The organism is Cutibacterium namnetense, assembly GCF_001642025.1.
GTDB classification, from domain to species: Bacteria; Actinomycetota; Actinomycetes; order Propionibacteriales; family Propionibacteriaceae; genus Cutibacterium; species Cutibacterium namnetense.
Genome location: NZ_LWHO01000010.1, coordinates 1 through 48,565 on the forward strand (window position 1 = coordinate 1; position 48,565 = coordinate 48,565).

Here is a 48,565-nt window from a genome sequence, read left to right on the forward strand (position 1 = left end):
AGATAATTGCCCCACCATAGCCAACCAAGACCAAACCGACACCGACCACGACGGTATCGGAGACGCCTGCGACCCCCACACCACCACGAAGGCGCCCCGATGACCACCTGCGAAAACACACTCGAACAGCAATACCGCCACGCGCCCCTCAACGTCCTGGCCACCGGAACCATCGTCGGAGCCGTCTGGGCACTAGCGATATTGAGAATACCAAGTATTCGCAATATTAGCAGGTGCAGACATTAAGCTCGGCTCACCTAGATTATTCATGTCATTTATTTTTCCTGCAGTTGGGTGGCTCGCTGGGCCGTGGGAAAAGGCCGCAGTTTCCCGAGACAATGTGGCAAAACAAAAACGCAGAGTTAAGGCCATCACTGCCGTCATGTCGAGCCTTGCTGGCGTGCTCATGGGCTCCATGGAATATTTTCTTACGAGCCTCAGGTTTGCTAGCAGCAAGGAAAAGCTCATACACAACCTTATTTTGATTGTGGTGTTCTCGCTAACAGGTTGGATTCTTGGCACTATAGGCACCATCATCAAAGATGATGATCATCATCTTCTTATCAAGATGAGTATCGCCACAGCGGTCGCACTGTTCGCATCTGTTGCGGTGTGGTTTTTTGTATTCAGTTTCATAAGAGCGGCATTTTTCTTCGAGTTTTGATGGACGTAAGTTACGTAGGCACAGCTCTTAGCAACGACAGCAATCTTGGAGAATTCCCCTAACCGCGGGTGGCTACAGTGTTCCCAGTTACCACGCGGTGTAACCTCCGCTGCTGTCACAGAACCAGACCCCCACTGACGCGAGGCAGCAATAAATATTCACACTAATACAGACGAAGAGCAATACCGCCGCGCACCCCTAACCACCGACACCATCACCCAAGCCCTCCAGGTGGTTATGTTTTTGCCGCCTTTCTTATTTCCGATAGGCAACTACTCACGTAACCCCTGTTCGATCGGCTGTCGTGATCGTCCCGAATACCTTGGTAGGCGCGCCACCCTCTCTCCCCATACTCTTGACTCCATGAATGATGCCGTGCGCAGTGGTTCCTCTTCAGTCCTCGCCGTCGACGCCGGACAGTCCAGCACCCGCGTGCGGTGCGAGCCAGGGCCATGGGGGCCAGGCTGGATCGTCACCTCGTCGGGAGTGCGCACCGCGCTCCCGCTAGCCCAGCAGTTTGCGACCGTCATGCACGACGTCGCGACGGCTCACCCGGAGATCACCCGGTCCGAATGCACAGTAGCTATCGGATCATCGGGGGCCCGTGACGACGAGGACCCCACCCCCGTCCTGCACGCTCTCAAACCCTTCGGCGTCAGCCGAGTACTGCTCGCCCACGACTCCATCACCTCGTACCTTGGCGCGCTCGGCGACCAGCCGGGCGTCGTTACAGCATCGGGCACCGGGGTCATCACTTTGGCTGTCGGCCGCCGCCGCGTAGCCCGAGTCGACGGCTGGGGGTACATCATCGGCGATGCCGGATCAGCCTTCTGGCTGGGTCGTCACGGTCTAGATGCCGTCATGCGTGCCCATGATGGTCGTGGCGAGCCGACGGTCCTCACTCACACCATCGGCAACGACTTCGACGACATCGAGGCTGCCTACCTGGAACTCCATGCCGACCCGCTCATGGTCTCACGGATCGCGGCCTACTCAGCCACAGTCACCGCCGCAGCCGAAGAAGGGGACCGCGTCTCCCGTGATATCTGCGTGCGCGCAGCCCATGAGCTAGCCCACTCCACCGTTACCGGTCTGCGCCAGACCGAATTCACCGATGCCGACAGCCCCGCCGTCGGTCTGCTAGGCGGGGTTATGAAGTCTCAGCTCATCCATGCCGCGATTACCAGGGAAATCTCAGCGGCGATGCCGGGAGCGCGAATCGTCGAGCCTCTCGGCGAGGGGCTCGACGGCGCCGCTGCTCTGCCAACCGTCAGCCCCGAGTCTCCACTCGGCCAGCGCATCCATCTCGCCCAGTAGTCACAAATTCCTAGACCGCACAATCCTGACGGTGCAAGGAGTGGCCCGCGGGAGCCACCCCCATCACACGTTTCCTAGACGGACACCACTACAGCTGGGCGGACAAGAAAGTCATCAACGAGCGGAAGAAGCCCAGCCCGTCGGTACCGGCACCGGTGAGCTCTTCCACAGAATGCTCCGGGTGCGGCATAAGCCCGACGACATTGCCCGCTTCATTAGTAATGCCGGCAATATCGTGGACTGACCCATTCGGATTCGCGGTGTAACGAAAGACGACCTGGTTATTGGCCTCTAGGGCAGCTAGGGTTGCGGCGTCAGCCACATAGTTACCCTCGCCGTGCTTAACAGCAATGTGGATACGCTGGCTGGGCTGGAAGTCGCAGGTCCACACGGTGTCCACACTCGCAACTTGAAGCTGCTGCACCGAGCAGTGGAAGCGCCGCTTCTCATTACGCATCAGTGTGCCGGGCAGCAGATGGGATTCGCACAGCACCTGAAACCCATTGCAGATACCGAGTACTGGCAGGCCCCCCTCGGCGGCCCTGCGAATAGACGACATCACTGGTGAGGCAGCAGCCAAGGCCCCTGCCCGCAGATAATCGCCGTACGAAAAACCTCCCGGCAAGATGACGGCGTCAACTCCAGCTAGATCGGTCGAGGCGTACCACAGCGACACGGGCTCAGCCCCGGCCAGGTGAACAGCCCTCGCTGCGTCTTGGTCGTCAAGAGTGCCGGGGAAGGTGACGACTCCAATACGCGCCATGTCAATCCTCCACGTGCACGTCGAAGGACTCAATGACGGTGTTGGCCAACAGCTCGGAGGCCACCTGACGGATCTCGTCGAGACGATCCTCTAAGCCGTCCCCGGTGATCTCGAAGCGCTTGCCCTGGCGCACCGTCAAGCCCTCATGACCAAGCCGAGCAAGGACCGACGTGATGGCCTTGCCCTGCGGATCCAGAATCTCGGGTTTCGGCATGACCTCCACCACTACACGTGACATAGTCCCAATCCTATCGGCACTACGGGAATCCGGCTCACCAGGAACGTCGATAGCCGCCGGCGCAGCCGCCACACACTCCTCGGAGGGGCCATCATCAGCTCGCAAGGTCTGCTTCTCACAGTCAGCCTCGTTCTGGGGCCTCTCATCACTGGCCTCGTCGGAGACCTGCCCGCCAGTCAGACGCGCCCAAGCCTCCTCATAGCGGCGGCTGGTGGCCTCGACGACTTCTTCTGGGAGAGCAGGCGGCTTCTGGTCACTGGCGCGATCCCAACCGGACTCTTTCGTAAGCCAATCACGCACATACTGCTTATCGAAGGAATCGGCCCCCTGGCCGGGCCGCCACGTCTGAGCGTCCCAGAATCGCGAAGAGTCGGGGGTAAGGACCTCGTCAGCCAGCACGATGGTGCCGTCTGCCCGACGCCCGAACTCAAACTTGGTATCGGCCAGGAGGATGCCTCGCTTTCGAGCGATTTCCTCTGCACGCTGGTAGATCCGCAGCGAAAGGTCCTGCAACTGGACTGCAACCTCGGGGCCGACGAGCTCTACCAGGCGCAGATAGTCGATGTTCTCGTCATGCTCCCCCTGCGGAGCCTTGATAGCCGGGGTGAAAATGGGCTTTTCGAGCCTGGAACCGTCCTGCAACCCCTCGGGGAGGGGGATTCCGCACACGGAACCGTTGCGCTGATACTCGGCCCACCCTGAACCGGTGAGGTAGCCGCGCACGACGCATTCAACCGGGAACATGTCGAGTTCCTCAACGACCATGGCGCGCCCCGCAACCTCAGCGGGGACATCCAGACCCACGAGGTGGTTATCGACGATGTCGGACAATTGGTCGAACCACCACAAGGACATATTCGTCAGGATGGCTCCTTTGCCGGGAACACCGGGGGTCAGGACGTGGTCGTAGGCGCTAATCCGGTCAGTGGCAACCATAAGGAGGCAGCCTGGCCGATCGGGAAGGCGGTAGAGGCGACGAACCTTACCCTCAGCCAACAACGGAAGATCGAGGTGCGGAGTGACCATGAAGGCATCATGCCACGGTTGCAGGCTCCGGCGACACAGGGTGTCCCGAGTTCATGCTTTTTATAGCCATTGACTATGAGCACTTCTTTAGTGATAGTGTTGAGCTATTGCACCGTCGACTAGAGAGGACTCACATGAGTCTCATCAACACCAAGATCCTTCCGTTCAAGGCCAACGCTTTCCGCAACGGCGACTTCATCGAGGTCTCCGATTCCGACATCACCGGCAAGTGGGCCGTGTTCTTCTTCTACCCCGGTGACTTCACCTTCGTCTGCCCCACGGAGCTGGGCGACCTCGCCGACCACTACCAGGAGCTGCAAGCCATGGGAGTCGAGGTGTTCTCGGTGTCCACCGATTCGCACTTCGTGCACAAGGCTTGGCATGCCGACTCCGACACCGTCGGCAAGGTGAACTACACCATGATTGGCGACCCGAACCTTCAGCTGACCCGCAACTTCGACGTCGAGCGTGAAGGGGCCGGACAGGCTGATCGCGCCACCTTCCTCGTCGACCCCGACGGCGTCATCCAGTTCTACGAGCTAACCGCCGAGGGTATTGGACGTAATGCCACCGAGCTGGTCCGCAAAGTTAAGGCCGCCCAATACATCCACGCCCACCCGGGCGAGGTGTGCCCCGCCAAGTGGGAAGAAGGCGACGAGACCCTCGCCCCCTCGATCGACCTCGTCGGCAAGATCTGAGTTCCGACCCGAGCATCTGCTGCAGGGGCGCTCGTCCCTGCAGCGGATCCCCGGACCGGTATTTCCACTCCCCCACCCTTTCAGGAGAACCATGCTTGATAACGCCCTGACCACCCAGCTCAAGACCTACCTCGAGATGGTGCGCGAGCCGATCATCCTAGTGCCTTCCCCCTACCAGGGGGACAACGCCACCAAGTCGTCAAAGTCGGCTCAAATGGACGAGCTCCTATCCGAGATCGCCGCCTTGTCTGACAACGTCAGCGTCGGTGAACCCGTCAACAATCAGCGCACCCCGTCCTTTGCCATCACCCGTCCCGGAAGCCCCATCGACATCCGCTTTGCAGGCCTGCCGATGGGCCACGAGTTCACCTCCCTGGTGCTGGCCCTGCTACAGGTGGGCGGGCACCCCGTCAAGGAGGAGCAGTCCCTCATCGACGCCGTGCGCGCGGTCAAGGGGGAGCACCACTTCGTCACCTACATGTCGCTAACGTGCCAGAATTGCCCGACGGTAGTGCAGGCCCTCAACGCGATGGCCGTCCTCAACCCGAATATTCACCACACCGCCGTTGACGGTGGCACCCACACCGACGAAGTAGAGGCCAAAGGAATCGCCTCGGTACCGGCCATCTACTTAGACGGCGAGGACTGGGGCTCCGGGCGTATGGACATGGCCGAAATCCTCGAGCGTCTCGACGCCGATGCCGCCCAGGAGGCCAAGGAAGACCTCTCACAGCGCGACCCCTACGACGTGCTCGTCGTCGGGGCAGGTCCCGCCGGTGCTGCGGCTGCCGTGTACGCGGCCCGTAAAGGCATTCGCACCGCCATGGTCGGGTCCCGAATCGGCGGACAGGTGCTCGATACCGAGGCCATCGACAACCTCATCTCCGTGCCACACACCACCGGTCCACGTCTGGCCGATGCCCTACGCAGCCACGTCAACGACTACGACATTGACGTCATCGAGCGTCAGACCGCCAGCGCCCTAGAAACCACCGACGCCATGACCACCGTGCATCTAACCGATGGCGACCTGCGAGCGCGCTCAGTTATCTTGGCCACCGGTGCCCGCTGGCGCAACTTTGGCGTGCCTGGCGAGGAGGAATACCGCACCAAGGGTGTGACCTACTGCCCGCACTGCGACGGCCCGCTCTTCAAAGGCAAAAAAGTGGCCGTCGTCGGGGGTGGAAACTCCGGTATTGAGGCCGCTATCGACCTTGCCGGCGTCGTTGACCACGTCACCGTCGTGGAGTTCCTCGACGTCCTCAAAGCTGACGACGTACTGCTGCGCACCCTGAACTCGCTGCCGAACGTCGACGTCATCACCTCCGCCCGCACCACCCAGATCCTCGGCGACGGATCCAAGGTGACCGGCCTGGAGTACGAGGAACGCACCAGTGGTGAGGTGAAGAGCATCGAGCTAGCAGGCGTCTTCGTCCAAATCGGTCTGCTACCCAACACCGAATGGCTCGAAGGTGCCCTGGAGCGCACCAAGCGGGGAGAAATCGTCATTGACGAGCGCGGCACCACCTCCATTCCCGGTGTCTTCGCCGCCGGTGACTGCACCACTCAGCCGTACAAGCAGATCATCATCTCGATGGGAGCCGGTGCCACCGCCGCTCTGGGAGCTTTCGACCACCTCATCCGTCAAAATCCCACGCAGAACTGAGGTCACGTGAACCTTCGCGATCTGAGGTATTTCGTCGCCCTGGCCGAAGAACACCACTTCGGCCGGGCTGCGGCGTCATGCGGTGTCAGCCAACCGACCCTCTCAACCCAAATCCACCGGCTCGAGAATGAGCTTGGCGTGGTGCTGGCTGTGAGGGTGGGACGACGCATCGAGATCACCCCAGTGGGCGAACGCATCGCCCAAGCTGCCCGTGACATGTTGGTGCTATCCAACGACATCCGGACCATGGCGCGAGAAGAGTCCGACCGGATGGCCCTTGAGCTGAAGGTCGGGGCGTTCCCCACCCTAGGTCCGTTTGTGTTACCTCGGGTTATCGCCCGGTTTGACCAGCACGAGCCTAGCGTGAATATCCATGTCGTCGAGAAGCGCACGGCAGAGCTGCTGGAGGCTGTTCACGACGGACAGTTAGACGTCGCCGCAGTGGCAGCCCCCGTTAATGACGACTCTTTGGTGACCGTTCCCGTCTTTCGGGAGGAATTCTTGCTCGCAACGGGGGCTGACGACGAGTTGGCCCGTGGGGAAGGACCGATCGATCCGCACGACGTTCCCACCGAAGGGCTCATCCTCATGTCGGAGGGGCACTGTCTAAGAGACCAGGTGATTGAGGTCTGCAGCTCGTCTCGTCCACTACCTCCCGACACCCTAACAGCAGGATCCCTCGAGACCCTCCGCGAACTCGTATCGGTGGGAGCCGGCCGAACCCTCATGCCGCGCAGCGCGATCTCGACACCACTTCATGCGGACCCGCGCATTGTGGTGCGGGAGTTCACCCGCCCCAGGCCCCACCGCGACATCGTGGTGTGCAGCAGGCCGGCCACAATGAACCGTCCTGCGGTGCACGCCCTAATCACCATCCTGCGACAGCTACCCAGTGACGTCGTTGAGCCGCTCGGCGTCGCCGGGGCATCGTCGTGCTCCCACGGGATGTGACACGACCCAGCCCGGCGGCGGATGCCCTGGCCTAAACCGGCCTCACAACACCAGACCAGGCAGATAATTGGCCGCGTCCGGGTACTCCCGAACGATATCCTCCACCTTGGCGCACAGCGCTTCCACCTGATCCTGGGCACCACCGGTCAGATCCAGTGGCGAAGACACTAAGCCACGCAGCTGCTCCTTGGTGAGCGGAATCCGCGGATCGGCGGCCAGACGGGCAAAGAGGTCGTTGTCGGAGCGACCGGTTTCGCGCATCTCAAGGGCCACAGCCACCGCGTGTTCCTTAATGGCCTCATGGGCGTCCTCCCGGCCGGCCCCAGCACGCACGCAAGCCATCAGGATCTTAGTGGTCGTCAAGAAGGGCAGGTAGCGCTCCAGCTCAGCCTCAATGACGGCAGGGAAGGCCCCAAAATCGCTGAGGATCATCAGGAAGGTCTCGAAGGCGCCGTCGATGGCATAGAAGGAATCTGGCAGTGCCACACGACGCACCACCGAACAGGAGACGTCACCCTCGTTCCACTGCACCCCCGCCAAGCCGGTGGCCATGGTCAGATAGCCCCGCAGCACGACAAGGAAACCGTTGACTCGCTCGCAGGAACGAGCATTCATCTTGTGCGGCATCGCCGACGAACCCACCTGGCCGGGCTTGAATCCCTCCGTGACGAGTTCGTTACCGGCCATGAGACGGATCGACGTCGCCAAGTTAGACGGACCCGACAGCACCTGCACCAGAGTCGAGATGACCTCAAAGTCCAAGGACCTCGGATAGATCTGACCGGTCGAGGTGAGCACCTGGTTGAAGCCCAGGTGATCGGCAACGCGGTGCTCGAGATCATCAAGCTTGGAGTCGTGACCGCCGAGCAGGTCAAGCATGTCCTGGGCGGTTCCCATCGGACCCTTGATGCCACGGGCCGGATAGCGCTCAATGAGCTCGTTGAGATGGTCCCACGCCACCAGCATCTCATCAATAGCGGTGGCGAACCGCTTGCCCAGGGTCGTCACCTGGGCGGCAACATTGTGAGAGCGCCCAGCAATGGCTTGATCAGAGAATTGCGCGGCCAGCCGCGACAGCTGGTTGAGTGTGGCAACCATCTTGTCGCGCACCAGCCGTAACGACTCCAGCACCTGCATCTGCTCAATGTTTTCGGTGAGGTCGCGGCTCGTCATGCCCTTGTGGATATGCTCGTGGCCAGCCAGGGCGTTGAACTCCTCAATCCTGGCCTTGACGTCATGACGAGTCACCGCCTCCCGCTCGGCAATCGAGTCCAGGTCGACATCGTCGAGGACCGCCTGGTAGTCGGCCAAGACCTGTTCGGGATCGTCGTCACCGAAGCTCACGCCGAGATCGGCTTGAGCTTCCATGACGGCCAGCCAGAGCCTGCGCTCGGCACGGATTTTGTTTTCCGGCGTCCAGATGGAACGCATGGCTGCGGAAGCATAACGGGTAGCAAGGATATTGGGTACGCTCATGAAAACTTCCCGTCGGTCAGGTTGGTGGAATTTTTGGGCTGCGGCGCGAGTTCGTCAGCCATCTCGTCAGCAGCCTCTAGCTCGGCTGCATGGCGGGCAATGTCGCTGCGGTGAAACCCACCGCTAACCTCCAACTGGTCGATCCTGCGGTAGGCGTCGGCACGGGCTCCAGCCAAGGTTTCACCGTGGCCGAGCACCACGAGAACACGTCCACCACTGGTGACTAAGCCGTCCCCTTCAACACGGGTCCCGGCGTGCAAAACGTCCTCGTCGTCAACTGGGGCATCAACCCGACGCCCCTTCACCGGGGAGGTAGGATACCCCTCGCTAGCCATAACAACGCCGACAGCTGCGCCACGGCGGAAACGCAGACCGTCAACACCGGATAGGTCTCCGCGGGCCGCAGCGGCCATGATCTGGGCCATAGGGGACTCCACCATGCTCAGCAGGGGCTCAGTCTCGGGATCGCCGAATCGCACGTTGAACTCAACGACTTTGGGACCAGCAGAAGTGAGCGCCAACCCCACGTAAAGCAGGCCGACGAATGGGGTACCACGATCCGCCATCAGCCTCAGGGTCGGCGAGATGATAGTGGCCGACACCGTCTCGACGAGATCGTCTGGGGCCCACGGCAACGGGGTGTAGGCGCCCATACCGCCGGTGTTCGGGCCAACTCCCCCGTCCCCGACCCGCTTGAAGTCCTGAGCCGGTTGCATCGGAAGGGCACGAGTGCCGTCACACACGGCGAAAAGGCTCACCTCCGGGCCGTCAAGGTATTCCTCAATAACCACCAGGTGACCGGACTTGAAACACCGCTCGGCATGGGCGAGAGCCTCGGCACGATCTTTCGTGACGATGACCCCCTTGCCCCCGGCCAGACCATCATCCTTGACCACGTATGGCGCCCCGAACTCGTCAAGGGCGGCCGCAACGGACTCAGCATCGTCACAGGAACGAGAACCTGCCGTCGGCACGCCAGCAGCAGCCATCACATCCTTAGCGAAGGCCTTCGACCCCTCCAGCCGGGCGGCCTCGGCACTCGGGCCGAAACAGTCGATCCCAGCCTCGCGCAAAACGTCGGCCACCCCGGCAACCAGTGGCGCCTCCGGACCAACGACAACGAGGTCCGCCCCCAAGTCACGCGCCAGAGAGACAACGGCATCACAATCGCACGGATCAATATCATGATTGGTGGCGAACGATGCCGTCCCCGGGTTGCCGGGGGCGACGTGGACGGCGACAACCTCTGGGTCGCGATGGCAGGCTAAGGCGAGGGCGTGCTCGCGGCCACCGGACCCGAGGACGAGAACAGTCATACTGGACACGGAACTAGCCTAGAGCCTGCAACGTCTGTCCCCCACCAGCCGGGAGGAGTCAGTCGATGAGGTCGTTGATCACAATCGACTCGTCGCGTCCGGCCCCCACGCCAATCCCGGAAATCCGAGTACCCACCAGCTCCTCTAGACGCCGTACGTAGGCCTGACAGTTACGTGGCAAGTCACCGAAGGAACGGGCCGTCGAAATGTTTTCGCGCCAACCATCCAGGAACTCATAGACAGGCTTAGCGTGGTGCAGATCGGACTGGGTGACAGGCATGACGTCGGTACGCTCACCATCAATGTCGTAACCCACGCAGACCGGGATTCTCTGCCAGCCTGACAGCACATCGAGCTTGGTGAGGAAGAGATCCGTCACCGAGTTGATCATGACCGCCTGCTGCACCACCAGTGCGTCGAACCAGCCACAGCGACGCGGCCGCTTCGTCGTGACACCGTACTCACCGCCCTCACTGCGTAGCCGCTCACCGTCATCGTCAAGTAGCTCAGTCGGGAACGGGCCTTCGCCGACGCGAGTGGTGTAGGCCTTGGCGATGCCAATAATGCGGTCGATCCGAGTCGGCCCGACGCCCGAACCGGTACAGGCACCCGCAGCGATCGGATTAGACGAGGTGACATACGGGTAAGTGCCGAAGTCAACATCGAGGTGGTGAGCCTGAGCGCCCTCGAAAAGCACGACCTTGCCCTCATCAAGACCCTTGTTGAGGATTCGAGCCACGTCAACAACGTAGGGACGGATGCGCTCAGCATGGGCGAGCAGACCGTCGGCAACCTCATCTGGATCAATGGCACGACGGTTGTAAATCTTCACCAGGATCTGGTTCTTCTGGTCCAGGGAAGCCTCCACCTTCTGACGCAGAATCGACTCGTCAAAGAGATCCTGAACGCGAATGCCCATCCGATTGATCTTGTCGGAGTAGGCCGGCCCGATGCCGCGCCCCGTGGTACCGATGCGGCGACTGCCGAGGAAACGCTCGGTGACTTTGTCGAGAGTCTGGTGGTATGGGGTGATGAGGTGCGTGTTAGCACTGATGAGCGGGTGCGGGATGTCGATACCGCGGCCTCGCAGCGCGTCGATCTCATCGGCCAGCACGTCAAGGTTGAGCACGACTCCATTGCCGAGCACGGCCGTGGAGTTCGGGTTAAGAACCCCAGACGGAAGCAGGTGCATGAAGAACTTCTCGTCACCGACGACGACAGTGTGTCCAGCGTTATTGCCTCCCGAATACCGCACGCAGTAATCAACGCGTTCGGACATTTGATCGGTGGCCTTGCCCTTGCCCTCGTCACCCCATTGGGTACCCATGACGACGATTCCAGGCATGTGTTCCTCCATTTCCTCGCACCACTTGTGCGGGTTGCCTTTGGTTGCATCGGTCACGTGCCGCTGTGCAACCAGGCACACTCTACGTGTCCACAACGACACTAGAAGCGCCAGCCCGGGCCAATCCGTTCCGCCCGCGCCAGCCCAAGCCTCTTCAACCACCCTCAGGCGACGGTTGCGCCATCGTCGGCTGCATCGCCGCCGTCGTCAGCCGGCAAGACCGAGATCTCCATGAGGTTCAGGCTGGCCCCCTCCAACGGAAGACGAGCCGCGAGCGGGCCGAAGTGTGGGTCGCTGCGGTGACCGTCAAAATTGATGCGCTTGTAGCCAGCGTCTTCAGCCCAAGTGATCACCGACGACATCGCTGAAGCAACAGCCTCGTCTCCAGCGGGGGTATCAACCTGCACAGTTTCTGCCACAACAGTCGGGTTTTCATCCACAAAGACGAACGCCACCGCCGCAGGTTGGCCATCGACGAGCCCCACTCGAGTGGCCTCGGCGTCGAGATCTTCCAACTCCTGACGCAGCGCCTCGTGGGCCGCCTCGCCGGCGTCGACCGGGGACCACGATGCGTGCATCCACACATACATCTGCTCCCACAACGTCTCGAGCACACCAGGGGCCAGGGCTGCACCCGAAATGGCGCCGCCCGGGCCAAGGCTGACCTCCCCCAACGCCTCGATCGCTCGTCCAAAATGACGCCGAGGTAGCTCGAAAGGTGGGCACGATGCGTAAACCTCTCCTCCCAAGGAAAGGATGAAGTTCTCGGCGTCAGAGCCAGCAATCGCCTTCGTCGCCAATGGTCGATCAACCCTCTGCTGGATCTGGCGTACCAGCCGCGTACCGATCCGGCGACCCCGGGAATCAGGATGGACCTCAACGTCGACGAATCGACGGGTGCGGTGGACTACCGCCAACCACGAAACCGCATATCCGACGATTCGGCTCTCGTATAGAGCAACCCTGGCAACGACGTCCGGACGGTCAATGCGATCAATTAAGGAACCAGGTTCTCCGAAGGTGATCACCTTGACGTCCTCTGGCCGCATGTCGCGGAAAACAACGTGCTCACTCATGTCGCCCTCCTGGGTCTGGCGACGCCTTTGACGTCGCTGTGCCTCCATTCTTCCGCCTTTTGCCACCGTGCGTCACCCAAGCTGATTTTCTGGTGCCATCATCATGGCGTCCATGCCATGATTAACGGCATGTCAGGTACGAACGACGCCGTCCACTTAGCCGACAATCTCAATCCGGCGGCTAAGCGGATGTTCGAGTGGATTCTGTCCTCAGACCTTGCCCCCGGCGACCCCATCCCGATTGAACAGGACCTCGCTGCCCAGTTCGGGATGGCCCGTGGCACACTCCGTGAGGCGGTGCGAGAGTTGCGCGCCCTAGGAATCCTTGAGGTGCGTCGCGGGCTGGGCACCTACCTGTCGACGGCTTCCGCGTCAACGATCCGCCCCAGTCTCGTCTACCGAAGCGTCAAACAGGTCACCACCGACGAAACCGGAGCCCGGGACTTCACCGGTCTGCGGGAGATGGTGGAAGTGCGGGCACTCCTGGAGTGCTCGCTGGCCGCCGAAGTCACCAGCCGCATCAGCACCGAGACCGGACGGACCCTGCACGCCCTGGCGGCCCGGATGGACGATCCCCAGGATTCAGCCACCGCAGACCGCCAGTTCCACCGACTGCTATATGCGGACATGGGCAATCAACTCGCCCGCGAGCTGATCGACGTCTTTTGGGACTCCCTAAATCTTGCTGGGCTGATGCTTCCACCAACCAATACGATGCCGGCCACTCGTCAGGCCCACGACCTCATCGCTGACTGCGTCACCGGCCATGATCCACAGGCCAGCCGCGAAGCCATGTGGGATCACTTCTCCGCCATTCGGGAGAGGCTGGCAGGCGCGCAACCTTGAAACGGTCAGCCCAACCTGGCTCGTGGTAGTACACGCTGAGGTGAAGTACCGAAAAATGCCCCACCCCCGGCCTAGGCAAGGCGCCCATCATTTCAGCGCGTCACGGAACCATCCAGTGATCGAGGTCGGATGGGTGATCGCGGTTCCTACCACGACGGCATGGGCCCCCAAATCCATCGCATGGCGAGCTTGGTCCGGGGTGTGAATACGCCCCTCAGCGATGACGGGACGACCACCGTCAAGCTTTTTAACAAGGGCCTCAATAACCTCATAGTCGGGGCCATCGGTCTTGGGACGCTCCCCGGTGTAGCCGCACAGCGTCGTCCCGATGAGATCAGCTCCCGCCTCAGCAGCGAACAATCCGTCGTCAACCGAGCCACAATCAGCCATCACGACGACGTCATACTCCGCCTTGAGACCCTTGATTGTCTCGGCCAGTGTGAGCCCGTCAGCGCGGTCTCGTCTGGTGCCATCGAGGGCAACGACGTCAGCCCCAGCAGCTGCCACACAGCGCGCATGACGCAGCGTCGGGGTGATGTAAATGCCCTCATCACCCGCCTTCCAAATACCGACCACCGGTATGCTCACGCGCCCCTTAACAGCGGAGACATCGGAGAGTCCCTGGGCGCGCACTGCCACCGCTCCCCCGGCTTCGACCGCAGCCGCCATCTGGGCCATCGTCTCAGGGTGGCGCAGTGGCTCTCCAGGATAAGCCTGACACGAAACCACGAGTCCTCCTGCCATGGAGGCGATGATCCTGTCTGTGAATCCGCTCATAGGTGCGTCCCTCTCACATCGATGCTTGTCATTCACGCGAGCTGACCAACACGACGAAGCACCTCAGCTACTCTCTCAACGTTGTCCCCGGTGAGGGTTGGCAGCGGCATGCTCATAGTGTTGGTCTCAATGGTGCCAAGAAGCTGCATTGCCGTCTTGAAAGCGCCCACACCAGCGGCCGGGCCAACGACACCCTGGGGCGCGAACACGATCTCCATTAACGCAGCAGCCTTGTCCTGCTCGGTACGGACCGTCTCCCAATCCCCCTCGCGGTAGGCCTTGTACATGGCCACGTAGTTGGTCGCGTCAACGTTAGCCAGCCCAGGAACAACCCCGTCGGCACCCGACATGAAGGCCCCGTCGACGACAACCTCGTGACCGGTGAACAGAGACAGCGGAGAACCGGCAGCGCGGTTAGCCATGGCAAGGCGGCGGAAGGAGACGTCGTCGGCCGAGGAATCCTTGCAGCCCGCAATGATCCCCTCGCGCCCCAACGTGATCATGAGCTCGACGGGCACCTTGACATGCACGCACACCGGAATGTCGTAGACGAAAAGCGGGAGGTCGGTGGCCTCGTGCAAGGCGCGAAAGTGATTGTCGATCTCGGTCGGGCCGGTGATGGCGTAGAACGGCGCAGTGGCGACGACCGCATCCACCTCAATCTCCTCGGCCTGGCGGATGTGACGGATGACACGCAAGGTCTCTGTGTCAATGACACCAGCCAGCAAGGGAACCCGACCGGCAATGATCCGCTTGGCCTCAGCCAGCACACGGCCACGCATCTCGTCGTCGAAGAAGGCCACCTCGGAAGTAGAACCGAGGATGAACAAACCGTCCACCCCCTGACCGATAAGACGGTTGATGAGCTTCTCGTAGGAGGCTACGTCTAGATCACCGTCGAGGGTCAGCGGGGTGACGACCGGGGGAATGACGCCGTGGAACTTCGTGGTCATGGTGTTGTCCTTCATGTTGTCCGTAGATGTCGTGTCGTTGAGGGGTGTCATGCCGTCGTCATGACGTCATGGATGGAAGTGACCATGGCCAACCGCCGCTCGACGGTCGCATGGGCGGGAGCCTGGATCTTGATGCCCTGATAGACCTGAGCGCCTCGAGCCGCATCCAAGAAGGAGCCGACAAGATCCGTAGTCAGGAGACTAGTGGGTTCGTCGTCTCGCAGCGGAAGATGAGCATCCCCCCAAGCCGGCCCGTACTGGGTGGCGTCCGGACCAGCACCCGAGAGCATCACCCCGCCGAGCAAACCGGCATCGGCCAGCCGAGCGACCTGACGCGCAGGCAACTCAGGGTCATGGGACTCCACGACGCTGCGACCCCAATTGATCGTTAACAGCGCCCGCGTGCCAACCACCGCGGTGATCTCCTCGTCCAGACTGAGGAACTCCTTCTCTCCCGGTCCGACGCCACCAGCCGCGTCGCAATGCTCAACGACGATGGCAAGCCCAGCGTCCTCGAAGACACCGGAGAGCTCGGCCAGCGAGGAGGCGAACGCCTTCGCGTCGGCCTTGCGACTAGGGGCGGAATGGACCTCGACCCATCTGACGACAGGGTGCCCGACCATCTCGTGCAGAGCTCGCACATCGTCGACTAGACCGGTGACCCACGTCACGGCTCGCTGACGACCTTCCTCGTCAGGAGACGCGAGGCCGAACACAGAGTCGGTGGCACATCGTTGCATCGTCCCAGGGATGGCCGTTACGACGCAGTGAGCGAACCGGTTACGCAGCTGATCGGCGAGCCACTGGGGATCGGCGTCGAGGCCTTCCCGATAGGGGATCTCGATACCGTCGACCCAACCGGTCTCGGCCAGCCGTCGGTAAAAATCCTCCCGCTCAGCAGTGGTCCGCGGCATCGCGGCGTACGCGCCGACGATGGTCGGAGCAGTCATGACACGTCCTCCTTCTCGCCCGCAGAGGCGGCGATAGTGTCAGGGGTCCGGGAAGCCGCAAACTCTTCATCGACGTGATCCATCCGGTCGGCGGGACGCACGTGGCCGGGACGCAACAGCTTCTGCATCCGGTACGGGAAATTGATGGCAATAAGAATGATGATCACCGCGGTGAATGCGAAAGACAGGATGAACAGAGTCCATCCGAGGCCCCAGCTGGAGGGCAGCGCACCGCCGACACCGGTAGCTGGATCACCTGCCAGGGCAATGCCGAGAACCGGGGCGATGGCCCCACCGAGAGCTCCGACGTTATAAGAAAAGCCCAAACCAGCAGCGCGCTTCTCGACCGGAAAATAGTTCGAAATGAACTTCGGCAGCAGACCAGAGATGCCCTGCCCGAACATCTGCTGAACAAAGATGAAAACTCCGAGGAGCACGACCCATACCGTCGAGGAGTGCACCATGTCTCGGCTGACGAGAAACACCGGCAGGACGAGGAACTCCGAGATGAGCAGGGAGACCCAATAGGCCTTGCGGGTGCCGAATCTGTCACCGATAAATCCGGCCATGATGCAGCCCGCTGCGGCGCCAAAAGAGGTGGCGGTCACGAGGTTCGATGCAGTATCGCTACCCAATCCCAGGGTTTGCCGATAGTAGGTTGGTAGCAGAGCCTGGAGCGGCCATGAGTAGAGAAAAGCAACAAAGACCGTGATCATGACGGCCACACCTGTCGGCCAACGCGATCCCTCGAACTGGACCATGAAGCTCACCATGACGGCCGCGACGACGATCCACAGCAGCGCCAACACGAGACCCGGGACGCCGCTCTTAAACAGGTAAATGACGATTAGGCATCCGAAAGTCGTAAGGGCCAGAACAATGTTAATGATACTTCGCTTCGGGTTACGTGCGAAGAGCATGGTGAACATGTCGGTCTTCTCGACGGCCTCGCCGGCAGCGGCCCGAGCGGCCTTCTCCTCGCGCATTTTTACAAAGTCAGCGGCCTCAGGAAGGGTACGACGCAGCCACAAAGCCAAGGCGATCGGGATAATGCCAAGCGCAAAGAGTATTCGCCAGGTATGAGGCTCAGCGGAGGTGCCATGGGTAAGGTACTCGATGAGGGCATACACCTGAGCCGTCACACCGGCGCCGAGAGAGAATCCAGAAATAAGGAACCCGGAGGCCTTATTCCGCAGACGCACTGGCCAGGACTCAATGACGTAGGTGGCTGAAGAGCCGTACTCACCGGCCATACCCATGCCGATGCAGACACGGGCGAGGAAAATGACCCAGAAGGTCGGGGCAATGGCACAGACAACCGATCCACCCGCATAGAGCAGAATCGAGATAACCATGGCCTCTTTGCGGCCGATCCGGTCGCCGATAGCTCCCAGCAGCAACCCACCGAACCATCGCGCAATAAAGGCAGCGGACACCAGGGTCGCAGTCGCCGCTGGTCCGACGTGAAAGGTCCTGCCGATCTCGGTGAGGACCAGCGTGATCATGACGAAGTCGAATCCATCCAGCAGATAACCGATCCATGCCGCCCAGAAGGATTTCCACTGCGTGCCGGTCAACTCGTCACGCCATGATTTCCTGGCTGCTATGGCCTCGACGCCGCTCATACGCCCATCTCCATCGATTGGTCGGGTTAACCCGTCGCGTTACATTGGACCTTGGATGTCCTATCTCAAGAATGAACTAACAGAATCACGTTGTCAACCTGTCGACGTCTACGCGACGATGACCGCATCACTCCTGATGATCGGGATCTTCATCCACCTCGACGTCCACAGCACTATCAGACGGCACATCATCGCCACGCAATGCCTGCCAGGCCTCGTCACTCAACTCTCGCAAGAGGGTGTCGGCATCGTCGGACTCATCGCCAAACCCAAGCCGCTCCGCCGCCATAGCCAGTGCATGAAGGCAACGAAACAGACCCTGGTTAGGCAGATAGCCCCAATCCACTGACCCTTCGCCGTCCCACCCAGCGTCCCGAAGCTGCTCGAGGCCAAGGTCACGACCCGTGCAGGCATAGGCGTACGCGGCGACATCGGCAGCGTCAGTACTGTTCAACAACGCCCCCTCGGCAAGAAGGGCCCAGCACAGAGTGGAGGATGGGTGCTCTTTGACGACCGCCATGAACTCCCCGCGTCCCCGCTTAGCAAGCTTGCGAATGGCCGGGTCGGGCGGCAACCGCACGCCGTGGTCCTGCCCTTCGGTCTCAGTGGTCAGATCGGTTTTTTGCTCCTGAGCCATGCGCCCAAGCCTAGGGCGAAACGTACCGCGGTGCTTGCTCGGGCCGCCAACAAAGTCATATGACATAAACTTATTTATGCCAAAGAAAGGATTACCATCATGTGCCGACCCGTCAGATGCGACGTTTGTGGCAAGACGACTTGGACCGGATGCGGCGAGCACATCGACCAGGTCAAGGCGCAGGTGCCACCTTCACAGTGGTGCGATGGAACCCACACAACTGCCGAGAAGCCGTGAGCCCAACCACCGCATCGACGCCGCGAATTATGATGCCAGCCCGGCCATTCGTACCACAGCCCTGCCCTGACCTACACTTCACGGTGGTGTGTTTCTGCCCGCCAACCACCCGCGGCCCCGTCGCGGTACCACCATCCTCGATCTGAACCGGAGTTCTGCATGCCCGTACGCAAGGATCTGCGCAACATCGCCATCGTGGCCCACGTTGACCACGGAAAGACTACCTTGGTCGACGCTATGTTGTGGCAGTCGGGAGCCTTCCGCGAGGGTGCCGAAGTCGAGAAACGCGTCATGGACTCGATGGATCTGGAGCGCGAGAAAGGCATCACGATCCTCGCCAAAAACACCGCTGTCAAACACGTCATGAGTGACGGCGAGGAAATCACCCTCAACATTATCGACACCCCTGGTCACGCCGACTTCGGCGGCGAGGTGGAACGCGGCCTGGAGATGGTCGATGGCGTCATCCTGCTCGTCGACGCCTCCGAGGGGCCCCTGCCGCAGACCCGCTTTGTGCTACGAAAAGCACTAGCCAAGAAGCTTCCTCTCATCCTGGTGCTCAACAAGGTCGATCGCTCTGATGCCCGCATCGACGAAGTCGTCGAGGAAACCTACGACCTCTTCATGGACCTTTCCGACGATGACGATGCCTCGCTGCTTGACGTACCGGTGGTCTACGCCTCAGCAAAGGCTGGACGCGCATCTGTCAACAAACCTGAAGATGGCGGGTTGCCCGACTCCCCCGACCTGCAACCGCTATTCGACTGCATCCTTGAGAACATCCCGGCTCCCACCTACGAGGAGGGCGGGGTGCTGCGCGCCCACGTCACCAACCTCGACGCCTCCCCCTACCTCGGCCGTCTAGCCCTGTGCCGCGTCGTCTCCGGTGAGCTCACCAAAGGACAGACGGTGGCCTGGTGCAAGCGCGACGGCTCGGTTCAGAACGTCAAGCTCTCCGAGCTGCTCATGACCGAGGCTCTGGAACGCGTCCCCGCCGAGAAAGCTGGCCCAGGTGACATCGTCGCCATCGCCGGCATCCCCGACATCACCATCGGCGAAACTCTCTCAGATCCTGAAAACCCGGTCCCTCTGCCTCTCATCCACGTCGACGAACCGTCCATGTCAATGACGATCGGCATCAATACCTCGCCACTGTCAGGTCGCTCCGGTGACAAGCTCACCGCTCGTCTTCTCAAGGCTCGTCTCGACCAAGAACTCATCGGAAACGTATCGATCAAGGTGGCCGACACCGACCGCCCCGACATGTGGGAGGTGCAAGGCCGCGGCGAACTGCAGCTGGCCGTCCTCGTCGAGCAGATGCGGCGCGAGGGATTCGAGCTCACCGTTGGCAAGCCGCAGGTCGTCACCAAGACCATAAACGGCAAGCTGCACGAGCCTTTCGAACGCGTCACCATCGATGCACCAGAGGAGTTCATGGGCGCCGTCACCCAGATGATGGGCCTGCGCAAAGGCCAGATGATGCACATGGTCAATCACGGCTCCGGCTGGGTACGCATGGAGTTCGTCGTCCCAGCCCGTGGTCTCATCGGTTTCCGCACCGAGTTCCTCACCCAGACCCGCGGCCAGGGCATCATGAACCAGATCTTCGAGAACTTCCAGCCCTGGGTGGGCGAGTTGCGCACCCGCCAAAGTGGCTCAATGGTCGCCGACCGCCAGGGTGTCGTCACCTCCTATGCCTTGTTCAACTTGCAGGAGCGCGGCACGATGTTCGTCTCGCCGGGCGAGGACACCTACGAGGGCATGGTCGTTGGCGAGAACTCCCGCCCCGACGACATGGACGTCAACCCCACCAAGGAGAAGCACCTCACCAACGTGCGCTCCTCCACCGGCGACGAGCTGGAGCGCCTGATCCCGGCCACCAAACTCTCGATGGAGCAGCAGCTTGAGTTCTGCCGCGAAGACGAGTGTCTGGAAGTTACCCCAGACGTTGTGCGTATCCGCAAGACCGAACTCAACGCCCACGAGCGGGCCAAGGCCCGCACCCGCGCGAAAAACAGCTGATAGGCACCCCACGACGGCGATGTAGTTCCCACAAAGGTGCTGCAGCGCCGTCGTCATCTCCCGGCAAAGACCCTGTCACCACAGACCCAAGGGGAACAAAAACCACACCAACGTTGTGGCGAAAAAGGCGTAGCATCTTCTCGTCCGCGCCCCGAAAGGTTTTGATCCATGCGATCCTCCTGCGCTGCTGGTCTGGCAACCGCTCTGGCGATGTCGTTGTCAGCTGGGGTCGCCGGCGTTGCGAATGCACAACCGACTGCCTCGCCCGAATCAACCCATCCCCCGACCACCCTGCTGGTCTCGAACACCGGTGCCCGCCTCAACCGTCGCTGCATGACGGGAACTGTTATTTGCGCCTCCAAGAACCAACACAAGCTCTGGATGGTGCAAAACGGCCGCATCCTCATCACCCTTGACGCCCGCTTCGGCCGCGCCAGTGAGCCCACTACCGAGGGTGTCAGTACCATCTACTGGAAAGATAAGCACCACGTCTCCAGTGCCTACGGCTCACCGATGCGATACTCGATGTTCTTCCACGGCGGCCAGGCCATCCACTACTCCTCGGACTTCTCCCGTCGAGGCTGGGATGGGGCCTCGCATGGCTGCATCAACATCCGCAACCTATCTGGTCTGAAGTGGCTGTGGGATCGCACTCCGACTGGCCGTAAGGTCATCGTGTTCAAGTGATGTGACGCTGCATGTCCCGTCCCTCCTCAAAGAGGCGAGTCATCTCGTCTCCTAAGCCACTCGGGGTGATGGCCTCGTCTGCAACCGACGACGTCACAGAGGGCTCGTAGCCCCCTAGACATGGCACCGGCGCCCCACCACCAAGGTGAGGCGCCGGTGTGTGTTTTGGTTCGAGGATCAGCCCAGAGCCACCAGGCCCTGGCCACCCTGGACGGCGTCACCGACGGCCACCAGGATGCCCTTGACGGTTCCGTCCGCCGGGGCATTGATCTCAGTCTCCATCTTCATAGCCTCGAGGGTCAGGAGAACCTGACCGGCCTTAACGGCATCTCCCTCGGCCACGAGGATCTTGGCAACAGTTCCAGCCAGCGGAGCAGGAACCTCGCCCTCGCCAGCCTTACCGGCGCCGCCACCGGATGCCTTCATAGGACCGCCGGAGCCGCCGCCAAAGAGGATCGGCGCCATCGGCGCATTGGGGGTCTTATCAACGTCAACGTCAACGTCGTATGCGACGTCATTGACGGTCACCTTGAGTTTCATGTCAGTTTCTCCAGGTCAACGAATCGAATGGTTCTGCTGAGCCCTGCGTCCCTGACGGACCCAGGTCTCACTCGGGGCGAAACGGACGGCCTGAACCTTTCCGTCATTGCCCAGGTAAGCCGAAACGGCGGCGCAGATGGCGGCGAGCACGTCCTCAGGAACGTCCTTGCTCGTCTTCTTGAGCCGGGAAACCTCGGCCTCCAGCGCCGCGAGCCGCTTGTTCAGCGTCTCGATGACGAGTTCATTATTCTCACTCATCTTGTCCTCCCATCAGCCTTGTGTGCTCAGCACGGCATGACGCCATGCTTCTTGGCCGGACGGGACTGACGCTTGGTGGCGTAGGTCTCCAGAGCGGCGGTGATCTTGCGACGGGTGTCGGCGGGATCGATCACGTCATCAACCTGTCCACGGGCAGCAGCCACGTAGGGCGTGTTGAAGGCGTTGCGGTACTCCTCGATCTTCGCGGCACGGGTGGCTGCGGGATCATCAGATTCCTTGATCTGGCGGCGGAAGATGACGTTAGCAGCGCCATCGGCGCCCATCACCGCGATCTCCGCACTCGGCCAGGCGTAAACGGCGTCGGCACCCAGGTCACGGTTACACATGGCCAGGTAGGAGCCGCCGTAGGCCTTGCGCAGCACCACGGTGATCTTCGGGACGGTGGCCTCGGAGTAGGCGTACAGCATCTTTGCGCCGTGGCGGATGATGCCGCCATACTCCTGCTGAACGCCGGGCAGGAAGCCAGGAACGTCAACCAACTGCACCAACGGAATGTTGAACGAGTCGCAGAACGTGATGAATTCGGCGGCCTTGTCCGATGCATTGATGTCGAGGCAACCCGACATGACCTTCGGCTGGTTGGCCACGATGCCGACGGTACGGCCATTGACCCGGGCAAAGGCGGTAACAATGTTGGTCGCCCAACCGGCCTTCACCTCAAGGTAATCGCCCCAGTCGACGATCTTGGAGATAACGTCGCGGACGTCATAACCCTTCTTACCGTCCAACGGAACGATGTCGCGCAGCTCAGGCTGCGGGGAAACGTCGTCATTGGGGTTGGAGATCTGGGCATCCTCAGTGTTGTTTTGTGGCAGGAAGCTCAGCAGCTTCTGCGCGATAAGCACTGCGGCGTCGTCGTCCTCGGCCACGAAGTGGATGTTGCCCGAGGTGGACATGTGCGCATCCGCACCACCCAGGTCGTCAGCAGTCACTTCCTCACCGGTAACGGACTTAATGACTCCGGGGCCCGTAATGAACATGTGGGCCTTCTTCGTCATGATGATGAAGTCGGTCAGGGCCGGGGAATAGGAGGCACCACCGGCGCAAGGACCAGCGATGATGGCGATCTGCGGCACGACGCCCGACAGCTTGACGTTCGCGTAGAACATCTTGCCGTACCCGGACAGCGAGTCGATGCCTTCCTGAATTCGGGCACCGCCCGAGTCATAGAAGAACAGGAACGGGGTGCCGGTCAGCAGGGCCTGCTCCATCGTCTCGACGACCTTGGTCGACTGGGTCTCGCCAGCCGACCCACCCATAACGGTGAAGTCCTGGGAGGCAATGTGCACCGAGCGACCATGGACGGTCGCACGACCGGTAACCACGCCGTCGGCAGGAACCTCTGCCTTGTCCATACCGAACAGGGTGGTGCGGTGCTTACGGAACGCACCCACCTCGTCAAAGGAATAGGCATCGACGAGGTTGTCGATCCGCTCACGGGCAGTTTGCTTGCCCCTGTCACGTTGCTTTTGCAAGCGAGTCTCGCCCCCGCCAAGCTCCACAGCGTGGCGCTCGTCGGCAAGCTGCTCGACCCGGCCGGCCATGGTGTCGGCCAGCTTGATTGATTTCTTCTCAGCCATAGTTGGCGATCATCCTCACGCAGGCTCGACGGTCACCTGGTGGCTGTTGCCACCGACCGTCACGTTGTAGTTGACCGGTCCGGCGATGCCGGCTGCGCCGGTGCCTTCCTTCTCGGCCTTCAGCTGTGCCTCGGTCATCGCGACGCTCTTCGGGCCCTGCGGACGCTCCTTGAGGAACTTCGGGGCAACTCCGGGGAACAAGGCGTTGGTGAGAACATCCTCGTCGGAGCCATCAAAGCCTTCAAGACCCTTAGCCTGCTCGACCAGCTGATCCCACTCGGGGTCAAGCAGATCGGCGGGACGGCAGTCGATCGGCTCCTTGCCGGTCTGCTTCTTGGCCATCTCGACGATTTCAGGGTTAAGCTCACCGATCGGCTTGCCGTAATACCCGAGCATGAGATCGGCAAACTCAGCCGTAAGGTTCTTGTACGAGCCATTCCCCATGAGGACGTTGAACACGGCCTGGGTACCAACGATCTGCGAGGACGGGGTAACCAGCGGCGGGTATCCGGCATCCTTGCGAACGCGCGGAACCTCCTTCATGACCTCATCCATACGGTCGCCGGCGCCCTGGGCCTCGAGCTGGGACTCCATATTGGAAAGCATTCCGCCCGGGATCTGGGACTGGAAGATATTGGTGTTAACCAACGTCTTCGACTCGAATTTCTTGTACTTCGGGCGGACCTTCTTGAAGTGGTCGCGGATCTTAAGAAGGCGATCCATGTCGAGGTCGGTGGTGTACTCAGTACCTTCGAGCATCTCGACCAAAGACTCGGTCGGGTTGTGCCCCGGGCCGAGCGACATCGACGAGATGGCGGTGTCGACGACGTCGACACCAGCCTCGATGGCCTTCTGCAAGGTGACCAGGGTGACGCCCGTGGTGGAGTGGCAGTGCAGGTTAATCTGCACGTCCGGATGGTTCTCCTTGATGCCCTTGATGATGTCGTAGGCAGGCTGCGGCTTGAGCAAGGCAGCCATGTCCTTGAAGGCGATCGAATCGGCACCCATGTCGATGAGACGATCGGCCTGCTTGACGAAGCTCTCCGGGGTGTGAATCGGAGAGGTGGTATAGCAAATGGTGCCCTGGGCATGCTTGCCGGTCTTCTTGACCGCAGCCATTGCGTGCTCAAGGTTGCGAGGATCGTTCAGGGCGTCGAACACACGGAACACGTCCATGCCATTCTCGGCCGACTTCTCGACGAACTTGTCGACGACCTCGTCGTTGTAGTGACGGTAGCCGAGGAGGTTTTGGCCACGCAGCAGCATCTGCAGCCGGGAATTCGGCAGCAGCTTGCGGAAGGTGCGCAGACGCTCCCATGGGTCTTCGTTGAGGAATCGGATGCAGGAATCGAAGGTAGCTCCACCCCAGCACTCAACGGACCAGAAGCCTGCCGCATCAATGTCGGCACAGGCATCAACCATGTCCTCCATGGCCATGCGAGTGGCAAGCAGGCTCTGATGCGCGTCGCGGAGCACGAGCTCGGTAACGCCAATCTTTCGTGGACTCATGAATCTAATCTTTGCACCTTCGCCGAAGCCGTCACCGACTTGGGGGCAAAGTTCCACACCTTAACAGTGTTCAGCCACGAAGGCGTTCATCCGAGGACACCTACGGGGAGGCCTGAACTACTCGATCGGCGTCACGAGCCTGCCGTTGCGGGATCGCCTGCGCGCTCAGCGTCCGGCCGCCACCTCGGCTCCGAGACGGCGAATCTCAGCCAGCACTGAGACGTCAAACTCCCCGTTTGAAGCGCCTGCGAGCTGGTGCAGCCCGGCAACGACATCGGTCAGCTCGGCGGCCATCGCCTGGCTAGCGCCGATCTGCTCCTCCACCTGCGGAACGAGATCAGCCACCCCGGCCGACAGCTCCCGTTGGCTGGCCATCTGCTGCCAACTGGTGAGCAGAGCGGTCGGCATCGCCATCAGTTCAGCCAGCTCCTGAGTGCGGGCAGCAGCCTGGTCAGCCAACTCGCGCACCTCATCGAGGCGACGGTTCGCCTCCGACATGGCTTCCTCCACCGCCCGGGAGAGGTCGTCGATAGCTGGCAGGGCATGTTGCCAACCGTCCACCTCAGCCCACAGCTCGGAAACGAAGCTGCGAGTCGACTCAACCTGAATGTAGGCCACTGCCAGCCGGAAACTTGTGAGGTCCGCGCTGGTGGCCATGGCGTCGAGGTCGGCGACCACTCCGTTGACCAACGGTGCTATCTCGGCGTCCATCCGGCTCCACAGCGTGAGAACGGTCACCAAGGGCCGCAGCGACGCCTCAGTGGCTTCGCGGGAATCAGTAATGGCGTCAGCAGTGCGCTGCGACTCGGTCATCGCCCTACCCAGGGTGCGCGCGGTCCGACCGGCCTTGACTGAGAAGTCACTCAGACCGTCGAAGGTCTCCAGCCAGGTCTCGACCAGCTCACGGGCCCGGTTAACCTGGCCCGACAGCTGCCCCAAGGTCGTCTCGTCGATCATGCCACGGCTAGCACGGTGCCGCCGCCGACGTACCGACACCTCCTGGACCAACGCCTTGCGCATGAACGTTCCATAGTCGGGGTATCCGGCCTGCTCGAGGGCCGCCTGGACAGCTTCGAGACCACGGCGGGCCCGTTCAGGAGCACCGCATCCCTGTTCCCCGGCAATCCACTCAGCGTCGCGAGCCGCCTGGTAGACAGTCTCGGCGGCCTGAAGCATCTCCGGCACCTGCGGAGTGACGCGCACCGACAGGTAGCCCTCCCCCAACGGTACGACAGTGGCCAGCACCGTGTAGGTTGCACCGTCAGCAGCGAGGTTGTGGACGTAGGCGCAAAAGGGTTCCCCGGTTTGAATGGTCGCCCACATGGCGAGGAACGCCGCGCCGGGCATCATCGGGTGACGAATGATGTTATGGGGCGCCCCGATGAGGTCATCCCAGGAGTACCGGGAGATGTCCACGAAAACCGAGTTGGCCTTCTCTATGATCCCCTTGGCATCAGTAGTCGAGAAGAAGATCTCTTCCGGCTCGACGATGCGATTCTCTCCGGTCGGTTCAGGTCGAGACATGGCTCTCCTTGGTCAGTGCGTACATGTGTGGTCCAAGGAAGCCCCCGTCATCTCACCAAGCGCATAGTTGCCGCCTCCACCGTCCGACGGCCAGAGGATTTCCCCGTCAGGCGCATAGTGGTCCAAACGGACCCTGCGGTCAACTCCACGACGGTGCGGACCATCAACGCCTCGGTCGCAACGAATCTCTCGTGCACAATGACGGTGCCGGCTGCGAGCACAGGACCAGCCGCAAGCGATGTGGCAGGCGTGGTACCCCTGGCACGTTCCCCGGCTCTTCTTCCGCACCCCCGGGATGCAGAAAAAGAGCATGGATTCAGAGGATAAAACGAAACATTTTGGGGCGGATAATATGGGCGTTTTACTCGACATGAATGGGGCCATCTCAACCCCTGACGCCATTGATAACTACCGAGTTCAGGACCTCGTCGCACCCAATACCAGCCGAGACAGTCATTCCCCGCTCCCACCACTACCATCACATCGATGACGTGAAGAATCCCGGCCAATCCTCACAACAGAACTGGCCGGGATTCTTCACAAAACAACTCAGGCGCTGACCGAAGTGCCCTTCGAACCCAGCTGTTCACAGGCCTCAACAATCCGAGCGGCCATACCAGCCTCAGCCTTCTTGCCCCACGAACGCGGGTCGTACATCTTCTTGTTGCCGACCTCACCGTCAATCTTGAGCATGCCGTCATAGTTCTTGAACATGTGCTCAACAACCGGACGCGAGAATGCGTACTGAGTATCGGTGTCGATATTCATCTTGATAACGCCATAGGACACTGCGTCAGCGATCTCCTGAGCAGTCGATCCCGACCCACCATGGAAGACCAGATCGAACGGCTTGTCCTTGCCGTACTTCTTGCCGCACTCGTCCTGGATCTCCTTGAGGATTTCCGGGCGCAGCTTGACGTAACCCGGCTTGTAAGCGCCATGGACGTTCCCGAAGGTCAGGGCGGTGGTGTAGCGGCCCTTCTCGCCCAGGCCCAGCACCTCGAGGGTGCGCATGCCGTCGGCAACGGTGGTGTACAGCTTCTCGTTGATCTCGCCGGTGACGCCGTCTTCCTCGCCACCGACAGCGCCGACCTCAATCTCGAGGATGAGCTTGGCCTTAGCGGTGCGTGATAGTAGCTCCTCGGCAATCTGCAGGTTCTCCTCGACCTCAATGGCCGAGCCGTCCCACATGTGGGAGTTAAACAGCGGATCCTGGCCCTTGTCGACACGCTCCTGCGAGATGGCAATGAGCGGGTTGACGTATTTATCCAGCTTCTCCTTCTGGCAATGGTCAGTGTGCAAGGCCACGTTAATCGGGTAACTCTTAGCGACGACGTGGGCGTACTCCGCAAGAGCAACCGCACCAGTCACCATGTCCTTCACCGTCTGTCCGGAGGCGTACTCGGCACCACCGGTGGAGATCTGGATGATACCGTCGGAACCGGCCTCGGTGAACCCCTGCAGAGCAGCATTGAGAGTCTGGGAGGAGGTCACGTTGATGGCCGGGTACGCGAAGCCTTTTTCCTTCGCGCGGTCGATCATCTCGCCGTAGACTTCGGGTGTTGCGATGGGCATGTTGTGCCTTTCCTGTATGAACCTCGCGATAACGAAAGCCTATTCTTCCGCATATGCCCCCTCGATGTCAGTCCCAGCCCCCAGCACGCTCATAGGTGCTGCGCAGCGCACATCAGTCGGCGGCGTCGACACCATCCTGTTCCACTCGAATCCGACCACCAGAGGCTGAGGTAACCGCAGCGTCAATGTCAGCCAGCTGGCTATCGAGCCACGAGAGTGGCACCTCCCACTGCCTGCCGTCATCGGCATGGACGACCAGACCAGGGCCAGATCCAATCGACGAGCCCTCCACCTTAACCGCGGACAGTTCATCCCATGTGACCTCGTCCATGAATGTCGCCGCAGGCTCTTGCGATCCCGAACGCAGCGCCCGTCGCAAGCACAGTCCACCCAAACGGACGATGAGCGCTGGCCCCTCCCCGACGTCGAGAAGATCTTTGCGAGCGGCGTGCAGCCGCAGATTCTGGATGACGAAAAGCACGAGGAACAGCACCACCCATGCCCCGAGCATCCACATCACCGTCGATAGCTGGAAGGCGTCTGCCGTCAGGGCCCACAACAAGCCACCAATAACGACGACAACAAAGGCCTGCACCGCCAGGCGAAATCTTGTCGCATGATGATGGGCAACCCGGGAGGCGCTAGGCACTGGATTGAATGCCACGACTAGTCGCGGTGGTTCCTCGGTGGGTGGTGTGCTCATAGCACGAGCCTAAGGGCTGATGGCTCTCTCCGATCAGCTGGCGGGTGGCTTTGGACGCCACTGCGTTGTCCAGGCGTACATGGCAATCGCGGCAGCCGCACCAGCATTCATGGAACGGGTTGACCCATACTGGGTGATAGCCACTAATTGCTCACACCCCTTGACGACCTCGTCGGTCAGTCCAGGACCTTCCGACCCGAAAACCAGGCAGCAATCCTGCGGCAGCTGAGCTGTCTCCAGTGGCACCGCTCCGGGCAAGTTATCCACTCCCACTGGGGTGACGCCGTGTTCGTCGAGCCAGGCTAGGAAGGCGGAAACGTCAGGGTGATGGTAGACGTGCAAGTACCTATCGGTCACCATCGCGCCACGTCTATTCCAGCGCCGCCGCCCCAAGATGTGAACGGCTGCGACGTTAAAGGCGTTAGCGGTACGCACCACCGACCCGATATTGAAGTCGTGCTCCCAATTCTGAATCGCCACGTGCAACCGGGAACGCTGGGCGTCAAGGTCGGCGACGATGGCCTCCATCGTCCAGTACCGGTAGCGGTCAATGACATTGCGACGATCCCCTGAGGCCAACAGCTCAGGATCGAGTCTCGGGTCATCAGGCCACGGTTTGGGCATCGGCCCAACACCTACCACCGTAGCTGCCAACTGGCTAGGAATCTGCAGTGAAGGGGCATCAGCGAGTTCATCAGCGGACGGGACACACACGGGTCGAGGATAGTCTTGGCCCTATGCCGAGTCTCCTCATGACCCTCCCTGCCCTGCTCACCCCCGCCTGGATGGACCCTCAGGCCATCATTCAGGGCACAGGTGTTGCAGCTGTGTGGATCGTCGCGCTGATCGCCTTCGCCGAGTGCGGCCTGGCCGTATTCTTCATGCCCGGAGACTCTCTGCTCTTTGCTCTGGGAATGTTTGCCGCCGTGGGCGTCAACTCAACCGTCCCTTTGGTCCATTACGGTTCTACTGCGACGACCCTCATCATCGTCAACTTGGTCCTCATCGTCTGCGCTATCGCAGGAAATATCTGCGGCTACTGGATCGGCTACTTGGTTGGCCCGAAGCTTTTCCGGGAGCGGGAAGGACTTATGGGTAAAGTGTTCTCCCCCAAGCACGTGGACACCACCCATGAATTTTTCCGCAAGCATGGTTCCGTAGCGCTCATTCTGGCCCGTTTCGTGCCCATCGTGCGTACTTTCGTCACCATGATTGCCGGCGTTGGGCGGATGACGTTCCGGAAATTCATCACCTATACCGCTATCGGCGGCATCCTCTGGGTGCTCATCGCTGTCCAAGCTGGCTATTTCCTCGGCCAGATCCCCGTCGTTCGAAACAATTTCGAGGCGGCTCTGCTCCTCATCATCGTGGTGTCGGTGCTGCCGATGGGCATCGAATGGCTCAAGGCGCGACGTAAGGGTCAGGCTAGCCAGCCGCAATCGGCGCGACGATCTCGCGCCGAATAAAGGAGCCGAGTAAAGGGAAAGCCGAGCTGCCCGTGCCTCGACCATCGACTCACCATTTTCGACGGTTGGTGGCTTGCCATGGCTGAACCTGCCCCGGCTCTAGCCAACCTTCCTCTGGCGGATTTGCGATCACCATGTCACGTTTGGCGACAGCTTTGACCCACGCGTTAACTGGTGCACTCCAGACGACAGCCAACACCAACGCGATGGCCATAATCCCGATGACACCGAGCCCTCCTATCAGCTCTATGCCGCGAGAAAGCCGCCACATCCAACCCAGCGAGAGCGCCGTGAAGAGGTAGCGGTCGATGGCGTGACCTCGACCCATCGTCACCGTCAAAACACAACCCGCCACAGGGATCAGGAGGTAACTCGCCCAGGCTCCCGAATCCATGATTAAAGCGAACGACGTCAGCACTGGGTCAACGACCGATTGGTCCCCACCATGCCCAGCCGTCCACAACCCACACAGGATGAGAACCCAGATAGCCGACAAGCCGATCACGATAACCCGTGCCACAACGATCGGTATGGGCATGTGTGACCGCGACGGCAGATAACCGTACCTGGCTGTTGCCTCAGAGGTCCTATGGGTCATGGTGACATCATGTCACCTAGCGACGACCAGGACGAGAGCCGTCATCCGCAAGATCACTCAAGGCGAGCAGTCAGGAAAAGAAGGTCGCCCCTCCAGGCGGCCCCGGCGATGACTCGGACTCGCCATCGCGGAAGGGTCGAGCATCTGCCAGCAGCTTCGCCAATGCGTCACCAGTGATAAGCCGAAACGGGAAAGGAGCCCCGCTACAGCGTCGAGCCAATTCCTCCTCATGCAGCGGCCCGTTAGAGGCTGCCAGGACGACATTTCCGTAGCGACGCCCCTTGAGGGTTGCCGATTCTGCCGCCAAACAAACGTTGGTAAACACCTCTTCAGCGGACCTCGCGACTCGCTTAGTCCACGTCAAGGGTGCAGAGTCAGCCAGGTTCGCCACCTCGATACCGTCGGAGTGCAGGATACGAGATACCTCTGCGAAGAACTCGACGGTGACAAGGTCGCCAGGAACCCGGGCGCCATCGAAAGCATCGAGAATGACGACGTCGGCGAAATCCTCCCGCATGGCCGCGAGGCCCGACCGACCGTCTACCGGGCGCACCTTGATCCCGGAACGTGCCGGCAGCGGAGCCTTGCGGCGGACCTCTGCCGTCAACTCGGCATCAGGTTCACAAACGATCTGTGGGCTGGTCGGACGAGTCGTTGCGACGTACCGAGCCAGGCACATCCCTGCCCCACCTAGATGAATGACGCGCATCCTCTCCCCCGCTGGACGGTGGACATCGAGATGGTCGGCAATGCGCTGCATGTAGTCGAACTCCAGACGGGTGGGATCCTCAGGATCGATCCACGACTGATCCGCACCACCGGCGCGCACAATCCATGCTCCTGCCACGTCGGGGTCAGGAAGAAGTCGACTCATCGAGAGCCCAGCTTTCCAGCTATCCAGTCGTTCACCCAGTCCGGATTGTCAGCCATCCACCTCGAAATCGCGGTGTCCTGCTGGCCACCACGCTTGGTGGTATCGACGATAAGGTGCTCCAGACTCGACAGGTGGGCGTCATCGATGGCGAGGTTGCGAATGAGTTGAGCGGCCTTGGGGTGGTCCTTTTCGAATCCGGGCCGACCGAAACTGTAAATGAGCTCGGCGTTGGAGATGGCATTCTTAGGATCCGCGAGGTCACGTACCGGGTAGGCGTCGTAGGCCCAGTGGGGCCGCCATAGGGTGACAGCGACGTTATTGCCCGCCGAGGTAGCCTTCTGCAGCTGGGCCAGCATCGCCGGTGTAGACGAGGTCTTGAGGGCGATGTTCGACAACCCGTACATCGGCAGTGTCTGATTGGCTATAGTTTTCGTCATCTCGGCACCCGGCTCGATGCTGTAGATGACATTTCCGTAGGAACCACCAGTTTTCTTGAGATCCGCGATGGAATGTGCCGGCGAGTCTTTATTCACCGCAATAGTGAGTTTCGCATTGTCGTACCAGCATCCGAGGTTCTCAAGCTTCGGGCCATACTTGCGGATGTAGCCAGCCTGGGTCACCGGAAGCCAGGAATCTGTGATGATGTCGATGTCACCGTCGGCAGTCGCCTGATATCCAACCCCAGCGTCAAATCCCTTGATGGTGACGGTGTAGCCGTCTTTCTTGAGGACCTGCTTGATGAGACCGGCCGTCGCCCAGGACTCATCCCACCCGTTGAACGCGCCGATCGTCAGTGTGGTGTCAGTGTCGGGCTTCATTGCGGTGACGTCCTTGGAACGGGCTCCCGGGGTGCAGTGGGTCCACTTCTGGTCAGGTGTAGCACCAGCATGGGCCTCGGAGGTCGCCTCGACACCCGACCTTGAACCTTTGGCCGCCTCCTCACCGCTGTTATAGATCCCTGCTGCCCCGGAACACCCAGCCAGACCCAACCCGGTCAGGCCGGCCAAGAGCACCGTGGCCACCACACCGTGCGACATCATCCATCTCCCATCCATCCAGCGCCCAATGTGGCGCAAGCCTTCCGAATCCCTTCGGGGGGCCGGTCCCGACTGTAGTCCGCAAGCGACCCCCCGGTCTGGGATGCTTGAGTCATGACCTCATGGTGTCCCTGCGGATCAGGACGCAACCTCGACCAGTGCTGCGGACCAATCCTCGACGATCCTCGGCGCGCCGAGACCGCCGAAGCACTCATGCGGTCGCGCTACACCGCACACACCCTGGGGCGGTGGAATCACCTATGGGTCACCTGGCATCCGCGGACTCGCCCCGAGGTCATCAAGGACGTGCCACTGCAATGGACCGGATTGACAATTGTCGACGTCGCACAGCGCCAACCCTCGGACCAATATGGCGTCGTGGAGTACATCGCCCGGCACTCCGAAGGAATTTTGCACGAGCGAGCGCGGTTTGAATACCGAGCTAGACGCTGGTTCTACGTTGATGGGGACCTGCTGGACTGACGACCAGTTGCGCTGACAGCCCATTGACACGACACTGCAACGACAGACGCTGTTCAGCCAGACGTGGCCGTCACGTCGATCGACCGTGTTCTCATAGTCGTCGAGGTTGAGCACCAGTTCGGCCCAGATCATCAAGGATGACAGGTACATGCCATCGGTCAGTCGTCGTCTATTCATCCAAGCCGGAGCCATGGTGACAGTTGCGGGCGCTGCCGCCGGTCAAAGCTGGCCGGCCCTCGCCGCTCCGTACACCAACGGCGGGACGGCCAGCGAACAGCCCGGCGCCCGTGGCGCCATCGCCCTGCTGCCGGATACCCAGTTCTACTCGCGCTATGGCGTCAAGTCAGCAGACCTGTTCGCCAGGCAGTACCCTGGGTTGCCTAACCCCTATGACTGCCAGACCAAGTGGATCGTGGACCACACCGCGCGGTACAACATCGCGATGACCCACCACTTGGGCGATGTCTGTGACCAGTCCGGCGAGGGCCACGAGGACCAGTACGTCGTCGCCAACCGGGCAATGAAGATCCTGGACGACGCCAAAGCTCCATACTCGGTGGTCCCAGGCAACCATGACGTTGCCGACGGTTTCCGCTTCTACCGCAAGTACTTCCCGCGGCGACGTCAAGCCCAATCCCCAAGCTTTCGCGAAATGGGACCCAGCGGTTTGTCGAACTGGCACGAGTTCACCGTCGCCGGTGTGCCGATGATGGCCGTCAACGTACCCTGGGGATCCGACGGCGACGACCTTGACTGGGCTGAGTCCGTGCTCAACGCCCACAAGACCGTACCGACGATCATCACCACCCACCAGATCATCGATATTTCCCCAACCGGCACGGCCCTGTCCACCAGTTTCGGGCAGCGTCTGTGGAATCGACTCATCAACCACCACAACCAGGTGTTCCTCACCGTGAACGGTCACCACCATGGCGCGGCGAACCGTATCGTCACCAACGCTGATGGCCAACCGGTGTTCCAGCAGCTGCTCGACTACCAGATGGCTTATCAAGGTGGTAACGGGCTCATGGCACTCATGGAGTTCGACTTCACCCACAACCAGCTGTGCCAGACGGCGTTCTCACCCTGGGTGCCGCTCAAGGGGGATCATGCGAACTCCTTAGACCGTGCCCTGCTCACCGGACCGGGAGACACGTGGGTGACGAGCTTCGACTTCGCCTCCCGCTTTGCCTCCTTCGGCGCTGATTTCCATCCCACCGGCAAAGTGAGGTCTGCCACTTCGGAACTCCGTGAGGAGCTGCGCGCAGCGTTCACCCCGATTGCTGCTTTGCCTCTCGTTAAGCCCAAGGATGAGCAGGATTACCCCAGGCTCCCCGGAACCGTGGCTCACTGGCGCCCAGTCAAGCGGGACGGCATGCTCGTCGAGCAAGACATCAGCGGTAATGGCAATGACATGGCTCTCGTGACGGCCGGCATCGCTGCCAACGCCGTGACCCTCGTTGCCGACCACATGACGTACTCCTCCGCCACCCATGCCGTCCGCTTCACGCCCAAAGCTACGCACATGTTCTCGTACTTCGCCACGGACAAGAACGCCCCCGTCAACAAGGAGCGGTTCGAGAAGGGCTACACTTTCGAGACCTTCATCAAGATCGACAAAGATTACAGCTCCGCCAATTATTGGGGAGCGTTCGTCTGCCGGGGCGGACGACGCGGCGATCTGCCGAACTTCAAGGTACCGGGCGCCGATGCGGATGACTTGAAGGAACCGCCGATGGCGGGCGCCATCTCAAGCCTCAAGGAGATGCAGTGGGCCTTCACCGACGTGGGCAAGGCCGGGCACGGGTATTCAGTATGGTCCGGTGACGTAGACCTCGACAAGTGGTACCACGTCGCCGTCGTCGATGACCCCGAGCAGGGTTCCGTCGTCATGTACATCAATGGGGTACCCATGCTGCGCAACGAGTACGGCACCCCAGGTGTCGCGCACGGCATCAATGGTTTCGACGATCGCGCGTGGATCATCGGTGGCAGCATGTACAACAACCAGATGGGCACCGGTTTCTTCGGAACCATCGGAGAGATGAGACTGATCGACTACCCGACCGGCCCCAGTCAGTGGCTCACCGCTCGTGCACCCAAGGCATCGAGCCCTGATCCCACCCGTGAATCGTCGACCGCACCCGGGACCGGCCGCTGAGACGCGACCCGCGCGCCGACCGGTGGATGCAGGACGTCGACTAAACGCTCAGTTCTCGCCAGACTCCGCCGGGGAGCCGATGTCATCGGACTTCTCGTGTACCTTGCGCACCGGACGCGGCATGACTACCACCGGGCACTGCGCGTTGCGCAGCAACGCACTAGCGAAGATCGGCTCGGGGTTGACGCTGGAGGAGTCGACAACCAGCAAACAGGCCTGCTGGCTAGTCCGCACCAGAACCTCACTACGGCCGCCGCGGACGGCAGCTAGCTCAACATCTTCCGCCTTTTCCGCATTGGGGCCTAGGGCCCGTCGCACCACCTGACGCAGGTCGCCGAGCTTGGCATGACCCATAATGTCGGAAGCCCCTACGCCGCGAGACGGAGTGGGTTTGATGGTGCTGGCGGTAGTGGCGGGACGGAATGCGGTCAAAGCCACCATAGTGACCCCACGACGGCGGGCCTCTGCTAACCCCCAGCGTAGGGCGGCCGGGGATCCTGACCTCATACTCACCCCAACGACGACAGCACCCTGCCATACCGACTCGGCGCAGGTGTCGTCGGCCCCGGAAAGGTCATTGGTAGCTGGAACGCGGGTCGTCATAGTCGTCTCCTCCCGACTTACCCCGCCTGCTGGGCGGCAGACTTCTTAGCGCGATCACGACTGAGCGGATCAGTGATGGCCTCCAGACCCTTACCCTCGGCGTCAACACCCATGAATAGCGCGACGAGGCCACCAGCAAGCATGATGCCGGCACCGATGACGTAGCCGCCGACCAGGGGACCACGCGCGGAACCATCACCAATGAGGTTGCCGAAGATGAGTGGGGCGATAGCACCAGCGATCTGGGCAATCGAAAAGAAGTAGCTAATGGCTTGACCGCGAACCTCTAGCGGGAACACCTCGGAAACTGTCAGATAGGCCGAGGAAGCTCCAGCACTAGCAAAGAAGAAGGCTACACACCAGAAGATCGTGTGGGTGGTTGGCGTCAGGGCGTCGCGCTGGAACAGCACCGCACTGATAGCCAACACCACAGCGGCAATACCATAGGTGGCGAAAATCATCTTGCGGCGACCAATGGTGTCGAAAAACCGCCCCAACAGAATCGGACCGAGCAGGTTTCCGGCCGCGAATGGGATCATGTACAGGCCAACGTCAGCTTTAGACACGGAGTAGAACTGCGACAATACGATCTCGTAGGTGAAAAAGATGGCATTGTAGAGGAAGGACTGGGTCACCATAAGGGTAACACCCAGCACAGTGCGCTTCCAGTAGCGGCGCAAAAACACCTCAACCAGTTCTGCACCAGACTCTTTAAACTCTGCCCACCACTGGGAGGCGCTGCGGCGGCCCTGGCGCCTCACCTCGGGTTCCAGGGTGATGGCCTGGTCGTCACTGACCGGCTCAAGCTCATGTCCGGAGTCCTGAACATCCTGCTCAATCCCAGCGACGATCTCTTCGGCCTGTTCACCGTAACCGTGCGTCAGCATCCACCGCGGCGACTCCGGAATATGCTTACGGATAAGAATGAGGACGATGCCGAGAACCGGGCCAATAAAGAAGCCGATACGCCAACCCCAAAACTCCGCGACCCTCGTCGGATCAAGGAGGTAAATCGTCGCAACTGAGCCGAGCATGACGCCGGCCCAGTAAGTACCATTGACGGCCAGGTCAACCCGGCCGCGATACCGAGCCGGAATGAGCTCATCAATGGCCGAGTTGATCGCTGAATATTCACCACCAATGCCAGACCCAGCAATGAACCGGCATAAGTAGAGGAACCACGGTGCGAAGGACAAACCTGCGATACCCGAACCAAGCAGGTACACCAGGAGAGTCAGGGTGAAGAGTTTCTTTCGGCCAATACGGTCAGTGAGTTTGCCGAAGAAGAGAGCACCAAGCACCTGGCCCAGCAAGTAGAAAGTGGCGGCCGCGGTGACCTCGGCAGTGGACATGTGCAGCGGCTTTGCAAAGCCGTTTGCTGCGACGATCTGCACCTCAATACCGTCGAGGATCCACGCCGTCCCCAGGCCGACGATGACCATGGTGTGAAATTTTGACCATGGCAGCCGGTCGATGCGGGCTGGTACCAGTGATGTGATCGTTCGCTCCGCGGTTTGAACGTCTGACACAGCGGTCCTCCTCCAGGTGGGGATGGCGTCAGCAGGCTATACCCACAGCTTTCACCAGATCGTGAAAGACATCACATCGGAGGCGTTGGCTGATGTGCGCCAACGCCTCCGCAAACTGTCACAACGCCGTCACACGGCGAGCGTTCGCCTTCAGAGAATCGTCAAGCCGTCACCGGCCTCGTTAATATCAAAGGTCGCCGTATCGCCCTCCTGCACCTGCCCAGACAACACCTTGCGAGCCAGCTGATCATCGATGGTGGTCTGCATTAGTCGACGCAGTGGCCGGGCGCCATAGACCGGATCGAAACCAGCCATGGCCAGCCAATCCTTACCGGCGTCGGTCACGGCAACGGTGATGCGCCGCTCGGCCAGCCGCGAATTGAGCTTGGTCAGGTTCGTCTCAACGATCCGCCCCAAATCAGCCATCGTCAACGGGTCGAACATGACCACATCGTCGAGTCGATTCAGGAACTCGGGCCGGAACGCCTGATGCACCGCCCCCATGACGGCCTCACGCTTGGCCTGGTCGTCAAGGTTCGCATCTGAAAGGAACTGGCTGCCCAGGTTGCTCGTCAATACCAAGATGGTGTTGCGGAAATCCACCGTCCGCCCTTGGCCGTCGGTCAAGCGACCGTCGTCGAGCACCTGCAGCAAAATGTTAAAGAGGTCAGGATGAGCCTTTTCCACCTCGTCAAGCAAGATGACCGAGTAAGGACGACGCCGCACGGCCTCGGTGAGCTGGCCGCCCTCTTCGTAACCGACGTAGCCCGGAGGGGCACCAACCAGACGCGAGACGGAGTATTTCTCCATGTATTCACTCATGTCGATGCGCACCAGGGCGGTCTCGTCGTCAAAGAGGAACTCCGCCAGGGACTTGGCCAGCTCGGTCTTGCCGACACCTGTGGGACCCAGGAAGAGAAACGAGCCGGTCGGACGATTCGGGTCGCTGATTCCCGCCCGGGAACGACGCACCGCGTCCGAAACCGTCTTGACCGCTCGGTCCTGCCCAATGAGGCGCTCGTGCAGGCGCTCCTCCATGTGGAGCAGCTTCTCCTGCTCGCCCTGCATCATCCGCCCAACAGGGATGCCAGTCCACGAGGAAACGACCTCGGCTATGTCAGAGGTGCCAACCTCCTCAGAGACCATTCGCGTCCCTTGCTCCTCAGCCTCATTCGCTGCTTCGGCTTCCTTCTCCAGAGCCGGAATCTGGCCGTAGAGAATCTCAGAAGCCTTGCCGAAATGGCCCTCTCGCTGGTATTTCTCGGCAGTGGTGCGCAGCTGGTCGATGCGGGTCTTAAGCTCACCGACCTCATTGAGGCTGGCTTTCTCAGCCTCCCAGCGCGACTCCAGGCCACGCAGAGTCTCTTCCTTGTCAGCCATCTCGGCGCGCAGCCGCTCTAGACGCTGCTGGCTAGCCGGGTCGTCCTCCTTCTCGACAGCGAAGATCTCCATCTTCATGCGGTCGACTTCCCGACGCAGGGTGTCGATCTCCTCCGGAGAGGAGTCAATCTCCATGCGTAGTCGAGACGCAGCCTCGTCGATAAGATCAATGGCCTTATCAGGAAGCTGACGGGCAGTGATATACCGGTTAGACAAGCTGGCGGCCGCGACGAGGGCACCGTCAGTAATACGCACCTTGTGGTGGGCCTCATAGCGTTCTCGCAAACCACGCAGAATAGCGATGGTGTCCTCCACCGACGGCTCACCCACGAAGACCTGTTGGAAACGACGCTCCAGGGCCGGATCCTTCTCGATGTGTTCGCGGTATTCGTCGAGGGTGGTGGCACCGATCATCCGCAGCTCACCGCGAGCCAGCATCGGCTTGAGCATATTGCCAGCGTCCATCGCCCCCTCCCCGGAAGCTCCGGCACCAACAACAGTATGCAGCTCATCGATGAAGGTGATGATCTGCCCCTCAGCCTCCTTGATCTCATTGAGGACAGCCTTGAGGCGCTCCTCAAATTCGCCGCGATACTTAGCTCCGGCGACCATAGAGGACAGGTCCAAGGAAACGACGCGACGCCCCTTCAAGGAGTCAGGCACGTCTCCGGCGACGACGCGCTGAGCTAACCCCTCGACGACGGCAGTCTTGCCAACACCGGGCTCGCCGATGAGGACTGGGTTGTTCTTGGTGCGTCGTGCCAGCACCTGGACGACGCGACGGATCTCCTGGTCGCGGCCAATAACAGGGTCGAGCTTGCCAGCACGAGCGCGCTCGGTGAGGTCGAGGGAGTACTTGGCAAGGGCCGTTTCGCCACCCTCAGACTCCTCGGAGGTGACGCGACGGTCTCCACGGCCTTCATTGAAAGCCGCCGCCAAAGAGTCGGGCTTGAAGCCGAGCCCCGCCAGGCCCTTCTGGACGTCGGAGGGAACCGCTGTCAACGAAATGAGCAAGTGTTCGGTAGCGACAAAGGAGTCCCCCATGGCCTCAGCCCGGTTCTGCGCGTCAGCGATGACTCGAGCGAATGCTCCAGATAGCTGCGGTTGAGCCACCGAGGCGCCGGTGCTTGACGGTATGGAACGCATCGCCGTGGTGGCGACGGCGTCGACCCGTTGCGGATCAATCCCCAGACCAGCCACCAGCGGCCCGACAGTGTTGTCCGGGATTGTAAAGAGTGCGTGAAGAAGATGCGAGGGCTCCACGGACGGGTTCCCGTGAGCCAACGCGTGCCGAGTGGCGGCGGTGACCGCATCACGGCTCATCGTGGTGAGATTAGTGTCCATTACGTGCCTCACTGAAGTTGAGTTGCTATGACTCAAGTATGACTCCTGATCGGACGCAGTCAAATGAAGTTGAGCCTGAACGACTCAACTATCTCAAGGGCGCTGCTCCTCTTCACTTCAAAACCCCTTGCCGTCCAGCTCATCCCGCATCGTCGCGGTCAGAATTGGCCACAAGAAGACAGTCCCGCGATGAACTCTCGCTCCCACCTGCGCAGGTGTCCACGGAAGCGTCCTTGCCAAAGTAACCGCCACCATCCTGGCAAGATGTTCCCCATGTCCGATCTGCGATCCACTCCCAAGTACACTGCCCTCCTCATCGGGCTCATGACATTTGGACTGTTCTTCGGCGCCGGAAACCTCATCTTCCCGGTAGAACTAGGGCGCCTCGCCGGCCCCAACACCACCGTGACCGGCGCAGGATTTCTCGTCACCGCAGTCGGAATCCCCATCGTGGCCATCATTTCTTCGGCCGTATCGGGATGCTCAAGCGTCCATGAAATGACCTCGCGGGTATCTCCTAAATACGCCACGATCTTCACCTGCCTGCTGTACCTGACCATCGGCCCAGCCTTCGCCATCCCAAGGACGGCCACCGTCTCCTATGAGGTCGGCGTGGCACCCTTCATCCGAGGCCACGGCCCGGCACTCGCCATCTTCACCATCGTGTTCTTCGCCATGGCCCTGGCCGCGGCCCTCAAACCCGGCAACCTCATGGACTGGGTAGGGCGCTACCTGACCCCACTGTTCCTGGCCCTGCTAGCCATCCTCATCGTGGCTACCCTCGTCCATCCCATGCCCACCCTGGCGAATCGTCCGCCACAACCCCCGTATGATCACCAGCCCTTCATGCGCGGCTTCCTCGACGGCTACAACACGATGGACGCGCTGGCGTCGCTAGCCTTCGCCATCGTCATCATCGAGGCGATCAATCAGCGCGGCTCGACAGGCCGCCGCGATGCCGCCCATGTAACGATTCGCGCCGGGTTGGTCGCCACCATCCCCCTAACCCTCGTCTACGTCTGCCTGGCATGGCTCGGCCGCACATCCACCCTCGTCGTCCCCAACGCCGATAATGGCGGTGTCGTCCTGGCTGGGGTCTCACGCCACTACTACGGGACAGCCGGTCAGGTGCTAATAGCCGCCATTGTGCTGGTGGCCTGCCTCAAAACGGCGATCGGGTTGGTCGTGTCCTGCGCCGAGATCTTTCGTCGCATGTTCCCAGCGGGCCCGTCGGTGCGAAGCTGGGTCGTCATCTTCAGCGCGGCGTCAGCCATCATCGCCAACGCCGGCCTGACGACGATCATTGCCTGGTCAACGCCCGTCCTCATGTTCCTATACCCATTGGCGATCACCGCGATCATTTTGGGACTGCTTGACCCCTGGCTGGGCGCCAGCCGCCTCCCCCACCGCGTCATGACCGGATGCGTCGCCCTTGCTGCGCTACCCGACCTTGCGCGCGCCCTGCCAGTCCAGGGACCGGGAACCCGCACTATTACCCATGTAGCCGACATGGTCCTACCCTGGGCCTCCGACGGTCTCGGCTGGGGGCTTCCCGCCGTCATCGGTCTGGCCGTCGGCTGGGGAGCCAGTCTCGTCTTGAGCCGTTCCCGTCGTTGGGGAACGAGTAGCTGAGTGGCTTTACGCTTGCGAAAGCAGGCCCTCGAGCTTGGCCATGGTGTCTTGCCAGTCGGCAACCGCGACGCACGGAATTCCCATCGCCTTGACGGGATAGTCATTGCCATGTTCGTCAAGACGATCGCCGTAGAACAGCACGTCCGCTTTAGATAGGCCCGTCACTTCGAGCAGCTTGGTTATACCGAACGACTTGTCACGACCGATTCGAGTGATATCCACGGACGTGGATCCACCAGCGCGCACCTCCAGATCAGGCAGCTTCCTAGCAACCGCCTCACGCAAGGTGAGCTTCTTGTCGCCGCTAGGATCCCACGCTTTCTTAGCGTCGACGGGGGCCTGCTGTCCCAGCGCGGAAAAGGTGATCTGCGACTCGCGGTCCTCCAGTACTGGACCCCAGGTGCGCTCCTCCCACAGCCCCAGATCGCGAGCGCAGGTCTCGACAGCTTCCGCAGCGCGAGACTTCTCGTCGTCGGTCAAGGCCTCGATGTAAATGCGCTGCCATTGACCATCAACACACCGGTAGTACTGGGTGCCACAGGCTGGCAGTAGGTGGAGCCGATCCAGCCGGGGCGCGCCGAGGGCGTCAAGAGCCTCGACGACTTGGGTCCGGAATTGGCCGAACTGGCCACCAGAGATGACACACACACTCGTGTGATCAAGCAAGCGGGCGACGATGCGAGCCATCTCCTCGGGCAGACGGGACTTCGAGGGGGCCAAAGTGTCGTCCAAATCAAATGCGACAAGTTTGGGAATCACCCTCGAACTATACAAGGTCGACAAGCGTTCACACACGATAACGGGCCCACGAGTTTCCCCGCAGGCCCGGTTACGAGAAAATGTCAGGACACCGAAGCAGCATAAATCGAGTCGATGGAAGCGCGCAGAGTATGATCGAACTCCTGTTGCGACTGTCCGGCGTTCAGCCCCTCTGCCAAAGCCCGCGAGAAACTCGCGATGAGTCCGCGATTGCGGGCTAGCTTCTTGTTAGCCTCCTCACGAGAATACCCGCCAGACAAGGCGACGACGCGAAGAACCTTCGGATCTGCGATGAAGTCGGCATACAGGTCGTCGGAGTTCGGGATCGTCAGCTTCAGCATGATCCTGGCATCGATCGGCAGAGAGTCGATGTGCTCGCGGATGAGGTCGTGCAGCCTCTCCTCAGCCTTTTCCTTGTTCGGGGCGTGAATGTCGACCTCGGGCTCGAGGATTGGCACCAAGCCTGCGGTGCGGACCTGCTCGCCCAATTCGAACTGCTGATCGACAATCTTTTCGATGCCGGCCTTGTCGTCATCGAGAATGACGGAGCGCTCCTTGGTACCAAAGATGTGCTTCTCTTCGACAGCGCGGTGCAACAGCTCATCGAGACCGGGGATCGGCTTCATGAGACGAACGTGGGAGTCCTCGTCAGCCAGGCCCTTATCAATCTTAAGGAAGGGGACGATGCCTTTCTTCTCCCACAGGTAATCTCCGGTGGGGGTTCCTTCAATCTCGCGATCCATCGTCATCTCGAACAAAATCGCCGCGAGAATATGGTCACTGGCAAACGACGGGCTGGTGATGATCCTGGTCCGCATCTCGTGGACGAGATCAAACATCTTGCCCTTATCGTCTCCGTAGACCTCAGGTTCTATCCCATACGCCTTAAGGGCCTTTGGAGTAGAACCGCCCGATTGGTCCACGGCGGCAATAAATCCGGGCGCCGTACCCATGCGTTCAGTCTGCTGGGCGCGCGCATTAGTGGCTGTCATGGCGACATCTCCTTCGACTTCGATGGTATTTTCCAACGTACCCGAAAACGTGGGTCGCGAAAGGTTTAGCGAGGGATCTCGTACCACCCTCGAGCCATCCTCACCAGTCCCGGGGCATGGCAATTCCCGGCCTCGATCCGGTCGATCGTCACCGCGATGAGTGTGGCCGACCCGGTATCAGTCATTGACTGGACGAAACCATGCAACACGAATCCCGGCGTCTCTAGCCGGGGCGCTCCCTCAGCGCTCGGCCGCCACGCGATGCCCGCAAAGTGATCGGCCCCTGGCACAGCGAAGTCATCAGCGAGGCCAGCGCGATCCGCGTCAAGCATGTGGACGATGACGCGCGATCCCTCGGTAAGAGCGGCCAGAGTCGTCGAGTCATGCCCCAACGACACCGATACGACAGCCGGCACGACTGACACCGACGCCAAGGAAGAGACCGTCAAGCCTTCCGGTCCAGCCACCCCCATCGTGGTGAGGATCGCCACTCCGGCAGGATGTCCTCGAAATGCAGTGGCCAAATCGTTGGCCAACTCGTGGGCAGGGGTCGGTGTGGGGTTCGACGTCGTCACCCGCCTGAGTTTGTCACTCATCTCACGATTGTCGCCACAGAATTTCACTCAGGGATCATGCACCCATGACGGTCTCGACGACGAGGGCCACGTTGAGAGCCGAGATTGCCGCCACAACGATCCACGCAATGCCAGCCATGACGCGCCCATTCGCCCACTGACCCATCACACGCCGATCGCCGGTAAACCGAGCCAACGGCACCAAAACGAGCGGTAACCCCATGCTCAACAGCACTTGGCTCCAGACGAGGGCCCGAGTCGGGTTGGCCCCAGAGGCCAGGATGATCAATGCCGGGATGATCGTCACGAGTCGCCGGACCAGCATCGGCACTCTCATATGGAGAAGCCCGGCCATGATCTCAGCTCCGGCATAAGCACCGACAGAGGTTGAGGCCAGACCCGACGCGAATAGCCCCACCGCGAAGATAAGCCCCACTACCGGCCCCATTGAGGCGCTCATGGCTGCATGGGCTTCGGCTATGCCGTCGATACCCTCAACACCTTGCAGGCTCGCCGCAGCCAACAGCAGCATCGCGATATTCACCGATCCGGCAAGCACCAGAGAGACCGCGACATCCCATCGGGTTGCCCGCAACAACGTGGGAATCCGACTTGGCCTGTTATCGGCCCCATGGCGATCGCGCACCAGGGACGAGTGCATGTACACCGCGTGGGGCATGACGGTAGCGCCCAGCATCGACGTGGCGAGCATGACGGTTTCAGTACCTTCGAACCGGGGCACTAAGCCTGACGCGACCCCGCCCCATGACAGTGGTGAAAAGGCGAGACCAGCAGTGAACCCGATCGCGATGACGACGAGCATCCCAATAATGACGATCTCGAAGGTACGCTGGCCATGACGCGACGGAATCGCCAAAATCGCCAGCGACAACGCCCCAGTTACGAGTCCGCCTACCAGCAGTGGCAGCCCGAACAGCAGTTGCAGGGCCACTGCCCCACCGATGACCTCTGCCAGATCAGTGGCGGCAGCAACGAGCTCGGCCTGAAACCAGTAAGCCAGACGGCCACCACGACGCGGCAGCGCCTCCCCAACCAGCTCGGGCAACGAACGCCCGGTCACCAGCCCGAGCTTGGCGGACAAATATTGCACCAGCATCGCCACGACGTTGGCGACAACGAGCACCCATACCAACAAGTAGCCGTAGCCGGCTCCGGCTGCCAGGTTCGCGGCGACGTTTCCCGGGTCGACGTACGCCACGGCAGCGACGAACGCTGGGCCCATAAGGCGTATCACTCGGTTGCTCACATCGCCATCATGTCCCTTCAGACCAGGACCCCCAAAAAACGCCACAGGTGTCACTCATCAGGTGCGGGCCTGAATCGTCGTGAAATCCACCGACGGAAGGATGTCACACACCTCAGGTAGCCGTAGGGTCAGGAAGATGAGCAGCGCTTCGGTCCCCACCCGACGTCCCCCTGGACGCCTGCGTCGTGGTTACCGGTGGCTACACACCCGCCCCATGATCCTCGATTCGGTGCTGGCCTTCCTCGTCCTCATCGTCGCATTCGCGTCATGGGGACACGACACCAGCCATAACACCGCTCACCGGGTGGGGATGGCGCTGTGGGTGCTGATTGTCTGTGCGTGCTGGATTTGGGCCCGCACCAAGCCGGAAGTCACCGCCTCGGTGCTAGTCGCCTCGCACATTCTTCAGCTAGCGGCACACCCCTCCCCCTCACCACAAAACGTCCTAGTCCCCCTCATCCTGTACCAGCTGTCACTGAAAACTGGCCCGCCTCGGCGCGGTTTCTGGCTGGCTATGTGCGTCATCGGCCCGGTTTCCGCCGGGGTGAGCTGGGGCTTCGCCCCGACGACACTCGAACCCATCAGCTATAAGGCTCACCTCGTCCGCTTCTGTGTCACCACCATCGCGTGCATGGCTTGCTGTTTGGCGGCGTGGTTTGCCGGCAGCGCCGTAAGAGACCGACGTCACACCATGGAAGCCTTGCGCCAACGTGCCATCGATCTGGAACGCGAGCGAGACCAGAGCATCAGGCTGGCCACCCAGGAGGAGCGGGCCAAGATCGCCCGCGACATGCACGATATTGTCGCCCACTCCTTGTCGGTCATCGTGGTGCAAGCAGATGGTGGCGCCTACCTGGCTCACCATGAACAGGCCGGGGACATCGAGACCCGACTCACGGCCAGTGGGCAAACCCTCGACACGATCGCTACGACGGCCCGTCACGCCCTCGACGAGACTCGACGTCTCGTCGGTGTGCTGCGTGACAATGACACCGCCCCGGAGCTGGCCCCCACTCAGGGCCTTGACGACATCCCCGGCCTCGTCACGAAGATGACGGGGGCCCTCGCCATCACCCTGACACTCGAAGGCAGCTCGGAGTGTCACAAGCCGTTGTCCCAAGGCGCCGAGCTCGCCTGCTACCGCGTCGTCCAAGAAGCCCTCACTAATGTTCTTAAACACGGCGGCCCGGCCGCGACCGCTCACGTCACCATCAGCCACCACCCCCATGACGTCACCTTGGAAATACTCGACGACGGTTGCGGTGCCGGCGTCACGGGCATCAAGCGCGCCGACGAGGCAGGACATGGCCTGGTGGGGATGCGAGAGCGGGTGTCCGCTTGGGGTGGCACCCTTGAGGCAGGGAGTCGCCCGGATCACGGGTTCCGAGTCCATGCCGTCGTCCCTACCCATTGATCATCAGTTTGAGCTCCGAGGAACCATGCCATGACCGACCCGATCCGACTCCTCCTAGCCGACGACCAGCAGATGGTGCGCGCCGGGTTCCGCCTAGTCCTTGACGCCCAGCCGGATATGTCCGTCGTAGGGGAAGCTAATAACGGGGCTGAGGCCGTACAGCTCGTCGACGAACTTGCTCCTGACGTCATCCTCATGGATATCCGAATGCCCATCCTTGGTGGTTTGGGCGCCACCGAAAAGATCATGACGAGCCACCCCGAAGCCAAGATCCTCGTCCTGACAACCTTTGACCTTGACGAGTACGTCCACGCTGCGCTGCGGGCTGGGGCCAGCGGCTTCATGCTCAAAGACGCTGGGCCCACCGACCTACTAGCCGCCATCCGCGCTGTCCGCGACGGCAACTCCGTCGTCGCCCCGTCAGCCACCCGCCGCCTCATTGAGAGATTCATCCCCCGGCAGGGGGCTCCCACCATGACCGATCCGGAGCTCGTCGAAAACCTCTCAGACCGGGAGCGTGAAGTGCTCACCTGCGTCGGCGAGGGGCTGACAAACTCCGAGATCGCCGAACGGCTCTACCTGGCCGAGACAACCGTCAAGACCCATATTGGCCACATCCTGTCGAAGCTGGGGCTGCGCGACCGAGTCTCCATGGTCATCACGGCTTATGATGCTGGCCTAGTGCGTCCAGGTCGCTGACCTTTCAGGCAGCCAGGGATGTTGCCGTAAACGGGCAGCATCCTCCTGCGGTAGGAGTGCCGAAACCACTCCCGAGACTGATGTGTGACGAGGGACAACTCCCCTAGCGTCGAAACGTTGTTAAACCTCGACACAGGAGTTTCCATGTCTGCCTCAGTGACGGCCGCGGCCACCGCGACCTCCCGCACGACCTCAGCCAGCGCGGTCCGCACCCTCGACCTCACTAAGACATACGGGTCCGCAACGACGCTCGTGAGGGCCCTGCGGTCGGTGACCCTCGACATTCCTGCCAGGCAGTTCACCGCGATCATGGGAGCGTCGGGTTCAGGCAAGTCAACCCTGCTGCACTGCATCACCGGGCTCGACTCCCCCACTTCGGGCCGGGTGTGGATTGGCGATACCGAGATCACCCACCTCGACGACGACGCTCTCACCAAGCTGCGTCGCCAGCACGTCGGGTTCGTCTTTCAATCCTTCAACCTCATGCCGACTCTCAGCGCCGCTGACAACATCACCCTGCCGCTGCGGCTATCGCACACCAAGGTCGACAAAGCATGGTTCGACCACATCACCGAGATGCTCGGTATCACCGAACGTCTAGACCACAAGCCGTCGCAGATGTCTGGTGGACAGCAGCAACGCGTCCCCGTCGCCCGCGCTCTGGTGACCCGCCCCGACGTCATCGTCGCTGACGAACCCACCGGCGCCCTGGATTCGCAGGCCAGCGACGATCTGCTCACCTTCCTGCGCCACTGCGTCGACGACCTTGGTC

At 61.1% G+C, this 48,565-nt stretch carries 45 protein-coding genes and 1 pseudogene; 17 read left to right on the plus strand and 29 right to left on the minus strand.

Going from position 1 to position 48,565, the window contains the following annotated elements; genetic code table 11:
- From A5483_RS11560 to A5483_RS09470, 3 genes and pseudogenes are all read left to right on the plus strand, one after another.
- On the plus strand, window positions 1–103 hold a 103-nt coding region (locus A5483_RS11560), incomplete at its 5' end, for a thrombospondin type 3 repeat-containing protein (RefSeq protein WP_153023083.1).
- Window positions 100–664, plus strand: a pseudogene (locus A5483_RS11570) (hypothetical protein). The gene A5483_RS11560 and the pseudogene A5483_RS11570, both read left to right, overlap by 4 nt.
- Before the next feature lie 363 nt (window positions 665–1,027).
- A complete protein-coding gene (locus tag A5483_RS09470; RefSeq protein WP_042843233.1) occupies window positions 1,028–1,981 on the plus strand; it encodes an N-acetylglucosamine kinase in 954 nt (317 codons plus the stop codon).
- Between the two features lie 88 nt (window positions 1,982–2,069).
- Here the strand turns inward: A5483_RS09470 and purQ are convergent, their stop codons facing one another.
- The gene (gene purQ, locus A5483_RS09475) at window positions 2,070–2,744 is read right to left on the minus strand and encodes a phosphoribosylformylglycinamidine synthase subunit PurQ (RefSeq protein ID WP_002550295.1); all 675 of its coding nucleotides are present in this window, start codon (window positions 2,742–2,744) and stop codon (window positions 2,070–2,072) included.
- A gap of 1 nt (window position 2,745) precedes the next feature.
- The gene (locus tag A5483_RS09480; protein ID WP_063811697.1) at window positions 2,746–4,008 is read right to left on the minus strand and encodes a phosphoribosylaminoimidazolesuccinocarboxamide synthase; all 1,263 of its coding nucleotides are present in this window, start codon (window positions 4,006–4,008) and stop codon (window positions 2,746–2,748) included.
- Window positions 4,009–4,142: 134 nt separating this feature from the next.
- Here A5483_RS09480 and ahpC point away from each other — a divergent pair, with 134 nt between their 5' ends.
- From ahpC to A5483_RS09495, 3 genes are all read left to right on the plus strand, one after another.
- The gene (gene ahpC, locus A5483_RS09485; protein WP_002550276.1) at window positions 4,143–4,706 is read left to right on the plus strand and encodes an alkyl hydroperoxide reductase subunit C; all 564 of its coding nucleotides are present in this window, start codon (window positions 4,143–4,145) and stop codon (window positions 4,704–4,706) included.
- Window positions 4,707–4,797: 91 nt separating this feature from the next.
- Window positions 4,798–6,372 carry an alkyl hydroperoxide reductase subunit F gene (gene ahpF, locus A5483_RS09490; RefSeq protein WP_002550268.1) on the plus strand — a complete coding sequence of 525 codons (1,575 nt, stop codon included), beginning with the start codon at window positions 4,798–4,800 and terminating at the stop codon, window positions 6,370–6,372.
- A gap of 6 nt (window positions 6,373–6,378) precedes the next feature.
- A complete protein-coding gene (locus A5483_RS09495) occupies window positions 6,379–7,323 on the plus strand; it encodes a hydrogen peroxide-inducible genes activator (RefSeq protein ID WP_002550282.1) in 945 nt (314 codons plus the stop codon).
- Window positions 7,324–7,365: 42 nt separating this feature from the next.
- Here A5483_RS09495 and purB read toward each other — a convergent pair whose 3' ends face one another.
- The 4 genes from purB to A5483_RS09515 all read right to left on the minus strand — a co-directional run bounded on the left by purB (window position 7,366) and on the right by A5483_RS09515 (window position 12,584).
- Window positions 7,366–8,799: an adenylosuccinate lyase gene (gene purB, locus A5483_RS09500; protein WP_063811698.1), complete on the minus strand. Its 1,434-nt coding sequence runs from the start codon at window positions 8,797–8,799 to the stop codon at window positions 7,366–7,368.
- Window positions 8,796–10,115, minus strand: a complete 1,320-nt coding sequence (gene purD, locus A5483_RS09505) for a phosphoribosylamine--glycine ligase (protein WP_063811699.1) — start codon at window positions 10,113–10,115, stop codon at window positions 8,796–8,798. Before purD ends, purB begins: the two co-directional genes overlap by 4 nt.
- Before the next feature lie 58 nt (window positions 10,116–10,173).
- The gene (locus A5483_RS09510) at window positions 10,174–11,472 is read right to left on the minus strand and encodes an adenylosuccinate synthase (protein WP_081474505.1); all 1,299 of its coding nucleotides are present in this window, start codon (window positions 11,470–11,472) and stop codon (window positions 10,174–10,176) included.
- Between the two features lie 152 nt (window positions 11,473–11,624).
- Window positions 11,625–12,584: a GNAT family N-acetyltransferase gene (locus A5483_RS09515; RefSeq protein WP_193790474.1), complete on the minus strand. Its 960-nt coding sequence runs from the start codon at window positions 12,582–12,584 to the stop codon at window positions 11,625–11,627.
- Window positions 12,585–12,653: 69 nt separating this feature from the next.
- Between A5483_RS09515 and A5483_RS09520 the strand changes: the two genes are divergently transcribed.
- On the plus strand, window positions 12,654–13,382 hold the full coding sequence (locus A5483_RS09520) for a FadR/GntR family transcriptional regulator (RefSeq protein WP_063811701.1): 729 nt from the start codon (window positions 12,654–12,656) through the stop codon (window positions 13,380–13,382).
- Between the two features lie 87 nt (window positions 13,383–13,469).
- On the opposite strand, the gene A5483_RS09525 is transcribed toward A5483_RS09520, so the two are convergent.
- The 5 genes from A5483_RS09525 to A5483_RS09545 form a co-directional block, all read right to left on the minus strand.
- Entirely contained in the window at window positions 13,470–14,159 is a 690-nt protein-coding gene (locus A5483_RS09525) for an N-acetylmannosamine-6-phosphate 2-epimerase (RefSeq protein WP_002550340.1), read from the minus strand.
- 32 nt (window positions 14,160–14,191) lie between these two features.
- Window positions 14,192–15,163, minus strand: coding sequence for a dihydrodipicolinate synthase family protein (locus tag A5483_RS09530; protein WP_063811702.1), 972 nt, complete (start codon window positions 15,161–15,163; stop codon window positions 14,192–14,194).
- Window positions 15,160–16,062: a DUF4862 family protein gene (locus A5483_RS09535; protein WP_063811703.1), complete on the minus strand. Its 903-nt coding sequence runs from the start codon at window positions 16,060–16,062 to the stop codon at window positions 15,160–15,162. Before A5483_RS09535 ends, A5483_RS09530 begins: the two co-directional genes overlap by 4 nt.
- Window positions 16,059–17,687 carry an MFS transporter gene (locus tag A5483_RS09540; protein ID WP_063811704.1) on the minus strand — a complete coding sequence of 543 codons (1,629 nt, stop codon included), beginning with the start codon at window positions 17,685–17,687 and terminating at the stop codon, window positions 16,059–16,061. The genes A5483_RS09535 and A5483_RS09540 overlap by 4 nt, the downstream gene beginning before the upstream one ends.
- Before the next feature lie 127 nt (window positions 17,688–17,814).
- Window positions 17,815–18,324: a DUF3151 family protein gene (locus tag A5483_RS09545; protein ID WP_002550286.1), complete on the minus strand. Its 510-nt coding sequence runs from the start codon at window positions 18,322–18,324 to the stop codon at window positions 17,815–17,817.
- A gap of 396 nt (window positions 18,325–18,720) precedes the next feature.
- Between A5483_RS09545 and typA the strand changes: the two genes are divergently transcribed.
- Together typA and A5483_RS09555 are read left to right on the plus strand one after the other, a co-directional pair.
- On the plus strand, window positions 18,721–20,583 hold the full coding sequence (gene typA, locus A5483_RS09550; RefSeq protein WP_002550301.1) for a translational GTPase TypA: 1,863 nt from the start codon (window positions 18,721–18,723) through the stop codon (window positions 20,581–20,583).
- Window positions 20,584–20,916: 333 nt separating this feature from the next.
- The gene (locus A5483_RS09555) at window positions 20,917–21,270 is read left to right on the plus strand and encodes a L,D-transpeptidase (protein ID WP_063811739.1); all 354 of its coding nucleotides are present in this window, start codon (window positions 20,917–20,919) and stop codon (window positions 21,268–21,270) included.
- A 177-nt stretch (window positions 21,271–21,447) separates the two neighbouring features.
- Here A5483_RS09555 and A5483_RS09560 read toward each other — a convergent pair whose 3' ends face one another.
- The 6 genes from A5483_RS09560 to fbaA form a co-directional block, all read right to left on the minus strand.
- The gene (locus A5483_RS09560; protein WP_002550326.1) at window positions 21,448–21,810 is read right to left on the minus strand and encodes a biotin/lipoyl-containing protein; all 363 of its coding nucleotides are present in this window, start codon (window positions 21,808–21,810) and stop codon (window positions 21,448–21,450) included.
- A 15-nt stretch (window positions 21,811–21,825) separates the two neighbouring features.
- Window positions 21,826–22,068, minus strand: a complete 243-nt coding sequence (locus A5483_RS09565) for a hypothetical protein (protein WP_002550299.1) — start codon at window positions 22,066–22,068, stop codon at window positions 21,826–21,828.
- Window positions 22,069–22,094: 26 nt separating this feature from the next.
- Window positions 22,095–23,669, minus strand: coding sequence for an acyl-CoA carboxylase subunit beta (locus A5483_RS09570; RefSeq protein WP_063811705.1), 1,575 nt, complete (start codon window positions 23,667–23,669; stop codon window positions 22,095–22,097).
- 15 nt (window positions 23,670–23,684) lie between these two features.
- Window positions 23,685–25,178, minus strand: a complete 1,494-nt coding sequence (locus A5483_RS09575) for a methylmalonyl-CoA carboxytransferase subunit 5S (protein ID WP_002550269.1) — start codon at window positions 25,176–25,178, stop codon at window positions 23,685–23,687.
- A 165-nt stretch (window positions 25,179–25,343) separates the two neighbouring features.
- The gene (locus tag A5483_RS09580; RefSeq protein ID WP_063811706.1) at window positions 25,344–26,702 is read right to left on the minus strand and encodes a PAS domain-containing protein; all 1,359 of its coding nucleotides are present in this window, start codon (window positions 26,700–26,702) and stop codon (window positions 25,344–25,346) included.
- A gap of 549 nt (window positions 26,703–27,251) precedes the next feature.
- On the minus strand, window positions 27,252–28,295 hold the full coding sequence (gene fbaA / locus A5483_RS09585) for a class II fructose-bisphosphate aldolase (RefSeq protein WP_255262780.1): 1,044 nt from the start codon (window positions 28,293–28,295) through the stop codon (window positions 27,252–27,254).
- On the opposite strand from fbaA, the gene cas5 reads away from it, so the two are divergent.
- Window positions 28,294–28,446: a CRISPR-associated protein Cas5 gene (gene cas5, locus A5483_RS12730; protein ID WP_368431045.1), complete on the plus strand. Its 153-nt coding sequence runs from the start codon at window positions 28,294–28,296 to the stop codon at window positions 28,444–28,446. The two genes, fbaA and cas5, sit on opposite strands and share 2 nt — an antisense overlap.
- Here the strand turns inward: cas5 and A5483_RS09590 are convergent.
- Both A5483_RS09590 and A5483_RS09595 read right to left on the minus strand, forming a co-directional pair.
- Window positions 28,390–28,872, minus strand: a complete 483-nt coding sequence (locus tag A5483_RS09590) for a hypothetical protein (RefSeq protein WP_002550316.1) — start codon at window positions 28,870–28,872, stop codon at window positions 28,390–28,392. The genes cas5 and A5483_RS09590 overlap by 57 nt on opposite strands.
- A gap of 141 nt (window positions 28,873–29,013) precedes the next feature.
- Complete coding sequence (locus A5483_RS09595) at window positions 29,014–29,604, minus strand: TrmH family RNA methyltransferase (RefSeq protein ID WP_306417312.1); 591 nt, start codon at window positions 29,602–29,604, stop codon at window positions 29,014–29,016.
- A gap of 113 nt (window positions 29,605–29,717) precedes the next feature.
- Between A5483_RS09595 and A5483_RS09600 the strand changes: the two genes are divergently transcribed.
- Window positions 29,718–30,446, plus strand: a complete 729-nt coding sequence (locus tag A5483_RS09600) for a VTT domain-containing protein (RefSeq protein WP_063811707.1) — start codon at window positions 29,718–29,720, stop codon at window positions 30,444–30,446.
- A gap of 49 nt (window positions 30,447–30,495) precedes the next feature.
- On the opposite strand, the gene A5483_RS09605 is transcribed toward A5483_RS09600, so the two are convergent.
- The 3 genes from A5483_RS09605 to A5483_RS09615 all read right to left on the minus strand — a co-directional run bounded on the left by A5483_RS09605 (window position 30,496) and on the right by A5483_RS09615 (window position 32,973).
- Window positions 30,496–30,984, minus strand: coding sequence for a hypothetical protein (locus tag A5483_RS09605; protein WP_193790477.1), 489 nt, complete (start codon window positions 30,982–30,984; stop codon window positions 30,496–30,498).
- A 130-nt stretch (window positions 30,985–31,114) separates the two neighbouring features.
- Window positions 31,115–31,918 carry a spermidine synthase gene (locus tag A5483_RS09610; RefSeq protein WP_002550246.1) on the minus strand — a complete coding sequence of 268 codons (804 nt, stop codon included), beginning with the start codon at window positions 31,916–31,918 and terminating at the stop codon, window positions 31,115–31,117.
- The gene (locus tag A5483_RS09615) at window positions 31,915–32,973 is read right to left on the minus strand and encodes a glycine betaine ABC transporter substrate-binding protein (protein WP_176607926.1); all 1,059 of its coding nucleotides are present in this window, start codon (window positions 32,971–32,973) and stop codon (window positions 31,915–31,917) included. The genes A5483_RS09610 and A5483_RS09615 overlap by 4 nt, the downstream gene beginning before the upstream one ends.
- 96 nt (window positions 32,974–33,069) lie before the next feature.
- Here A5483_RS09615 and A5483_RS11605 point away from each other — a divergent pair, with 96 nt between their 5' ends.
- Together A5483_RS11605 and A5483_RS09625 are read left to right on the plus strand one after the other, a co-directional pair.
- On the plus strand, window positions 33,070–33,438 hold the full coding sequence (locus A5483_RS11605) for a YchJ family protein (protein ID WP_082864043.1): 369 nt from the start codon (window positions 33,070–33,072) through the stop codon (window positions 33,436–33,438).
- Window positions 33,439–33,586: 148 nt separating this feature from the next.
- A complete protein-coding gene (locus tag A5483_RS09625; protein ID WP_063811710.1) occupies window positions 33,587–35,599 on the plus strand; it encodes a LamG-like jellyroll fold domain-containing protein in 2,013 nt (670 codons plus the stop codon).
- 48 nt (window positions 35,600–35,647) lie between these two features.
- Here A5483_RS09625 and A5483_RS09630 read toward each other — a convergent pair whose 3' ends face one another.
- From A5483_RS09630 to clpB, 3 genes are all read right to left on the minus strand, one after another.
- Window positions 35,648–36,202 carry a universal stress protein gene (locus A5483_RS09630; protein ID WP_002550274.1) on the minus strand — a complete coding sequence of 185 codons (555 nt, stop codon included), beginning with the start codon at window positions 36,200–36,202 and terminating at the stop codon, window positions 35,648–35,650.
- Between the two features lie 17 nt (window positions 36,203–36,219).
- Entirely contained in the window at window positions 36,220–37,731 is a 1,512-nt protein-coding gene (locus A5483_RS09635; protein ID WP_193790475.1) for an MFS transporter, read from the minus strand.
- Between the two features lie 150 nt (window positions 37,732–37,881).
- Window positions 37,882–40,455: an ATP-dependent chaperone ClpB gene (gene clpB / locus A5483_RS09640; protein ID WP_063811711.1), complete on the minus strand. Its 2,574-nt coding sequence runs from the start codon at window positions 40,453–40,455 to the stop codon at window positions 37,882–37,884.
- Window positions 40,456–40,728: 273 nt separating this feature from the next.
- Between clpB and brnQ the strand changes: the two genes are divergently transcribed.
- On the plus strand, window positions 40,729–42,087 hold the full coding sequence (gene brnQ / locus A5483_RS09645; protein ID WP_063811712.1) for a branched-chain amino acid transport system II carrier protein: 1,359 nt from the start codon (window positions 40,729–40,731) through the stop codon (window positions 42,085–42,087).
- A 6-nt stretch (window positions 42,088–42,093) separates the two neighbouring features.
- Here the strand turns inward: brnQ and A5483_RS09650 are convergent, their stop codons facing one another.
- From A5483_RS09650 to A5483_RS09665, 4 genes are all read right to left on the minus strand, one after another.
- The gene (locus A5483_RS09650) at window positions 42,094–42,846 is read right to left on the minus strand and encodes an HAD-IIB family hydrolase (RefSeq protein WP_002550259.1); all 753 of its coding nucleotides are present in this window, start codon (window positions 42,844–42,846) and stop codon (window positions 42,094–42,096) included.
- Window positions 42,847–42,929: 83 nt separating this feature from the next.
- The gene (locus A5483_RS09655; RefSeq protein WP_193790476.1) at window positions 42,930–43,874 is read right to left on the minus strand and encodes a fructose bisphosphate aldolase; all 945 of its coding nucleotides are present in this window, start codon (window positions 43,872–43,874) and stop codon (window positions 42,930–42,932) included.
- Window positions 43,875–43,903: 29 nt separating this feature from the next.
- Window positions 43,904–44,434 (minus strand): flavin reductase, encoded by a 531-nt coding sequence (locus tag A5483_RS09660; protein WP_052647641.1) that lies wholly within the window; start codon window positions 44,432–44,434, stop codon window positions 43,904–43,906.
- 34 nt (window positions 44,435–44,468) lie between these two features.
- Window positions 44,469–45,656, minus strand: coding sequence for an Nramp family divalent metal transporter (locus tag A5483_RS09665; protein WP_042843241.1), 1,188 nt, complete (start codon window positions 45,654–45,656; stop codon window positions 44,469–44,471).
- Between the two features lie 238 nt (window positions 45,657–45,894).
- Between A5483_RS09665 and A5483_RS09670 the strand changes: the two genes are divergently transcribed.
- From A5483_RS09670 to A5483_RS09680, 3 genes are all read left to right on the plus strand, one after another.
- Window positions 45,895–47,094 carry a sensor histidine kinase gene (locus A5483_RS09670; RefSeq protein ID WP_063811741.1) on the plus strand — a complete coding sequence of 400 codons (1,200 nt, stop codon included), beginning with the start codon at window positions 45,895–45,897 and terminating at the stop codon, window positions 47,092–47,094.
- Between the two features lie 30 nt (window positions 47,095–47,124).
- The gene (locus tag A5483_RS09675; RefSeq protein WP_063811714.1) at window positions 47,125–47,793 is read left to right on the plus strand and encodes a response regulator; all 669 of its coding nucleotides are present in this window, start codon (window positions 47,125–47,127) and stop codon (window positions 47,791–47,793) included.
- Between the two features lie 144 nt (window positions 47,794–47,937).
- A partial coding sequence (locus A5483_RS09680; protein ID WP_063811742.1) for an ATP-binding cassette domain-containing protein occupies window positions 47,938–48,565 on the plus strand: 628 nt, incomplete at its 3' end.

Coding starts and splice junctions, on each gene's coding strand:
- ahpC (WP_002550276.1), top strand. CDS start 4,143: ATGAGTCTCATCAACACCAAGATCCTTCCGTTCAAGGCCAACGCTTTC.
- A5483_RS09515 (WP_193790474.1), bottom strand. CDS start 12,584: ATGGAGGCACAGCGACGTCAAAGGCGTCGCCAGACCCAGGAGGGCGAC.
- A5483_RS09600 (WP_063811707.1), top strand. CDS start 29,718: ATGCCGAGTCTCCTCATGACCCTCCCTGCCCTGCTCACCCCCGCCTGG.
- A5483_RS09525 (WP_002550340.1), bottom strand. CDS start 14,159: ATGAGCGGATTCACAGACAGGATCATCGCCTCCATGGCAGGAGGACTC.
- A5483_RS09610 (WP_002550246.1), bottom strand. CDS start 31,918: ATGAGTCGACTTCTTCCTGACCCCGACGTGGCAGGAGCATGGATTGTG.
- A5483_RS09530 (WP_063811702.1), bottom strand. CDS start 15,163: ATGACACCCCTCAACGACACGACATCTACGGACAACATGAAGGACAAC.
- A5483_RS09575 (WP_002550269.1), bottom strand. CDS start 25,178: ATGAGTCCACGAAAGATTGGCGTTACCGAGCTCGTGCTCCGCGACGCG.
- A5483_RS09555 (WP_063811739.1), top strand. CDS start 20,917: ATGACGGGAACTGTTATTTGCGCCTCCAAGAACCAACACAAGCTCTGG.
- brnQ (WP_063811712.1), top strand. CDS start 40,729: ATGTCCGATCTGCGATCCACTCCCAAGTACACTGCCCTCCTCATCGGG.
- purB (WP_063811698.1), bottom strand. CDS start 8,799: ATGAGCGTACCCAATATCCTTGCTACCCGTTATGCTTCCGCAGCCATG.
- typA (WP_002550301.1), top strand. CDS start 18,721: ATGCCCGTACGCAAGGATCTGCGCAACATCGCCATCGTGGCCCACGTT.
- A5483_RS09535 (WP_063811703.1), bottom strand. CDS start 16,062: ATGACTGCTCCGACCATCGTCGGCGCGTACGCCGCGATGCCGCGGACC.
- A5483_RS09565 (WP_002550299.1), bottom strand. CDS start 22,068: ATGAGTGAGAATAATGAACTCGTCATCGAGACGCTGAACAAGCGGCTC.
- A5483_RS09470 (WP_042843233.1), top strand. CDS start 1,028: ATGAATGATGCCGTGCGCAGTGGTTCCTCTTCAGTCCTCGCCGTCGAC.
- A5483_RS09595 (WP_306417312.1), bottom strand. CDS start 29,604: ATGCCCAAACCGTGGCCTGATGACCCGAGACTCGATCCTGAGCTGTTG.
- A5483_RS09540 (WP_063811704.1), bottom strand. CDS start 17,687: ATGAGCGGCGTCGAGGCCATAGCAGCCAGGAAATCATGGCGTGACGAG.
- A5483_RS09665 (WP_042843241.1), bottom strand. CDS start 45,656: ATGGGCCCAGCGTTCGTCGCTGCCGTGGCGTACGTCGACCCGGGAAAC.
- A5483_RS09670 (WP_063811741.1), top strand. CDS start 45,895: ATGATCCTCGATTCGGTGCTGGCCTTCCTCGTCCTCATCGTCGCATTC.
- clpB (WP_063811711.1), bottom strand. CDS start 40,455: ATGGACACTAATCTCACCACGATGAGCCGTGATGCGGTCACCGCCGCC.
- purD (WP_063811699.1), bottom strand. CDS start 10,115: ATGACTGTTCTCGTCCTCGGGTCCGGTGGCCGCGAGCACGCCCTCGCC.
- A5483_RS09480 (WP_063811697.1), bottom strand. CDS start 4,008: ATGGTCACTCCGCACCTCGATCTTCCGTTGTTGGCTGAGGGTAAGGTT.
- cas5 (WP_368431045.1), top strand. CDS start 28,294: ATGAACCTCGCGATAACGAAAGCCTATTCTTCCGCATATGCCCCCTCG.
- A5483_RS11605 (WP_082864043.1), top strand. CDS start 33,070: ATGACCTCATGGTGTCCCTGCGGATCAGGACGCAACCTCGACCAGTGC.
- A5483_RS09570 (WP_063811705.1), bottom strand. CDS start 23,669: ATGGCTGAGAAGAAATCAATCAAGCTGGCCGACACCATGGCCGGCCGG.
- purQ (WP_002550295.1), bottom strand. CDS start 2,744: ATGGCGCGTATTGGAGTCGTCACCTTCCCCGGCACTCTTGACGACCAA.
- A5483_RS09625 (WP_063811710.1), top strand. CDS start 33,587: ATGCCATCGGTCAGTCGTCGTCTATTCATCCAAGCCGGAGCCATGGTG.
- A5483_RS09510 (WP_081474505.1), bottom strand. CDS start 11,472: ATGGAGGAACACATGCCTGGAATCGTCGTCATGGGTACCCAATGGGGT.
- A5483_RS09660 (WP_052647641.1), bottom strand. CDS start 44,434: ATGAGTGACAAACTCAGGCGGGTGACGACGTCGAACCCCACACCGACC.
- ahpF (WP_002550268.1), top strand. CDS start 4,798: ATGCTTGATAACGCCCTGACCACCCAGCTCAAGACCTACCTCGAGATG.
- A5483_RS09630 (WP_002550274.1), bottom strand. CDS start 36,202: ATGACGACCCGCGTTCCAGCTACCAATGACCTTTCCGGGGCCGACGAC.
- A5483_RS09615 (WP_176607926.1), bottom strand. CDS start 32,973: ATGGATGGGAGATGGATGATGTCGCACGGTGTGGTGGCCACGGTGCTC.
- A5483_RS09520 (WP_063811701.1), top strand. CDS start 12,654: ATGATTAACGGCATGTCAGGTACGAACGACGCCGTCCACTTAGCCGAC.
- A5483_RS09675 (WP_063811714.1), top strand. CDS start 47,125: ATGACCGACCCGATCCGACTCCTCCTAGCCGACGACCAGCAGATGGTG.
- A5483_RS09605 (WP_193790477.1), bottom strand. CDS start 30,984: ATGCCCATACCGATCGTTGTGGCACGGGTTATCGTGATCGGCTTGTCG.
- A5483_RS09560 (WP_002550326.1), bottom strand. CDS start 21,810: ATGAAACTCAAGGTGACCGTCAATGACGTCGCATACGACGTTGACGTT.
- A5483_RS09545 (WP_002550286.1), bottom strand. CDS start 18,324: ATGGCTCAGGAGCAAAAAACCGATCTGACCACTGAGACCGAAGGGCAG.
- A5483_RS09580 (WP_063811706.1), bottom strand. CDS start 26,702: ATGTCTCGACCTGAACCGACCGGAGAGAATCGCATCGTCGAGCCGGAA.